This window comes from Ferrigenium sp. UT5, assembly GCF_045866295.1.
GTDB lineage: Bacteria > Pseudomonadota > Gammaproteobacteria > Burkholderiales > Gallionellaceae > Sideroxyarcus.
This window is the reverse complement of the sequence record NZ_BAAFRY010000010.1, coordinates 1-57,671: the sequence shown is the minus strand read 5'-3', so window position 1 is coordinate 57,671 and position 57,671 is coordinate 1. Positions and strand designations below refer to the sequence as shown.

Annotated in this window: 51 protein-coding genes, 1 tRNA gene and 1 rRNA gene (1 of these 53 running past the window's edge); 22 read left to right on the top strand and 31 right to left on the bottom strand. The window is 60.3% G+C overall.

Going from position 1 to position 57,671, the window contains the following annotated elements:
• The 6 genes from aroF to gyrA all read right to left on the bottom strand — a co-directional run.
• Nucleotides 1-883 carry the 5' portion of a 3-deoxy-7-phosphoheptulonate synthase gene (gene aroF, locus ACKTSJ_RS05435; protein ID WP_407898148.1) on the bottom strand. 134 nt of this gene lie to the left of the window's left edge, so only the first 883 of its 1,017 coding nucleotides appear in the window; its start codon is at nt 881-883; the stop codon falls past the left edge of the window.
• The gene (gene hisC / locus ACKTSJ_RS05430) at nt 880-1,986 is read right to left on the bottom strand and encodes a histidinol-phosphate transaminase (RefSeq protein ID WP_407898146.1); all 1,107 of its coding nucleotides are present in this window, start codon (nt 1,984-1,986) and stop codon (nt 880-882) included. The genes aroF and hisC overlap by 4 nt, the downstream gene beginning before the upstream one ends.
• A gap of 129 nt (nt 1,987-2,115) precedes the next feature.
• Nucleotides 2,116-3,180, bottom strand: a complete 1,065-nt coding sequence (gene pheA, locus ACKTSJ_RS05425) for a prephenate dehydratase (RefSeq protein WP_407898145.1) — start codon at nt 3,178-3,180, stop codon at nt 2,116-2,118.
• On the bottom strand, nt 3,177-4,367 hold the full coding sequence (locus ACKTSJ_RS05420) for a phosphoglycerate dehydrogenase (protein ID WP_407898143.1): 1,191 nt from the start codon (nt 4,365-4,367) through the stop codon (nt 3,177-3,179). Before ACKTSJ_RS05420 ends, pheA begins: the two co-directional genes overlap by 4 nt.
• 15 nt (nt 4,368-4,382) lie before the next feature.
• Complete coding sequence (serC, locus tag ACKTSJ_RS05415; protein WP_407898142.1) at nt 4,383-5,465, bottom strand: 3-phosphoserine/phosphohydroxythreonine transaminase; 1,083 nt, start codon at nt 5,463-5,465, stop codon at nt 4,383-4,385.
• Nucleotides 5,466-5,484: 19 nt separating this feature from the next.
• Nucleotides 5,485-8,034 carry a DNA gyrase subunit A gene (gene gyrA, locus ACKTSJ_RS05410; protein WP_407898140.1) on the bottom strand — a complete coding sequence of 850 codons (2,550 nt, stop codon included), beginning with the start codon at nt 8,032-8,034 and terminating at the stop codon, nt 5,485-5,487.
• Between the two features lie 213 nt (nt 8,035-8,247).
• On the opposite strand from gyrA, the gene ACKTSJ_RS05405 reads away from it, so the two are divergent.
• On the top strand, nt 8,248-8,577 hold the full coding sequence (locus ACKTSJ_RS05405; protein WP_407898209.1) for a nucleotide pyrophosphohydrolase: 330 nt from the start codon (nt 8,248-8,250) through the stop codon (nt 8,575-8,577).
• Between the two features lie 99 nt (nt 8,578-8,676).
• Here the strand turns inward: ACKTSJ_RS05405 and ACKTSJ_RS05400 are convergent, their stop codons facing one another.
• Nucleotides 8,677-10,614 carry an ATP-dependent DNA helicase gene (locus tag ACKTSJ_RS05400; protein WP_407898139.1) on the bottom strand — a complete coding sequence of 646 codons (1,938 nt, stop codon included), beginning with the start codon at nt 10,612-10,614 and terminating at the stop codon, nt 8,677-8,679.
• 190 nt (nt 10,615-10,804) lie between these two features.
• Between ACKTSJ_RS05400 and ACKTSJ_RS05395 the strand changes: the two genes are divergently transcribed.
• A complete protein-coding gene (locus tag ACKTSJ_RS05395) occupies nt 10,805-11,998 on the top strand; it encodes an MFS transporter (protein ID WP_407898137.1) in 1,194 nt (397 codons plus the stop codon).
• A 13-nt stretch (nt 11,999-12,011) separates the two neighbouring features.
• Here the strand turns inward: ACKTSJ_RS05395 and ACKTSJ_RS05390 are convergent, their stop codons facing one another.
• The 5 genes from ACKTSJ_RS05390 to ACKTSJ_RS05370 all read right to left on the bottom strand — a co-directional run bounded on the left by ACKTSJ_RS05390 (nt 12,012) and on the right by ACKTSJ_RS05370 (nt 16,454).
• A complete protein-coding gene (locus tag ACKTSJ_RS05390) occupies nt 12,012-12,197 on the bottom strand; it encodes a DUF3330 domain-containing protein (protein WP_407898135.1) in 186 nt (61 codons plus the stop codon).
• A 148-nt stretch (nt 12,198-12,345) separates the two neighbouring features.
• Nucleotides 12,346-13,548 carry a murein transglycosylase domain-containing protein gene (locus ACKTSJ_RS05385; RefSeq protein WP_407898134.1) on the bottom strand — a complete coding sequence of 401 codons (1,203 nt, stop codon included), beginning with the start codon at nt 13,546-13,548 and terminating at the stop codon, nt 12,346-12,348.
• Nucleotides 13,549-13,569: 21 nt separating this feature from the next.
• Nucleotides 13,570-15,468 (bottom strand): ATP-binding cassette domain-containing protein, encoded by a 1,899-nt coding sequence (locus ACKTSJ_RS05380; RefSeq protein WP_407898132.1) that lies wholly within the window; start codon nt 15,466-15,468, stop codon nt 13,570-13,572.
• Entirely contained in the window at nt 15,469-15,900 is a 432-nt protein-coding gene (locus tag ACKTSJ_RS05375; protein WP_407898130.1) for a hypothetical protein, read from the bottom strand.
• Nucleotides 15,901-15,911: 11 nt separating this feature from the next.
• Nucleotides 15,912-16,454, bottom strand: coding sequence for a peroxiredoxin (locus ACKTSJ_RS05370; protein WP_407898128.1), 543 nt, complete (start codon nt 16,452-16,454; stop codon nt 15,912-15,914).
• 58 nt (nt 16,455-16,512) lie between these two features.
• Between ACKTSJ_RS05370 and ACKTSJ_RS05365 the strand changes: the two genes are divergently transcribed.
• A tRNA-Arg gene (locus ACKTSJ_RS05365) sits at nt 16,513-16,587 on the top strand.
• A gap of 1 nt (nt 16,588) precedes the next feature.
• Here the strand turns inward: ACKTSJ_RS05365 and selD are convergent.
• Nucleotides 16,589-17,629 (bottom strand): selenide, water dikinase SelD, encoded by a 1,041-nt coding sequence (selD, locus tag ACKTSJ_RS05360; protein WP_407898126.1) that lies wholly within the window; start codon nt 17,627-17,629, stop codon nt 16,589-16,591.
• Between the two features lie 18 nt (nt 17,630-17,647).
• Between selD and mnmH the strand changes: the two genes are divergently transcribed.
• The gene (mnmH, locus tag ACKTSJ_RS05355; RefSeq protein WP_407898124.1) at nt 17,648-18,739 is read left to right on the top strand and encodes a tRNA 2-selenouridine(34) synthase MnmH; all 1,092 of its coding nucleotides are present in this window, start codon (nt 17,648-17,650) and stop codon (nt 18,737-18,739) included.
• Here mnmH and alr read toward each other — a convergent pair.
• Nucleotides 18,691-19,752 carry an alanine racemase gene (alr, locus tag ACKTSJ_RS05350; protein ID WP_407898122.1) on the bottom strand — a complete coding sequence of 354 codons (1,062 nt, stop codon included), beginning with the start codon at nt 19,750-19,752 and terminating at the stop codon, nt 18,691-18,693. The genes mnmH and alr overlap by 49 nt on opposite strands.
• Before the next feature lie 502 nt (nt 19,753-20,254).
• Here alr and lplT point away from each other — a divergent pair.
• The 7 genes from lplT (at nt 20,255) to ACKTSJ_RS05315 (ending at nt 31,043) form a co-directional block, all read left to right on the top strand.
• The gene (gene lplT, locus ACKTSJ_RS05345; RefSeq protein WP_407898120.1) at nt 20,255-21,481 is read left to right on the top strand and encodes a lysophospholipid transporter LplT; all 1,227 of its coding nucleotides are present in this window, start codon (nt 20,255-20,257) and stop codon (nt 21,479-21,481) included.
• A 61-nt stretch (nt 21,482-21,542) separates the two neighbouring features.
• Nucleotides 21,543-22,835 carry a dicarboxylate/amino acid:cation symporter gene (locus tag ACKTSJ_RS05340; protein ID WP_407898118.1) on the top strand — a complete coding sequence of 431 codons (1,293 nt, stop codon included), beginning with the start codon at nt 21,543-21,545 and terminating at the stop codon, nt 22,833-22,835.
• A 33-nt stretch (nt 22,836-22,868) separates the two neighbouring features.
• Entirely contained in the window at nt 22,869-24,839 is a 1,971-nt protein-coding gene (locus ACKTSJ_RS05335) for a DNA topoisomerase IV subunit B (RefSeq protein WP_407898116.1), read from the top strand.
• Complete coding sequence (parC, locus tag ACKTSJ_RS05330) at nt 24,832-27,228, top strand: DNA topoisomerase IV subunit A (RefSeq protein ID WP_407898114.1); 2,397 nt, start codon at nt 24,832-24,834, stop codon at nt 27,226-27,228. Before ACKTSJ_RS05335 ends, parC begins: the two co-directional genes overlap by 8 nt.
• Before the next feature lie 89 nt (nt 27,229-27,317).
• Nucleotides 27,318-28,262, top strand: a complete 945-nt coding sequence (locus ACKTSJ_RS05325) for a recombination-associated protein RdgC (protein ID WP_407898112.1) — start codon at nt 27,318-27,320, stop codon at nt 28,260-28,262.
• 22 nt (nt 28,263-28,284) lie between these two features.
• Nucleotides 28,285-29,346 carry an extracellular solute-binding protein gene (locus tag ACKTSJ_RS05320; protein WP_407898110.1) on the top strand — a complete coding sequence of 354 codons (1,062 nt, stop codon included), beginning with the start codon at nt 28,285-28,287 and terminating at the stop codon, nt 29,344-29,346.
• Nucleotides 29,343-31,043, top strand: coding sequence for a diguanylate cyclase domain-containing protein (locus tag ACKTSJ_RS05315; protein ID WP_407898108.1), 1,701 nt, complete (start codon nt 29,343-29,345; stop codon nt 31,041-31,043). The genes ACKTSJ_RS05320 and ACKTSJ_RS05315 overlap by 4 nt, the downstream gene beginning before the upstream one ends.
• Before the next feature lie 222 nt (nt 31,044-31,265).
• Here ACKTSJ_RS05315 and ACKTSJ_RS05310 read toward each other — a convergent pair whose 3' ends face one another.
• The 4 genes from ACKTSJ_RS05310 to ACKTSJ_RS05295 all read right to left on the bottom strand — a co-directional run bounded on the left by ACKTSJ_RS05310 (nt 31,266) and on the right by ACKTSJ_RS05295 (nt 33,545).
• Nucleotides 31,266-32,300, bottom strand: coding sequence for an AAA family ATPase (locus ACKTSJ_RS05310; protein ID WP_407898107.1), 1,035 nt, complete (start codon nt 32,298-32,300; stop codon nt 31,266-31,268).
• A 205-nt stretch (nt 32,301-32,505) separates the two neighbouring features.
• Complete coding sequence (locus ACKTSJ_RS05305) at nt 32,506-32,790, bottom strand: acylphosphatase (RefSeq protein ID WP_407898105.1); 285 nt, start codon at nt 32,788-32,790, stop codon at nt 32,506-32,508.
• Nucleotide 32,791: 1 nt separating this feature from the next.
• The gene (locus ACKTSJ_RS05300; protein ID WP_407898103.1) at nt 32,792-33,211 is read right to left on the bottom strand and encodes a secondary thiamine-phosphate synthase enzyme YjbQ; all 420 of its coding nucleotides are present in this window, start codon (nt 33,209-33,211) and stop codon (nt 32,792-32,794) included.
• A 4-nt stretch (nt 33,212-33,215) separates the two neighbouring features.
• Nucleotides 33,216-33,545 carry a hypothetical protein gene (locus ACKTSJ_RS05295; RefSeq protein WP_407898101.1) on the bottom strand — a complete coding sequence of 110 codons (330 nt, stop codon included), beginning with the start codon at nt 33,543-33,545 and terminating at the stop codon, nt 33,216-33,218.
• A gap of 156 nt (nt 33,546-33,701) precedes the next feature.
• On the opposite strand from ACKTSJ_RS05295, the gene ACKTSJ_RS05290 reads away from it, so the two are divergent.
• The 3 genes from ACKTSJ_RS05290 to ACKTSJ_RS05280 all read left to right on the top strand — a co-directional run bounded on the left by ACKTSJ_RS05290 (nt 33,702) and on the right by ACKTSJ_RS05280 (nt 35,319).
• Entirely contained in the window at nt 33,702-33,977 is a 276-nt protein-coding gene (locus ACKTSJ_RS05290) for a segregation and condensation protein A (protein ID WP_407898100.1), read from the top strand.
• A gap of 106 nt (nt 33,978-34,083) precedes the next feature.
• Complete coding sequence (locus ACKTSJ_RS05285) at nt 34,084-35,136, top strand: RNA methyltransferase (RefSeq protein WP_407898208.1); 1,053 nt, start codon at nt 34,084-34,086, stop codon at nt 35,134-35,136.
• 45 nt (nt 35,137-35,181) lie between these two features.
• Nucleotides 35,182-35,319, top strand: coding sequence for a hypothetical protein (locus ACKTSJ_RS05280; RefSeq protein ID WP_407898098.1), 138 nt, complete (start codon nt 35,182-35,184; stop codon nt 35,317-35,319).
• Between the two features lie 104 nt (nt 35,320-35,423).
• Here the strand turns inward: ACKTSJ_RS05280 and clpB are convergent, their stop codons facing one another.
• A complete protein-coding gene (gene clpB, locus ACKTSJ_RS05275; RefSeq protein ID WP_407898096.1) occupies nt 35,424-38,009 on the bottom strand; it encodes an ATP-dependent chaperone ClpB in 2,586 nt (861 codons plus the stop codon).
• 154 nt (nt 38,010-38,163) lie between these two features.
• Here clpB and ACKTSJ_RS05270 point away from each other — a divergent pair, with 154 nt between their 5' ends.
• The 7 genes from ACKTSJ_RS05270 (at nt 38,164) to ACKTSJ_RS05240 (ending at nt 44,086) form a co-directional block, all read left to right on the top strand.
• Nucleotides 38,164-38,619, top strand: coding sequence for a peroxiredoxin (locus ACKTSJ_RS05270; RefSeq protein WP_407898094.1), 456 nt, complete (start codon nt 38,164-38,166; stop codon nt 38,617-38,619).
• Nucleotides 38,620-38,628: 9 nt separating this feature from the next.
• Nucleotides 38,629-40,035 carry a PhoH family protein gene (locus tag ACKTSJ_RS05265; RefSeq protein ID WP_407898093.1) on the top strand — a complete coding sequence of 469 codons (1,407 nt, stop codon included), beginning with the start codon at nt 38,629-38,631 and terminating at the stop codon, nt 40,033-40,035.
• Nucleotides 40,032-40,427: a peptide-methionine (R)-S-oxide reductase MsrB gene (msrB, locus tag ACKTSJ_RS05260; RefSeq protein ID WP_407898091.1), complete on the top strand. Its 396-nt coding sequence runs from the start codon at nt 40,032-40,034 to the stop codon at nt 40,425-40,427. Before ACKTSJ_RS05265 ends, msrB begins: the two co-directional genes overlap by 4 nt.
• A gap of 2 nt (nt 40,428-40,429) precedes the next feature.
• A complete protein-coding gene (locus ACKTSJ_RS05255; protein WP_407898089.1) occupies nt 40,430-40,972 on the top strand; it encodes a septation protein A in 543 nt (180 codons plus the stop codon).
• Between the two features lies 1 nt (nt 40,973).
• The gene (locus tag ACKTSJ_RS05250; protein ID WP_407898087.1) at nt 40,974-41,276 is read left to right on the top strand and encodes a YciI family protein; all 303 of its coding nucleotides are present in this window, start codon (nt 40,974-40,976) and stop codon (nt 41,274-41,276) included.
• A 101-nt stretch (nt 41,277-41,377) separates the two neighbouring features.
• The gene (locus ACKTSJ_RS05245; protein ID WP_407898085.1) at nt 41,378-43,156 is read left to right on the top strand and encodes a GspE/PulE family protein; all 1,779 of its coding nucleotides are present in this window, start codon (nt 41,378-41,380) and stop codon (nt 43,154-43,156) included.
• 24 nt (nt 43,157-43,180) lie between these two features.
• Nucleotides 43,181-44,086 carry a D-hexose-6-phosphate mutarotase gene (locus ACKTSJ_RS05240; RefSeq protein ID WP_407898083.1) on the top strand — a complete coding sequence of 302 codons (906 nt, stop codon included), beginning with the start codon at nt 43,181-43,183 and terminating at the stop codon, nt 44,084-44,086.
• 79 nt (nt 44,087-44,165) lie between these two features.
• On the opposite strand, the gene efp is transcribed toward ACKTSJ_RS05240, so the two are convergent.
• The 7 genes from efp to recQ form a co-directional block, all read right to left on the bottom strand.
• A complete protein-coding gene (efp, locus tag ACKTSJ_RS05235; RefSeq protein WP_407898081.1) occupies nt 44,166-44,732 on the bottom strand; it encodes an elongation factor P in 567 nt (188 codons plus the stop codon).
• A gap of 40 nt (nt 44,733-44,772) precedes the next feature.
• On the bottom strand, nt 44,773-45,987 hold the full coding sequence (gene earP, locus ACKTSJ_RS05230; protein WP_407898080.1) for an elongation factor P maturation arginine rhamnosyltransferase EarP: 1,215 nt from the start codon (nt 45,985-45,987) through the stop codon (nt 44,773-44,775).
• 2 nt (nt 45,988-45,989) lie between these two features.
• Nucleotides 45,990-46,835 (bottom strand): 23S rRNA (adenine(2030)-N(6))-methyltransferase RlmJ, encoded by an 846-nt coding sequence (locus ACKTSJ_RS05225; RefSeq protein ID WP_407898078.1) that lies wholly within the window; start codon nt 46,833-46,835, stop codon nt 45,990-45,992.
• Nucleotides 46,836-46,922: 87 nt separating this feature from the next.
• On the bottom strand, nt 46,923-47,570 hold the full coding sequence (locus tag ACKTSJ_RS05220) for a hypothetical protein (protein WP_407898077.1): 648 nt from the start codon (nt 47,568-47,570) through the stop codon (nt 46,923-46,925).
• A gap of 271 nt (nt 47,571-47,841) precedes the next feature.
• Nucleotides 47,842-48,567 (bottom strand): hypothetical protein, encoded by a 726-nt coding sequence (locus ACKTSJ_RS05215; RefSeq protein WP_407898075.1) that lies wholly within the window; start codon nt 48,565-48,567, stop codon nt 47,842-47,844.
• Nucleotides 48,568-48,670: 103 nt separating this feature from the next.
• Nucleotides 48,671-49,375: a YebC/PmpR family DNA-binding transcriptional regulator gene (locus tag ACKTSJ_RS05210; RefSeq protein WP_407898073.1), complete on the bottom strand. Its 705-nt coding sequence runs from the start codon at nt 49,373-49,375 to the stop codon at nt 48,671-48,673.
• 87 nt (nt 49,376-49,462) lie between these two features.
• A complete protein-coding gene (gene recQ / locus ACKTSJ_RS05205; RefSeq protein WP_407898071.1) occupies nt 49,463-51,301 on the bottom strand; it encodes a DNA helicase RecQ in 1,839 nt (612 codons plus the stop codon).
• A gap of 127 nt (nt 51,302-51,428) precedes the next feature.
• Between recQ and ACKTSJ_RS05200 the strand changes: the two genes are divergently transcribed.
• Nucleotides 51,429-53,060, top strand: coding sequence for an alpha-D-glucose phosphate-specific phosphoglucomutase (locus ACKTSJ_RS05200; protein WP_407898069.1), 1,632 nt, complete (start codon nt 51,429-51,431; stop codon nt 53,058-53,060).
• Here the strand turns inward: ACKTSJ_RS05200 and ftsB are convergent.
• The 5 genes from ftsB to rrf form a co-directional block, all read right to left on the bottom strand.
• Entirely contained in the window at nt 53,053-53,373 is a 321-nt protein-coding gene (ftsB, locus tag ACKTSJ_RS05195; RefSeq protein WP_407898067.1) for a cell division protein FtsB, read from the bottom strand. The genes ACKTSJ_RS05200 and ftsB overlap by 8 nt on opposite strands.
• Nucleotides 53,374-53,400: 27 nt before the next feature.
• The gene (eno, locus tag ACKTSJ_RS05190; RefSeq protein ID WP_407898065.1) at nt 53,401-54,684 is read right to left on the bottom strand and encodes a phosphopyruvate hydratase; all 1,284 of its coding nucleotides are present in this window, start codon (nt 54,682-54,684) and stop codon (nt 53,401-53,403) included.
• A 14-nt stretch (nt 54,685-54,698) separates the two neighbouring features.
• Complete coding sequence (kdsA, locus tag ACKTSJ_RS05185) at nt 54,699-55,550, bottom strand: 3-deoxy-8-phosphooctulonate synthase (protein WP_407898063.1); 852 nt, start codon at nt 55,548-55,550, stop codon at nt 54,699-54,701.
• The gene (locus tag ACKTSJ_RS05180; RefSeq protein ID WP_407898061.1) at nt 55,547-57,193 is read right to left on the bottom strand and encodes a CTP synthase; all 1,647 of its coding nucleotides are present in this window, start codon (nt 57,191-57,193) and stop codon (nt 55,547-55,549) included. The genes kdsA and ACKTSJ_RS05180 overlap by 4 nt, the downstream gene beginning before the upstream one ends.
• 185 nt (nt 57,194-57,378) lie before the next feature.
• Nucleotides 57,379-57,491, bottom strand: a 5S ribosomal RNA gene (rrf, locus tag ACKTSJ_RS05175).
• Between the last annotated feature and the right edge of the window lie 180 nt (nt 57,492-57,671).

Sequence of the window (57,671 nt, the reverse complement as noted above, 5' to 3'; positions counted from 1 at the left end):
CGTCCGCGCCGGCCGCGATGGCGGCCTGCGACAATGCCGGCACCATCCACGCCTTGCCGCCCGCATGCGAAGGGTCGACGATCACGGGCAGGTGGGTTTCTTTTTTCAGCACCGGAATCGCGGTCACGTCCAGCACGTTGCGGTAAGCGGTCTCGAAGGTGCGGATGCCGCGTTCGCAGAAGATGATGTTGTGGTTGCCGCCGGCCGCGATGTATTCCGCCGACATCAGCCATTCGCTGATGGTGGCCGACATGCCGCGCTTGAGGATCACCGGCTTGTTGGTGCGCCCGACTTCCTTGAGCAGGTCAAAGTTCTGCATGTTGCGCGTACCGATCTGGATCACGTCCACGTCATACTCCATGAACGCATCAATCTGCCGCGCGTCCATCAACTCGGTCACGATCGGCAGTTTGAATTTGTCTGCCGCTTTGCGGAACATGTCGAGGCCTTCCACGCCGTGCCCCTGAAAGGCATAAGGACTGGTGCGCGGCTTAAATGCGCCGCCGCGCATCAGGCGACAGCCCGCCTCGTGCACGAATTTCGCCGCCAGGTCCATCTGCGTCTGCGTCTCCACCGAGCAGGGGCCGGCGATGATCTGGATCTGCTTGCCGCCGAGCCGGATACCGCCGATATCGATAATGCTGTCCTGTTTATGCGATTCGCGCGACACGATCTTGTACTGCTTGGCGATGTGCATCGCCGATTCCACCCCCGGCAACGGCGTGAACATTTCCGGCGTCAACTGGCGCTCGTCGCCGATCGCGCCGATCACCGTGCGTTCGACCCCGCGCGAGATATTGGCTTTCAGCCCCGCCGCCTCCAGTTTTTTGGTGACGGCCGCGATTTGTGCATCGGTAACTTCCCTGCCCATTACGATAATCATTTAATCTCTCCAAGCGCCTGTTTCAGCGCATTCAAAAATTTTGCATTCTCACTTTCCAGACCGATGCTGACGCGCAACCAGTCCGGCATGTCATAGTTCGCGATTGGGCGCACGATCACGCCCAGTTCAAGCAAGCGCCGGTACATCGCGGTGGCGCCGCCGATGCGGAACGCAAGGAAATTGCCGAACGATGGGATATGTTGCAGACCCAGTTTATCCAGCCCCTCGGCGATCTGCACCATGCCGCGCCGGTTCAGCTCGAACGTTTTCTTCACGAACGATACATCGCGCAACGCCGCCACCGCCGCCGCCTGTGCCACGCTGTTCACGTTGAACGGCTGGCGCACGCGATTCATCATATCCGTCACCTGTTCATGCGCCAGCGCATAACCGACGCGCAGACCGGCCAAACCATACGCTTTGGAGAAGGTGCGCGAGATGATCAGGTTGGGGAATTCCCGCAACCAGCTCACGCTGTCGTAGCGCTTGTCTTCCGGCAGATATTCGTTGTAGGCCTCGTCCAGCACCACCAGTATCTCGGGCGGCAGGCCGCGCATGAACGCCAACAATTCATCCCCGCGCAAAAAAGTCCCGGTCGGATTGTTCGGGTTGGCGATGAAAACGATTTTGGCCCGGTTTTCCCTGGCAGCGGCGAGCATGGCCGGCAGATCGTGCCCGAAACCCTGCGCTGCGGGCACGCTGATCCCGGTCGCGCCGACGGCCTGGGTCGCCAGCGCATACACCGCGAACGCGTGCGCCGAATAGACCACCCGGTCGCCCGGCACGAGGAACGCGCGCGCCGCAAGTTCCAGCAGATCATTCGAGCCGTTCCCCAGGGTGATGTTGGCATGCGCCACGTTGTAGCGTTTGTGCAGCGCATCTTTCAGCTCGAACCCGTTGCCGTCCGGATACAGGGCGATCGTCTTGATCGCCTCCTGCATCGCGGCCACCGCGGCCGGACTGGCGCCGAGCGGATTTTCGTTGGAGGCCAGCTTGACGATGCCGCTGATGCCCAGCTCGCGCTCCAGTTCGGCAATCGGCTTGCCCGGTTGATACGGGGCAATGGCGCGAATATAAGGGGGGGCTAAATCACAGTAATTCATTTGTTGCCTTGCATGTTAGAAGCCTTGAAAACCGACCACAACCAGCCACAGATTCATCCGGATACACTGACCAAACCCTTCCTCATCCGCGAGAATCTGCGTTCATCCGTGGCTAAATTGTTCTTTTAATTAAACCGCAACCGGGTAAGAACCCAGCACCTTGACGAAGGCCGCAATCTGCTTGAGTTGCGCCAGCGCAGCGGCCACTTCGGTATCGGACTGATGCCCCTCGATATCGACGTAGAACACGTACTCCCACAGGCCGGTGCGTGACGGCCGCGACTCCAGCTTGGTCATCGACACACCATGCTGCGCCAACGGCACCAGCAGGTCGTGCACGGCCCCCGGCCGGTTGGGCGCCGACATGACGAGCGAAGTCTTGTCGCGACCGGAAGGCGCGACCGCCTGCTTGCCGATGACCAGAAAACGCGTGGTGTTGCGCGCATCGTCCTCGATGTTGCGTGCCAGCACCTTCAGCCTGAAGTGCGCCGCCGCCTGCTCCCCCGCCACCGCTGCCGCGAACGACTCGTCGGCGGCCAGCCTCGCCGCATCGGCATTACTGGAGGCGGTGATGCGCTCGGCATGCGGCAGGTGCGCGTTGAGCCACCCCTGGCATTGTCCGAATGACTGCGGATGCGAGTACACCTTGCGGATCATGGCGACATCGTTCTCGTTCGACAGCAGACATTGATGCACCTGCAGCAGCACTTCGCCGCAGATTTGCAGCGTGCTGTCGAGCAGCAGATCGAGCGTGCGGCCGATCGCGCCTTCGGTCGAGTTTTCCACCGGCACCATGCCATAGCTGGCTGTACCGCTTTCCACCGCTGCGAACACGCCGTCGATGGAGTCGGCGGGAAGTCCCTCCGTGGCCTGGCCGAAACGCTGGGACACCGCCGCTTCGCTGAACGTCCCGTGCGGCCCGAGATACGCCACGCGCAGCGGTGCCTCCAGCGCGCGGCAGTTCGAGATGATCTCGGTGAACACCTGCCTGATGCCGGCACCGGACAACGGCCCGCGGTTGGCCTGCAACAGGCGCTGCAGGATTTGCGCCTCGCGTTCCGGGCGCAGCACCGCGCCGTCCTCTTTCAGGCGCCCGATCTGCTGCGCCAGCGCGGCACGCTGGTTGACGAGGCGCAGCATCTCGTCGTCAAGCCGGTCGATCTGCGCACGGTAACGCTGCAATTCGTCGCTCATGCTTCAGTCTCCAACGGCAGGGCACGCACCCTGAGCACTCCGGGAATCGCGGCGATCTGCGCAATCAGTTGCGCCGGTGCCGGACTGTCGGTATCCACCAGGGTATAAGCCATTTCGCCGCGCGACTTGTTCATCATGTTGTGGATGTTGATCCCCGCCGCCGCCAGCGCGCTGGAAATCTGCCCCAGCATGTTCGGCACATTGGTGTTCGCCACCGCGAGCCTGGATTTGGACTCGCGCGGCATGGCCACATTGGGGAAATTCACGCTGTTGCTGAGGTTGCCGTTTTCCAGATACTCGCGCAGTTGCTCCGCCACCATCACGGCACAGTTCTCCTCCGCCTCGGCGGTGGATGCCCCCAGATGCGGCAGGGCAATGATCTTGTCGTTTCCGATCGTGCGACTGCCCGGAAAATCGCACACGTAACAACGCAGATGCTGCGCGGCGAGACCGGCCAGCACGGCTTCCTCACTGACGATGGCATCGCGCGAGAAATTGAGCAGCACGCTGCCGGATTTCATTCCCGCCACGCGCCTGGCATCGATCAGGTTGCGCGTCGCGTCCAGCAGCGGCACATGCAGGGTGACGAAGTCGCTGTGCTTCAGCAATTCCTCCAGACTGTGGGCCTTCCTCACCTGGGATGACAAACTCCACGCCGCCTCGACCGTGATCTCCGGATCGAAACCGATCACTTTCATGCCGAGACCGATGGCGGCATTCGCCACCAGGCGGCCGATCGCCCCCAGCCCGACGATGCCCAGCGTGCGCCCGTACAGCTCGGTGCCGGCAAACGCCTTTTTTCCGTCTTCGACCTGCTGGTGCATGGACGCATCGTCACCCTGCAGCCCTGCGGTGAAACGCAGCGCCGGGACGATGTTGCGCGAGGCCAGCAACATGCCGGTGATGACCAGTTCCTTCACCGCATTCGCGTTTGCGCCCGGCGCGTTGAACACCGGCACGCCGCGCTCGCTCATCTTCTTGACCGGAACGTTGTTCGTGCCCGCACCGGCGCGCGCGATCGCCAGCACGCTGGCGGGAATCTCCATCTCGTGCATGTTGTGCGAGCGCACCAACACCGCATCCGGCGCGGCAATGTCGTTGCCAGCGACATAGCGCGCGGCCGGCAACCGCTTCAGGCCGGCCGGCGAGATCTTGTTCAGGGTCAGCACCTTGAATGTGCGGGTCATGGCGGCGCTTCCGGCTCAGCCTTTGCTGCGGGCAAATTCGTTCATGAAATCGACCAGCGCCTGCACCCCGGCCAGCGGCATCGCGTTGTAGATTGAAGCGCGCATACCGCCGACGGAGCGGTGTCCCTTCAATTGCAGCAAGCCGCGCGCATCCGCCTGTTTCAGGAAATCGCCGTCCAGATTGGCGTCCTTCAGGGTGAACGGGACGTTCATGCGCGAGCGGTCGGCTTGGTCCACCGGGCAGCGGTAGAAACCGTTGCTGGCATCGATCGTGCTATACAGCAGGTGGGCCTTGGCGATGTTGTTCTGCTCCATCACGCCGATGCCGCCGTTCTTCTTCAGCCACTGGAACACCAGCCCCGCCATGTAGATGGCGAAGGTCGGCGGGGTGTTGTACATCGAATCGCTGTTGGCGTGGGTCTTGAAGTCCAGCATGGTCGGCAGGCGGGGATCGGCCAGCCCGATCAGATCATCGCGCACGATGACCAGCGTCAGCCCGGCGGGGCCGATGTTCTTTTGCGCGCCGGCATAGATCAGTCCGTATTTCCAGACATCGACCGGGCGCGACAGGATGTTGGAAGACATGTCCGCCACCAGCGGCACCTTGCCGGTATTGGGAATCCAGTTGAATTCCACCCCGCCGATGGTCTCGTTCGGCGTGTAGTGCACATAGGCCGCCTCTTTATCCAGCTTCCAGGTATCGAATGCCGGCACATAGGTGCAATTTTTGTCTGTGTTGCTCGCCGCCACATTCACGTTGCAGAATTTCTTCGCTTCGCCGATGGCTTTCTTCGACCATTCGCCGGTATTGACGTAGTCGGCGGAGCCTTTGCCTCCCAGCAGATTGAGCGGGATCATCGAGAATTGCAGATGCGCGCCGCCTTGCAGCAACAGCACCTTGTAATTGTCCGGGATGCCCATCAGTTCGCGCAGGTCCGCCTCCGCCTGGGCGTGGATGCCCATATATTCCTTGCCGCGGTGCGACATCTCCATCACCGACATGCCGCTGCCGTGCCAGTCGAGCAATTCCGCCTGCGCCTGTTGCAACACTTCTTTCGGCAATACCGCCGGCCCTGCGCTGAAGTTGTAAATGGTCATGTCGCACACTCCTCGAAAGTTATTCGGATTCTTCTTCCGGCTCGGCAATCCGGCTCAAACCGGCCAGCCTGTCGCCCTTGTCCAGATTGATCAGCGTCACGCCCTGGGTGGCGCGGCTCATCTCGCGGATTTCCCTGACGCGCGTACGGATCAGCACGCCGTTGGTACCAATCAGCATGATCTCGTCGTCCTGGTCCACCAGCGTGGCGGCGACCACCTTGCCGTTGCGCGCCGAAGTCTGGATCGCGATCATGCCCTGCGTGCCGCGCCCGTGGCGGGTGTATTCGACGATCGAAGTGCGCTTGCCGTAACCGTTCTCGGTGGCGGTCAACACGGACTGCTGTTCGTTCTCGGCCACCAGCAGCGCGATCACCTTGCCGCCCTTGGTCAGCTTCATGCCGCGCACCCCGCGCGCCGCGCGCCCCATCGAGCGCACGTCGTTCTCGTCGAAGCGCACCGCCTTGCCCTCGTCCGAGAACAGCATCACATCGTGCTTGCCGTCGGTCAGCGCAACGCCGATGAGGAAGTCGCCATCATCCAGATTGATGGCGATGATGCCCTTGGTGCGCGGATTGGCAAAGTCGGACAAGGGAGTTTTCTTCACCGTACCTTCGCTGGTGGCGAAGAATACGAACTGATCGTCGGCGAACTGGCTCACCGGCAGGATGGCGTTGATCTGCTCGCCGATCTCCAGCGGCAACAGGTTGACAATCGGCTTGCCGCGGCTGATGCGCGTGCCCTGCGGCACTTCATACACCTTGAGCCAGTACACGCGGCCGCGATTGGAGAAGCACAGGATGAAATCGTGGGTATTGGCGATGAACAGGTTATCGACAAAATCGTCTTCCTTGGTCGAGGCCGCCTGCTTGCCGCGGCCGCCGCGTTTCTGCGCGCGGTATTCGTCCAGCTTCTGCGCCTTCATATAACCGCCGTGCGACAGGGTGACCACCACGTCTTCCGGCGCGATCAGGTCTTCCATGCTCATGTCCTGCGTGTGCGTCACGATCTCGCTGCGGCGCTTGTCGCCGAACTGCGAGCGGATCGCCACCAACTCGTCGCCGATGATCTGGGTGACGCGCGCCGGCTTCGCCAGGATGTCCAGCAGGTCGGCGACCTTTTCCATCACTTCGCGGTATTCGCCGACGATCTTGTCCTGCTCCAGCCCGGTCAGGCGCTGCAGGCGCAATTCCAGAATCGCCTGCGCCTGGGCGTCGGACAGGAAGTAGCCCTTGCCCTTGACCATGCCAAACTCCGGCGCCAGCCCTTCCGGACGCGACGCTTCGTTGACCCGGCTCAACATATCCTCGACCAGCGATGAACGCCAGCCGCGCGCCATCAGGTCCCGCTTGGCATCCGCCGGGGTGGGCGCAGCCTTGATCAGCGCGATGATCTCGTCCACATTGGACAGCGCGACCGCCAACCCTTCCAGAATATGGCCGCGTTCGCGCGCCTTGCGCAGCTCAAAGACGGTGCGGCGCGTGACGACTTCGCGGCGGTGGCGCAGAAAAGCGTCGATGACATCCTTCAGATTGCACAGCTTGGGCTGTCCATCCACGATGGCGACCATGTTGATGCCGAAGCTGTCCTGCATCTGGGTCGCTTTGTACAGCTTGTTCAGGATCACGTCGGCGTTCTCACCGCGCTTCAGCTCGATCACGGCGCGCATGCCGGACTTGTCCGACTCGTCGCGGATCTCGGATATGCCTTCCAGCGTCTTCTCGCGCACCATTTCGCCGATCTTCATCAGCAGGGTGGCCTTGTTCACCTGATACGGCAATTCGTCGATGATGATCGCCTGGCGGTCGCCCTTGCCGATATCCTCGAAGTGGGCGCGCGCGCGCATCACCACGCGGCCGCGCCCGGTGCGGTAGCCTTCCTTCACCCCGGCCAGCCCGTAGATGAAACCGGCCGTCGGGAAATCCGGGGCGGGCACCAATTCGATCAGCTGTTCGATATCCATGTCCGGTTCGCGCAACAGCGCCAGACAGGCATCCACCACCTCGCTCATGTTGTGCGGCGGAATGTTGGTCGCCATGCCCACCGCAATCCCGGAAGACCCGTTCACCAGCAGATTGGGGAAACGCGCCGGGAACACCAGCGGCTCATGCTCGGAACCGTCGTAGTTGGGGCCGAAATCCACCGTCTCCTTGTCCAGGTCTTCCAGCAACTGGTGGGCGATCCGCGCCATGCGGATTTCGGTGTAACGCATCGCCGCCGCGTTATCGCCGTCCACCGAGCCGAAGTTACCCTGCCCGTCCACCAGCGTGTAGCGCAGCGAAAAATCCTGCGCCATGCGCACGATGGTGTCGTACACCGCCGTGTCGCCGTGGGGGTGGTATTTACCGATCACATCGCCGACGATACGCGCCGATTTCTTATAGGCGCGGTTCCAGTCGTTGGAAAGCTCGCTCATCGCGAACAACACGCGGCGGTGCACCGGCTTCAGTCCGTCGCGCACATCCGGCAAGGCACGCCCCACGATCACGCTCATGGCGTAATCGAGGTAGGACTTGCGCATCTCTTCTTCCAGGCTGACCGGCAGGGTTTCTTTGGCGAATTGTTGTTCCATGTGCGACCTATAGAATGTGCCGAAGAGGCATTAAAACGAAGGCGGCATTCTAGCACAGCCTCCGGCGTCACCGACCATCCTCTCCCCCGCCAGTACGCAATGCGCCTGCATCCTCCTTCTCCTCAACACGAGCGTGTCATGATCGAACCGGTATGGCACATCAGCGTCCTTGCGCTACAATCCGAAGCACCCATCACAAAAACAGGACACCCCGTGAGCGACACCCGGGAAATAACCCAAGCCTTGCTCCAATTTCGCGACGAACGGGATTGGGCGCAGTTCCACAACCCCAAAGACCTGGCTCTGGCTTTGAGCATTGAGGCGGGCGAACTGCTGGAATCGTTTCTATGGAAATCCGCCGAACAGGCAAACCCGAACGAGATTCAGGAAGAACTGGCAGATGTCTTCGCCTACGCCTTTCTGCTGGCGGACGGCTACGACCTTGATGTGAAGCAGATTGTACTGGATAAAATCAAGAAAAACGCGCTGAAATATCCGGTAGAAAAAGCCCGGGGATGCGCAAAGAAATATACCGAGCTTTAGCGTGAAACTCGCGCAGCGATTGATTGAGTCCCTAAACTGCCGTGAATAATTTAGCGATAGCCACCGCTTCGATTCGATCGATTAACGTTATCGAGACGATTAACAACCTTGAATCCCGGTTTCAAGGAAAGCCACGGCTTCCCTCGCCTCGCGCGTCCGCCGGAACGGCGGCAGGCTCTGCCAGATGCGTTTGCCGTATTGTTTGGAAATCAGGCGCGGGTCGCAGATCATCAGCACGCCGCGGTCGTTCTCGTCGCGGATCAGCCGACCCGCGCCCTGTTTCAGGTTGATGATGGCGCGTGGCAACTGGAATTCCATGAAGGCATTGCGTCCCTGCCGGTTCAACTCGGCGATGCGTGCCGCCAGCACCGGATCATCCGGCGGCGCGAACGGCAGCTTGTCGATGATGACCAGCGACAACGCCTCGCCGCGCACATCCACTCCTTCCCAGAACGACTGACTGCCGAGCAGCACCGCGTTGCCATGCGCGCGGAAGCGCGCGAGCAATTCGTTGCGCGAACCTTCGCCCTGGATCATCAGCGGATACTTCAGGTTCTTGCGGTCGAATTCCGCCTGCAATATCTCGTAGGCACGCTGCATCGCACGCAGGCTGGTGAACAGCAGGAACGCCCTGCCCCTGCTCGCCTCGATGAGCGGCAACGCCGCCTGCACCACCGCATCGGTATAGCCCTCGCTGTTCGGCTCGGGCAGCCCGTTCGGCACATACAGCAGCGCCTGTTCCGGGTAGTTGAACGGGCTGTCCCAGCACGCGGTGCGCGCTTCCATCAGCCCCATCTCGGCCTGATAGTGCGTGAAGTTCTGCTTCACCGCCAGCGTCGCCGAGGTGAATATCCACGCGCGCGGATGACCGCTGAGCTGCCTGGCAAAGATGTCGGCAATGGACAACGGCGTGGTATTGAGTTGCAGAGAATGATGGAAGACTTCCAGCCAGCGCACCGTCTCCGGCACATCGCCGTCCTGCCAGTGTTTCAATTGGCCCGCCATCTCCTGTGCCCGCAGCCAGCAGTTCTCCAACCCTTCGCTGCGCTCCGCCTGTTTCTCCAGCAGGCCGGAAAGTTTGGACAATTTCTCCCCCAGCCTCTTCAGCGCGGGCGCGAAATCCTTGACATTCTCCGCCGCCTCCGCCGCCATGCGGCCTTCGCGCTTGAAGGCCAGGCGCAGGTCGCGCGCCGCTTTTTCCAGTTCATCGCACGCCACCGGCAGCGCCGCGAAATCCTTGGCCGAAGTCAGCGCCCCGACCCGCGTATCGGTCGCCAAATCAAGCAACTGGGAAGTGGAAAGGCTTTTCCCAAAAAACAGGCTCGCGGTCTCCGGCAGTTGGTGCGCCTCGTCGAAGATCACCGTGTTGCACGCCGGCAGCAGTTCGGCCACCCCCTCATCGCGCAGCATCACATCGGCGAAGAACAGGTGGTGGTTCACCACGATCACGTCTGCCTCCATCGCTTCCTTGCGTGCCTTGAGCACGAAGCATTCATCGTGGTTCGGGCATTCCTGCCCGAGGCAGTTGTCGCGTGTCGAGGTCACATGCATCCAGATCGGCGCGTTTTCCGGCACATCCGCCAGCCCGCTCCGGTCGCCGCTCTGCGTGACTTTGGCGTAGTTCACGATCTTCGCCAGATGCTTCACATCCTCGCGCGTCTTGAACAAACCGTTCGATTGCGCCAGCTCCAGATGGTAGTGACACACATAATTCGAGCGCCCCTTGAGCAAGGCCACCGAGACCGGCGCCTTCAGCGCATCGCGCACCATCGGCAAGTCTTTTTGAAAGAGCTGGTCCTGCAGGTTCTTGGTGCCGGTCGAGACCACCACCTTGCCCCCCGCCAACAACGCAGGCACCAGATAGGCAAAAGTCTTGCCCGTGCCAGTGCCCGCCTCCACCACCAGGATCGCGTTGTCGCGAATCGCCTCGGCCACCGCGATTGCCATCTCGCGCTGCTGCGTGCGCGGACGGAACGAGGTGACCTCGGCGGCAAGCGGGCTTTGTTCGGAAAAGAAACGTTCGACTGCGGAGGTCACAAGGATAATCTGGTTATTGATGGGGGACGGCGCTATAGTGCGCCGGCGATTTTACGCGAGACGTTGCGGATGGCGAAAAAAGATTACCCCTTGTCCAAAGTGTATCGCCTGCTCGAACCGGGGCCGGTGGTGCTGGTGACGACCGCTTCAGTGACCATCAGACTGCCGTCAAAAATGGCGTAGCCGAGAAATGAAAAACATAAAAGTGGCGCAGTTGGACCACATTCCAAGCGGGGTGTGGGTGCTGGGTTTCGTCAGCCTGCTGATGGATGTCTCGTCGGAGATGATCCATAGCCTGCTGCCTCTGTTCATGGTGACGGTGCTGGGCGCGAGTGCGCTGACGGTAGGCGTGATCGAGGGCATCGCGGAATCAACGGCGCTGTTGGTGAAAGTGTTCTCCGGCGCGTTGAGCGATTACCTGGGCAAGCGCAAAGGATTGGCGGTGTTCGGTTATGCCCTGGGCGCGTTGACCAAGCCGATGTTCGCGCTGGCTTCCGGCATAGGCATGGTGCTGACGGCGCGCTTCCTCGACCGCATCGGCAAGGGCATACGCGGCGCACCGCGCGACGCCCTGCTGGCCGACATCACGCCGCCTGCGATTCGTGGTGCAGCCTTTGGTCTGCGTCAGTCATTGGATACGGTGGGCGCGTTTCTCGGCCCGTTGCTCGGGGTTGGGCTGATGCTGTTATGGGCCAACGATTTCCGCGCGGTATTCTGGGTGGCGCTGATTCCGGGCTTGCTGGCGGTGGGGCTGTTGCTTTTCGGCGTGCATGAACCCAAAAGGACGGAAGTGCATACACCCCTCAATCCGGTCAGTCGTGCGAATCTGCGCCGCCTGGATTCATCCTATTGGTGGGTGGTCGGCATCGGTGCGGTGTTTACGCTGGCACGCTTCAGCGAAGCATTTCTGGTATTGCGCGCCGCACAGGGCGGCATCGCCATTGCACTGGTACCGCTAGTGATGGTGGCGATGAATGTGATCTATGCCGCCTCGGCTTACCCCTTCGGCAAACTCTCCGACCGCATGAGCCACACCAAACTGTTGGGACTGGGGCTGGCGGTGTTGAGCGTTGCCGATCTGGTGCTGGCGACCGATGACCACTGGACCACGGTATTGCTCGGCGTCGGCCTGTGGGGCGTGCATATGGGAATCACCCAAGGCCTGCTGGCCCGCATGGTGGCCGACGTCACGCCCGCCGACTTGCGCGGTACAGGCTATGGCTTTTTCAACCTGATGAGCGGGATGGCGATGCTGGTTGCCAGCGTGCTGGCGGGATTGCTGTGGGATAAACTCGGCCCCGCTTTTACCTTCTATGCAGGGGCATCGTTCTGCGTGATCGCCGCGCTCGGCTTGCTGTGGCGGCCGACCGCGGGGGCAACGTGATGCGCCGAACCGATTACGTTGTCTTTTTCGGCGGTTCCGATTTCTCGCTGCGCTGCTTCCATTGCGCATAGCATTCCAAGCCGCAGAAATGCGCCACATAGTCTTCCGCCTCAAAAGTTTTGGCTTCGGACAACGGGACTTCCTTCAGGCAAATCTCGCACGCGATCGTCTGTGTGGCAGGAGCAGGTTTGGTTGTCATGGCGTATCTCCTTCTGTGGTGTTGAAGCAGTAACAGGCTATGCCTGTTCAGGACGGGCTGCAAGTCCCGGGGGCGGGTTTCAAACCGGCGTGTTGGAGAAACATCCTGGCGTTGTCGGGCTGAAGCCCGGCCCACACCCTACGGCGTTCTACATCGTGGCGTAGCGCTTCTTCGCCTCCACCACTTTCACCACATAGCCGCGTGTTTCTTTATAAGGCAGGCCACTGCGCAGCGCATCGAAGACTTCGTCCGGGCGCAGGGCGTTGATCTTGTCGAGGGCATCGTCCTGGCGCGCTCTGCCGCTCAACTTGCTGAATGCGCGGAACACGTTGGAGGGGCCGGTGTTATAAGCGGCGATGGCACAGTACTCGCGCGATACCGGATTGCGGATCTCGCGCAGTGGACTGTCATTCAGCAGCACGCCGAGATACGTCGCGCCCAATTCGATATTGTTGTTCGCGTCAAACAGGTATTCCTTGCTCGGCATCACGTCCTTGCCCTTGGCTTTGCGATAGGCTTCGCGCCCGCCGCTGGCGGGCACGAGCTGCATCATGCCGTAGGCCGGCGCCCCGGATACGGCATAGGGATTGAACGAACTTTCCGTTTTGATCACGGCATAGATCAGGCTGCGGCTGACTTGTGTTTTTTCCGAATGGGTGCGCACGGTGGCAGCGTATTGCACGGCACGCTTGTCGAGGTGGGCGTTGACCATGCGCATCTGGATGTACTGCACGTTCTTGCTGATCCCGTCAACATCGATGCTGCGATGCTGCAACCGGTTGGCCACCAGATAATCGGCATAACGCTCCACATCCTCGCGCCTTTTCAATACAGCGCCGTTCTCGTCCACCACCAGTTCCTGCAGATAGGGCTTTCCAGTGAGCGCGATCTCCTTGTCGGAGAACAGATCGACCGCGCCCGGATCATCCGGCGTCAGCAACGCGACCACGGCTGCATTGCGCAGTTTGTCGGCAACTTTTTCCTCTTCCAGGTGCTCGATCAGAATCGTGCCGGCATCGTAATCCACCACCACGCGGTTCTTGTAGCGCTCGGTGTATTTCACGTAGCGGGTCCGGCTGGGCAGAGTGCGCGCCTCTTTCTTGCCCCACTGTGCCCCGCTCTCCTTCTGCACATTGCCCATCAGGCGGTTGAAATCTGCTTTGGCTTTTTTCAGATCGGACAGGGCCCGTCGCGGGTTGTATTTGTAGGATTCGACCCGATGTTCAGCCATGCTGCGCAGGACTTGTTTGGGATCCTTGGCTGTGGCGACGTCGATCAACTGCCGGGTGGAACAGGCGGGGAGCGACAGCGTGAGCGCGGTCAGCGTCAGCAGCAATATCCGGTTGTTCATCGCGCCCCCTGTTTGGCAGATTCAACGATTCTCCAGCGCATCCCAGCGCGCCATCAATTGCAACAGCAGGTCTTCAATCTCGCTCGCTCGCTGTTGCAACGCTCTCGCATGGACCGGATTGTCGCGGAACAGCGCCGCCGCGCCAAGTGCCGCCGCGATCGCTTCCTGCTCGCGCTCCAGCGCCTCGATGTTGCGCGGAATCTCATCCAGCTCCTTTTGCTCCTTGAAACTGAGCTTGCTGGCGGCCTTGGGTTTTATCTCCGCCGGCTTGGCTGCGGCCTTGATCGGCGCCGGGGCTGCAACCCGATTCTTCGCTTCGAACTGCTTCACGCGCACCCAGTCCTCGTAACCGCCGACATATTCCATCAGCTTGCCATCGCCCTCGAAGGCGATCACCTGGGTCACCACATTGTCGAGAAAAGCGCGGTCGTGGCTGACCAGAAACAGGGTGCCGTCGTACCGCGCCAGCATTTCCTCCAGCAATTCCAGCGTCTCGATATCCAGATCGTTGGTCGGTTCGTCCAGCACCAGCACGTTGGAAGGACGGGTGAACAGACGAGCCAGCAGCAGGCGGTTGCGTTCGCCGCCGGAACAACTCTTCACCGGCGAACGCGCCCGCTCCGGCGCAAACAGAAAATCTCCGAGGTAACTGATGACATGCTTTTTCGCGCCGTCGATCTCGATGAAATCCGAGCCCTGGCTGATGGTGTCCGCCAGCGTGGCGTTGTCGTCGAGCTGCGCGCGCAACTGGTCGAAGTAAGCCACGCTCAATTTGGTGCCCAGCTTCACGGTTCCCGAGTCCGGGGCCAACTCCCCGAGGATGATCTTGAGCAGCGTGCTCTTGCCAGTGCCGTTGGGCCCGAGCAATCCGATCTTGTCGCCGCGCTGGATACGGCAGGAAAAATCGGCAATGATTTTTCGGTCGCCAAACGATTTGCTCACGTGCGTCAGTTCCGCCACCAGCTTGCCGGAGCGGTCGCCCGTATCCAGATTCATTTCCACCTTGCCGAGCTTCTCCCGCCGCGCCGCGCGCTCGCGCCGTAACTGCTCCAGTCGCAGCACGCGGCCTTCATTGCGCGTGCGCCTAGCCTTTACGCCATGGCGGATCCAAGCCTCTTCCTGCGCCAGCACCTTGTCAAACTTGGCGTTGACCACCGCCTCGTCCGCCAGCATGCGCTCCTTGATTTTCTGGTACGCCGCAAAATTTCCGGGGAAGCTCGCCAGCTTGCCGCGATCCAGTTCGACGATGCGCGTGGCGACGTTGTCGAGGAAACGCCGGTCGTGGGTGACCAGCAATACGCTGCCGCGAAAATCCCTGAGCAGGCCTTCCAGCCACTCGATGGAGGCGAAATCCAGATGGTTGGTCGGCTCGTCCAGGATCAGCACCTCCGGCTCCGCCACCAGCGCCTGCGCCAGTGCCACGCGCTTGCGCACCCCGCCGGACAGGGTGCCGATCAGGGCCTCCGGGTCCAGTTCCAGGCGCTGGATGGCCGTCTCGATACGCGCCTGAACCGCCCATCCGTTCTGGGCTTCCAGCGCGGTCTGCAAGGGTTGCATCTCCTCCAGCAACGTGTCGTAATCGGCACCCGGCTCGCCCAGCTGGTGCGATAAATGGTGGTAGGCGCTGATAATTTTCTGCAACTCGCCCAGACCCCGCGCCACTTCGTCGAACACGGTGGCCCCCGCATCCAGCACCGGTTCCTGACTGACGTAGCCGATGCGTGCCGTGGGTGCGCGCCACAGCAGCCCATCATCGAGACTGGCCTGCCCCGCGAGTACTTTCAGCAAACTTGACTTGCCGCCGCCGTTGCGCCCGATCAGGCCGACGCGCTCGCCCTCGTCGAGTTGAAAATCCACGTGATCGAGCAGCGCGACGTGACCAAAGGCGAGACTCGCCTTGTCCAGGGTGATATACGGCATTTAAAGGTTCTTTTCCTGCGGCAATGAAGATTGATAGATGAACGAGAAACCGCCCGCAAAGAATCCCATGCACAGGTAACCGAACGCGGTGGTGAACTTTTCCAGAAGCAGGTGCGCATTGTAATTTTCGACACTGGGCGCGAAGAAGTAGAACACGAACAGTGCGGCCGCCATCACGTTGCCGACCAGCACCAGCCGATGCCCGAACCGGTAACCGTTGCCGGTCGCCTTCCCCTGCGGCGGCAAATCGCCGCGAAAATGCCATACCAGATAAACCGCCAGGAACAACAGCAAAGCGCCAACCAGACGGCCGGGAATATCGCCTTCCGTCGTGACCACCACCAAGGTTTCAAGCAGCATGCGCCCGGCGGCCGCCACCCAGCCCATCGCGATCGTTTGCGGCATGAAGAACCACGCCGCAAAAACATTCATTCCCGGATATTTCATTCCTGACCTTTCAAGATTGATTGCTGCAAATCACTGATGATTTCGGCCGAATGTTTGGACGTCTCCACTTTCCGATACACCTTGGCGATCCTGCCCTGCGGGTCAATCAAAAAGGTGTAGCGTTTGGCAAACCTGAACACCCGCAAATCCGTCAACGCCCCGTAACGCTCTGCCACGGCGCCGGACACGTCCGCCAGCAGCGGAAACGGCAGGTGATATTTTGCAGAGAACCCGGCATGGCTCGCCCCGTCATCCACACTCACCCCGACCACCCGTGCGCCCAGTTTTTCAAGCCTGCTCAAATCATCGCGGAAAGCGCACGCCTCTTGCGTACAGCCCGGCGTGTCGTCTTTGGGATAGAAATAAAGCACCAGCCATTTTCCGGCGAAATCGCGCAACTGACGCGACTTGCCTTCCTGGTCCGGCAGATTGAAATCCGGCGCAGCCTCGCCCACTTGCGGCAACTCGCCTGCACGCGCCATCTGGCTCGCCAGCAAGACCGCTGCCGCGATCAGACCAAACAAGATCAACCATTTCAATTTCTGCTCCTTGCCAGTGACTGCGGGCGCGCGATTTTACGTTAGAATGCGCGCCCTTGCCCCGGTAGTTAAATGGATATAACAAGCCCCTCCTAAGGGCTAGTTACAGGTTCGATTCCCGTCCGGGGTACCAGTCAACCGACCGCCACGCGTGCCGCGCCGGCGTGCAATTTGCCGATCACCGCCGCCTGCGCGCAGCCTGCCGCATGAAAACACGCCAGCACCTCTGCGGCCGCTTCCGGTGCCACGGCGGCGAGCAGGCCGCCGCTGGTTTGCGGGTCGGCCAGCAGTTGGCGCTGCCATTCGGCCAGCCCCGGCGCAAAATCCACCTCGTGGCCGTAGCTCGCCAGATTGCGCGCAATCGCGCCGGCCACGATGCCCTGCCGCACCAGCGGCAACGCTTCGGACAACAGGGGCACCTGGTTGAAGTACACTTCTGCGCCCAATGCAGAACCGCGGCAAATCTCCAGCAAGTGGCCGAGCAGGCCGAAACCGGTCACATCGGTCAGCGCATGCACCGCCGGCATCGCGGCCAGTTGGCTGCCCACGCGGTTCAGTTGTGTCGTGGTGGCAATCATCTGGGCATAGCCAGCCTCGGACAGCAGCTCTTTTTTCATCGCCGCCGCCAGCACGCCGATGCCTAGGCCCTTGCCGAGGATCAGCACGTCACCGTCGCGCGCCGCATTGTTCTTCTTCACATGGTCTGGATGCACGATGCCGAGCGCGGCCAGACCGTAGATCGGTTCCGGCGCATCGATCGAATGCCCGCCCGCAATGGGGATTCCGGCATCGCGGCACACCGCTTCGCCGCCTTGCAGGATGCGGCGGATGGTGTCCGGCTGCAGCTTGTCGATGGGCATGCCAACGATGGCCAGCGCCATGATGGGCGTGCCGCCCATGGCATAGACGTCGGAGAGGGCGTTGGTGGCGGCGATGCGCCCGAAGTCGAACGGGTCGTCAACAATGGGCATGAAAAAATCGGTGGTGGCAATGACCGCCTGGTGGTCGTTGAGGCGATACACCGCCGCATCGTCGCTGGTTTCCGTTCCCACCAGCAAATCGGGAAAGGACAGCTTCTGCTTGGCTTCGCCCAGAATCTCCTGCAACAACGCCGGCGCGATTTTGCAGCCGCAACCGCCGCCGTGCGACAATCGTGTCAATTTCACTTCAGACATCTCCACTCCATTTCAAATATGCTTTTCAGAACCGCGAACCTATCACAGCTCGCCCAGTTTGATGAAATCATCGACGTGCGCACGCCCGCCGAATTTGCCGACGACCATATTCCCGGCGCGATCAATTGTCCGGTGCTGTCGAATGCAGAGCGCGTCACCGTGGGAACCTTATACACACAGGTTTCGCCGTTCGAGGCGCGCAAGGTCGGGGCGGCGCTGGTGGCGAAGAACATCGCCCACCACATTGAAACGCGTTTCCACGCCCAGCCAAAATCCTGGAAGCCGCTGGTCTATTGCTGGCGCGGCGGCCAGCGCAGCGGCGCGATGAGTATCATCCTCGCGCAGATCGGCTGGGCGGCGCACAAGCTGGAAGGCGGCTACAAAACCTGGCGGCGCGATGTGCTGGACAAACTGGAGAACTTGCCCGACCGTTTCAATTACCGCGTCATCTGCGGGGCGACCGGCTCCGGCAAGACGCGTCTGCTCGAGGCGCTGGCAGCCGAAGGCGCGCAGGTGCTCGATCTGGAAGGGCTGGCGCGCCATCGCGGTTCGGTGCTGGGTGGGATACCGCTGCAGGACCAGCCTTCGCCCCGCTGGTTCGACACCACGCTGGTGCAGACGCTGCAGGGATTCGATCCGGCGCAGCCGGTATTCGTCGAAGCCGAAAGCAACAAGATCGGGCGCATCGCCCTGCCGCTTGCGCTGGTGAATGCGACGCATGGCGGAGAATGCCTATTGCTGGACACCGCACGCGAGGCGCGCATCGCGCTGTTGCTGGAAGACTACCGTCATTTCACCGAGGCACCCGACACCCTGATCGAACGCCTGCAACCGTTGCGGCCATTTCACGGGGCAAAGAAGATGGCGCACTGGGAACACCTGATAAACGGCGGAGACTTTGCGGCGCTGGTGGCGGAACTGCTGGCATTGCATTACGACCCGACATACCTCCGCTCGCTGGGCCAGCACTTCAGCGGACTGCAACGGGCGCAACTGATCTCGCTGCAGGATACCTCGGCGGAGGCGATGCGCGGGATCGCGCGCGAACTCCTCGCCTCGCTTCAGAAAGACAGCGGCACCCGCGGCGCCAGCGCGCACAGCAATTCGTAGCTGAGGGTACCGGCCGCACGTGCGACCTCATCCACCGCCATTCCTTCGCCCCACAGCACCACACGGCTGCCGATCTTTGCGGCGGGAACATCGCTCAAGTCCACCGCCAGCATATCCATCGAGACGCGCCCCAGAAGGCGTGTGCGCTGTCCCTCCACCAGGATAGGCGTGCCGGTGGGTGCATGGCGCGGATAGCCGTCAGCATAGCCGCAGGCCACAGTGCCGATGCGCATGGGACGGTCGGCGCGGAAGGTCGCGCCGTAACCGACCGCATCCCCTGCCTTCAGCTGCCGGATCGAGATGATCGCGCTGCTCAAGGTCATGACGGGGCGCAAGCCGAGCGTTTCGGCGGCAACATCGGCAAAGGGCGAACTGCCGTAAAGCATGATGCCGGGGCGCACCCAGTCGCCGTGCGTGGCGGGATAGCGCAGCAGTGCAGCGGAGTTGGCCAGCGAACAAGGCAAGCGCTGCGCGCCCGCCACTTGCCTGAACACCTCGTGCTGAGGTTCGACACCCGCCGCTTCGTCCGCCTGCGCAAAGTGGGTCATCAAGGTCACATCGCGCACTGCCCGATGGGCTTTCACTTTTTCCAGAACAGCGGGGAATTCTGCCGAGGCAAAGCCCAGCCGATTCATGCCGCTGTTGAGTTTGAGCCAGACCGACAGGCCGTTGCGACGTGGATAGGCTTCCAGCCAATCCAGTTGACTCTGGTTGTGGATGACACTGGTCAATTCGTATTCGGCCAGAAGCGGCAATTCGTCACGCGAAAAAAAGCCTTCCAGCAGCAAAATGGGCTGGCGAAAACCCGCTTCGCGCAATTGCAACGCATCGCGCACATCGAGCAAGGCAAACCCGTCGGCATCGCGCAGCGCATCCGCCGCCTGCAACAGGCCGTGACCATAACCGTTCGCCTTGACGACCGCCATCACGCGCGCCGAAGTGGCACGGCGCGCCATATGCAGATTGTGCTGAAGCGCGGCCAGGTCGATGCGGGCATGGATGGGGCGGGACATGGCGACTTGAAAGGGTGTATTAACGTGCCGCGAATGATAGCAGCCATGACAGTGCGTTGCGTAACATTTGGGGGAGGAATGACTCTTGCATCGCACCGAAAATCGGCCTGCAGACCGTATTTCGACCGGGCAAGGGATGGGTGATTTTTGTCGGACTGAAGTCCGATCCACAGGATAGACAGACGCCACCCCCGGCGCGTCTTGAAAAGTGTGTGCAGAATCGAGAATTTAACCAACGCACTCAATGTTTCATGATATAAAACGCCGTCATTTCAACCCTACCCAAACGTGAAACGCGGCTTCCACATCATCCTCACGGCACAGTTCTTTTGGCTACGGCCGGACGATGAAACTGTCCTTAACGCGTCGAGCGCATTAGCCTCCGCCGAAAGAAAATGAAGCGCGGTTTCTACATCATTCTCACGGCACAGTTCTTTTGGCTACGGCCGGACGATGAAACTGTCCTTAACGCGTCGAGCGCATTAGCCTCCGCCGAAAGAAAATGAAGCGCGGTTTCTACATCATCCTCACGGCACAGTTCTTTTCCGCGCTCGCCGACAATGCGCTGCTGTTTGCCGCGATTGCGCTCCTCAAACAAGTTCATGCCCCAAGCTGGCACACGCCGGTGCTGCAGCAGGCGTTCATCGTGTCGTTCATCCTGCTCGCGCCTTTCGTTGGCGCATTCGCCGATTCACTGCCCAAGGGGCGCGTGATGCTGATCAGCAACGCGATCAAGATGGCCGGTTGTCTGGCTATGCTGGTCGGGATAAATCCCCTCCTCGCCTACGGCCTGGCGGGGTTCGGCGCGGCGGCCTATTCGCCCGCAAAATACGGCATCCTCACCGAGTATCTGCCGCACGACAGGCTGGTGTGGGCAAATAGCTGGATGGAAGGGCTGACGGTCGCCGCGATTATTCTGGGCGCCGTAATCGGCGGCATGCTGGTCACCCCGAGTACCGCCCATGTCCTCATGCACGCACTGCACGTTCCCGCGCAGGTAACCCCGCCGGAACTGGCCATCTTCATCATTTTCCTGATCTACCTGCTGGCGGCGCTATTTAACCTCTATATCCCGCTGGTGCCGATTGAGCACAAACCCCTGTCGCGCAGCCCGCTGTTCCTGCTCAAGGATTTCTGGCACTGCTTCACGCTGTTATGGAAAGATCCGCTGGGACAGGTTTCGCTGGCGGTAACCACGCTATTCTGGGGGGCCGGTGCGACCTTGCGCCTGCTGGTGCTGGCCTGGGCAGGTGTCGCCCTGCATTACAACATCGGCGAAGCCGCCAAACTCACGGCATGGGTCGCGGTCGGCATCGCCATCGGCTCGATTCTGGCCGCGCGTTTCGTGCAGCTGAACCATGCCGTGAAAGTAATCCCGGTCGGCATCGGCATGGGCATACTGGTGCTGGCGATGATCCTGGTCAAAAGCCCGTTGGTCGCGATTCTGCTGCTCATCGGCATCGGCATCATGGCCGGCTTCTTTGTGGTGCCGATGAACGCCCTGTTGCAGCATCGCGGCCACCTGCTGATGGGTGCAGGACGCTCCATTGCCGTGCAGAACTTCAACGAGAACATCAGCATCTTTTTGATGCTTGCCTTGTACGCGCTGATGGACAAACTGGACTGGTCGATCTACCTCATCATATTCATCTTCGGCATGCTGCTGATCAGCATCATGTCCTTGTTGTACCGCAAACACGGGCATGATCAGGACGCAGGGAATCTGTGATGCGACCGCTCATCGGTCAGCGCCGGTCTAACCACCGGCGCATTCTGAATCACTTGCAACCATGACCCCACTCAAACTGCACTGGCAGATCCTCATCGCCCTGCTGCTGGCCGCACTCGCCGGCTCGCTGGCGGGTACCGACGCGACGCTGTTCGGCGTGCGCTGGTACGCGGTGTTCGATTTCATCGGCACGCTGTTCCTCAATGCCTTGAAGATGCTGATCGTGCCGCTGGTGGTTTCTTCCATCATCGTCGGCATCGCGGGCATCGGCGGGGGCGGCGCGTTCGGGCGGCTGGGCGCAAAAACGCTGACCTATTACGCGACCACCATCCTGTTCGCCATCCTGATCGGCCTCGCCATCGTCAACATGACCGCACCCGGCATCATCGACGGCCAACCGGCGAAGGAACGACTCGGCATGGCGCAGGTGAGCGAGGAAACGGTCGCCAGCATGGAAGGCAAAGGTGCGGGCGATCTGGTCGGCATCTTTCTGCGCATGGTGCCGACCAACCTCGTGTCGGCGGCGGCGGACGGGCAGATGCTGGGGCTGATCTTCTTCAGCCTGCTGTTCGGCTTCTTCATGACCAGGATCGAGGAGTCCTACGCCGAGAGTCAGTACAAGTTCTGGAACGGGCTGTTCCAGGTGATGATGAAGATCACCGACTGGGTGATGAAGTTCGCGCCCATCGGCGTGTTCGGCTTGGTAGCGAAAGTGGTGGCGAGCACCGGCTTCGCCGCCATCGTGCCGCTGGCCTGGTTCTTCTTCAGCGTGCTGGCCGGGCTGGCCGTGCATTCCCTGCTGGTGTTGCCCGCCATGCTGTATTTCGTGGGCGGCGTGAACCCATTGCGCCATTACCGCGCCATGGCCCCCGCCCTGCTCACCGCTTTCTCCACCAGCTCCTCCGCCGCCACGCTGCCGCTGACCATGGAATGCGTGGAAAAGAACGCGGGCGTATCCAACCGCACCAGCAGCTTCGTGCTGCCACTGGGCGCGACGGTGAACATGGACGGCACGGCGCTGTATGAATGCGTGGCGGCGATGTTCATCGCGCAGGCTTACGGCATAGAGCTGGGCTTCGTGCAGCAGTTCACCATCGTGCTGCTGGCGCTGGTCACCTCCATCGGCGTGGCGGCCATCCCCTCCGCCAGCCTGGTCGCCATCGCCATCATCCTCGCTGCCATCGGCCTGCCGCTGGAGGCCATCGGTCTCATCCTGGCGGTGGATCGCGTGCTGGATATGTGCCGCACTGCGGTGAATGTCTTCAGCGATTCCTGCGGGGCGGTTATCATCGCGCGTCTGGATGGCGAGGAGAACGTGTTGCCCGACACGACTCCGTCCGCAGCCAAAGGTTAATAATCAGCAAGTTGTTCTATTCAGGAGTCTCCGTTGAGCGTCAATTACGATGAGTCGTCATTCAAGGTGCTGCGCGGCCTGGACCCCGTGCGCCAGCGCCCCGGCATGTACACCACGCTGGACAATCCCAACCACATCATCGCCGAGGTGGTGGACAACGCCTGCGACGAGGCTTTGGCGGGCTATGCCAAGAACATCTTCGTCACCGCGCACATCGACGGTTCGGTGTCGGTACAGGACGACGGGCGCGGCATCCCGGTGGGCATCCACCCGGAAGAGCAGAAGTCCGTGGTCGAGGTCGCCTACACCGTGCTGCACTCGGGCGGCAAGTTCGACAAGGAAGCGGGTGGCGCCTACCAGTTCTCCGGCGGTTTGCATGGCGTGGGCGTGGCGGTCACCAATGCGTTGTCCACCGCGCTCGAGGTCACCGTGTTCCGCGACGGCGGCGAACACTTCCTGCGTTTCGAGCACGGCGCCGCCAGACAGCCACTGCAGCGCATCGCCGAATGTCCCAAGCGCAAGACCGGTACCACCGTGCGCGCCTGGCCGGACACGAAATACTTCGACGCGCCCAACGTCAACCTCGTGCAACTGGAACGCGCGCTGCGCTCCAAGGCGGTGTTGCTGCCGGGCGTGACCGTCACGCTGCTGATCGAGAAGACCGGCGAGCGCAAGGAATGGAACTACCCGGACGGTCTGCGCGGTTACCTGACCCAGGCGCTGGATGCGCAGGAAGACGGCGGCACATTGATCGCGCCGATCTTCTCCGGCGAACGCTACGTCGGCAAGCACGATGACAACTATGCCGAGGGCGAAGGCGCGGCCTGGGCGCTGGCCTGGACCGAGGAAGGCGCGATCACGCGCGAGTCCTATGTGAACCTGATCCCCACCTGGAACGGCGGCACGCACGATTCCGGCCTGCGCGACGCGATGTTCAACGCGGTGAAGGGTTTCATCGAACTGCACGGCATGCTGCCCAAGGGCGTGAAGCTGACTTCGGACGACGTCGCCAACCGCGCCAGCTTCGTGCTGTCGACCAAAGTGCTCGACCCTTCTTTCCAGGGGCAGACCAAGGACAGGCTGGTGTCGCGCACCGCGCTCAAACTGGTCTCGTCGATGATCAACGACCCGCTGCTGCTGTGGCTGAACGAGCATGTCGATTACGGCAAGCGCATCGCCGAGGTGGTGATCAAGCAGGCGCAGAGCCGCATGAAGTCGGCGCAAAAGGTGGAGAAGAAGAAAGGTTCCTCGGTTGCCGTGCTGCCGGGCAAGCTGACCGACGCGGCGGATTTCAATCCCGAGCGCAACGAACTGTTCCTGGTCGAGGGCGATTCCGCCGGTGGCTCGGCCAAGCAGGGGCGCAGCAAGGAGTTCCAGGCCATCCTGCCGCTGCGCGGCAAGGTGCTCAACACTTTTGAAGTGGACAGGAATCGCCTGTTCGCCAATGCCGAGGTGCACGACATCGCGGTGGCCATCGGCGTCGATCCGCACGATCTGACCGACAACGTCGATCTGTCCGGCCTGCGTTACAAAGGCATCTACATCATGGCCGACGCGGACGTGGATGGTTCACACATCGCCACACTGCTGCTGACGCTGTTCTTCCGCCACTTCCCGCGCCTGGTCGCCGACGGCCACATCTTCCTCGCGCAGCCGCCGCTGTTCCGCGTCGACGTACCCGCGCAGGGCAAGAAGCCGATGCGCAAGATCTACGCATTGAACGAGGATGAACTGACTTCCATCGAAGACCGTTTGCGCAAGGACAAGGTGCGCGAAGGCGCATGGTCGATCTCGCGCTTCAAAGGTCTGGGCGAGATGAATCCGGAACAGTTGTGGGACACCACGATGAATCCGGACACACGACGCGCGCTGTGCGTGGCGCTGGATGCATCGTCCAAAGACGACACGCATCGCGTCATGAACATGCTGATGGGTAAACAGGAGTCCGGCGCGCGACGCGCCTGGCTGGAATATCACGGTAACGAGGTAACAGGCGATGTCTGATCTGCCACAACTATTCGAAGAAGAAGAAAACACACCGCCCGAAGACGTGGCTGCAGAAACCACTGCCGCAGGCGACGGCGGCAACAACGCACGCCAGTTCGCGCCGCTGCCCCCGCCGCCGGATGGCGACTCGGTGCCGCTGGCGCAATACGCCGAGCGCGCCTATCTGGAATACGCGGTGTCGGTGGTCAAGGGCCGTGCCCTGCCCGACGTGTGCGACGGCCAGAAGCCGGTGCAGCGCCGCATCCTGTATGCGATGCGCGAGATGGGGCTGGTGCACAACAGCAAGCATGTAAAGTCCGCGCGCGTGGTGGGCGAGGTGCTGGGCAAGTTCCACCCGCACGGCGACTCGTCCGCCTATGAAGCGATGGTGCGCCTGGCGCAGAACTTCTCCATGCGTTATCCGCTGGTGGACGGTCAGGGCAACTTCGGTTCGCGCGACGGCGACAACGCCGCCGCGATGCGCTACACCGAAGCGCGCCTGACGCCGATCGCCGAGCTGCTGCTGGCCGAGCTGGACATGGGCACGGTGGACAGGCAGCCGAACTACGACGGCCACTTCGACGAGCCGGCCATGTTGCCGGCGCGTCTGCCCATGGTGCTGCTCAACGGCGCCTCCGGCATCGCGGTCGGCATGGCGACCGAGATCCCCTCGCACAACCTGCGCGAGATCGGTGCTGCCGCCGCCATCTGCGTGCGCGATCCGAAATGTTCCGATGAGGAATTGCTGACCCCGATCACCGGTCCCGACCTGCCCAGCGGCGGTCAGATCATCTCCTCGCCGCGCGAGATTGCCGAGTGTTACCGCACGGGTCGCGGCTCGCTCAAGATGCGCGCGCGCTGGAAGGTAGAAGAACTGGCGCGCGGCCAGTGGCGCGTGGCGGTGTACGAACTGCCGCACGGCACCTCGGCCAAGAAGATCATGGAAGAGATCGAGGAGCTGACCAATCCCAAGGTGCGCGCCAACAAGAAGGCGCTCACGCAGGAACAGGTGCAGAACAAGCAACTGCTGCTGTCGGTGCTGGACAGGGTGACCGACGAATCAGACAAGGACCAGGCCGTGCGGCTGGTGTTCGAACCCAAGTCCAGCCGTCAGTCGGTGGACGAGCTGATGACCATCCTGCTGGCGCACACCAGTCTGGAAAGTTCGCTGCAACTGAACATGGTGATGATCAGTCTGGATGGCCGTCCGCGCCAGAAGCCGATGACCGAGGTGTTGCGCGAGTGGGCGACCTTCCGCATCACCACCGTGCGCCGCCGTTGCGAACACCGTCTGGCACAGGTCAACGACCGTATCCACATCCTCGACGGGCGCATGATCGTGTACCTGAATCTGGACGAAGTGATCGCGCTGATCCGCGAATCGGACGAGCCAAAACCGGCGCTGATCGCACGCTTCGACCTGTCCGACCGTCAGGCCGAGGACATCCTCGAGATCCGTCTGCGTCAATTGGCGAAGATGGAAGGCATCAAGATCGAACGCGAGCTGAAACAGCTCAAGGAAGAAGGCGATGAGCTGGGCAAGCTACTCGGTTCCGACAGCATGATGCGTCGCCGCGTGGCCAAAGAGATTGACGCAGACATCAAGACCTACGGCGACGAGCGTCGCACCTTGATCGAACAGGCCGAACGCGTGGTGCTGACCGCGCAGGTGGTGGACGAACCGGTGACGGTACTGATCTCGAAAAAACACTGGGGTCGCACGCGTCAGGGCCACGGTCTCGATCTGACCGGCATCTCGTTCAAGGATGGCGACGGCCTGTTGGGCGCATTCGAATGCCGCACCACCGACCATTGCATCGTGATCTGCAGCAACGGCCGCGTGTGTAGCATCCCCGTGCATCTGCTGCCCGGCGGGCGCGGCGACGGCGTGCCATTGGCCACGCTGATCGAGGTGGCCACCGGCGCGAAGATCGTGCACGTGATCTGCGGCAACGCGGAGCAACACGTGATGCTGGCGACTGCTGCCGGTTACGGTTTTACCTGCACCCTTGGCAACATGGTGGGCCGCAACAAGGCGGGCAAACAGTTCATCAGCGTGGAAGGCGAAGCGATCCTCGCACCCGCATTGTTCACGCCCAGCGACAACGCGCTGGTGGTGGCCGCTTGCAAATCAGGCCGTCTGCTCGCTTTCCTGCTGGCCGAGATGAAGCAGCTCGCGGGCGGCGGCAAGGGCGTGGTGGTGATTGGCATGGCGGACGGCGACGAATTGGCGGCCGTGACCGTGACCAGCCAGCCCAAGGTCACCGTGATCACTTCCAACGGCAGCAAGGAACAGAGCATGTCGCTCAACGACAAGGACTTGCAGAGCCACTTCGGCAAACGCGCACGCATGGGCAAGGCGCTGGCGCTGAAGGGCAAGGCGGTCGTAGTCGGCCTGCAATCGTAAGTCACGCGTGTTGCGGGTGTCGCCACAGTGGCACCCGCACGCATCTGCGCTAGAATCGCGCCCTTTTTTCTGCAAGGCAAAACGCAATCATGTGGTTCAAGAATCTGATCCTCTATCGTCTCAATCAGTGGGATGTCACGCCCGAACAGCTTAAGGAAAAGTTCTCCGCGCACGCACTGCAGCCCTGCTCCGGTTTGGAGATGCAACGCACGGGCTGGATACCGCCCAAGGAAGGCGAAGCAGCTTTCGTGCACACACTGGGCAAGCAGCTGTTGATCTGCCTCGGCGCGGAGAAGAAGCTGTTGCCCGCTTCGGTCATCAACACCATCTGCAAGGCACGCGCGCTGGAGATGGAAGAACAGCAGGGCTACAAGCCCGGCCGCAAACAGATGAAGCAACTCAAGGAAGCGGTCACCGACGAACTGCTGCCGCGCGCCTTCGCCGTGCGCCGCCGCACCTGCGCCTGGATAGATACGGCCGCCGGCCTGCTGGTGCTGGATGCGGCCAATCTCGCCAAGGCGGATGAACTGGTCGAACTGCTCGTCAAGTCGGTGGACGGCATCGCCTTCACGCCGCTCAAGACCGAGGTCTCGCCCAGCCGCGCGATGACCGCCTGGCTGGCCGGAGAGGATTTGCCCTCGGTGTTCACCGTCGACCGCGATTGCGAACTGCGCGCCGCAGGCGAAGAGAACGCCACCGTGCGTTATGTGCGCCACACGCTGGAGGCAGAAGAGATTGCCAGACACATCAGCGGCGGCAAGGAAGTGACCAAACTGGCGATGACCTGGTACGACCGCATCTCCTTCGTGCTGCACGAGAACGGACAGATCAAACGCCTGCAGGCACTCGACCTGCTCAAGGAGCAATCCGACAGCGATGCACAGGACGACGCCTTCGATGCCGACTTCGCCTTGATGACCGGCGAGCTGAAGAAGATGCTGCCCGCCTTCGTCGAAGCACTGGGCGGGGAAAGCACGGCAGCGGCCGAACCGCACTACCGGCGCTCTACCCTCATCCCTATTGACCCCGAATAGGGTAACGGTTAGGGTCCGCCGCATGTTCTCCGTCCAACGTTTTCGCTCTGCCTGCCGCGTCATCCCCCTGTGTGCGCTGGTGCTGCTCCTGCTTGCAGCGGCGCCGGCCTGGGCAGCGCAGCCGGTGCTGCGCGTGCTGGCCTGGCCGGGGTATGCGGAGCCGGAAGTGGTGCGCAGTTTCGCGCTTGAGCACCGGGTGAAGGTCGAGCTGACCGTCGTCACGTCAGACGTGACCTTGTGGGAGAAGGTCAGCGCGCACGACTACGACGTGTTCGCCGCCAACACCGCCGAACTGCAGCGCTACATCGTCGCCGGTCTGGTCCAGGCGCTGCACCCGGAGCAGATCCCGAACACGCGCAACCAGCTCGCCCGCTTCCGCGACCTTGCCGCCATCCCCGGCCTGATGCGAGGCGACGATGCCTACGCCATCCCCTACACCTATTCGCAGATGGGTTTGATCTATGACCGCAAGCAGTTCCGCACGCCTCCCGACTCCATAAACGCGCTGTGGGACGAACGCTATCGCGGCAAGGTCATCGCCTACGACGGCGGCACGCACAATTTCTCGCTGGCCGCACAATCGCTGCGGCTCGCCACCCCCTTCCGTATCGCGCCCAGTGACCTCCCACGCGCCGCCGAACGCCTGATCGCCTTGCGGCGCAATGTGCTCGGCTTCTACAACCAGCCGGAAGAATCGGTTAGTCTGTTCATGCGTCACGGCGCCGCGCTGATGTTCGCCAACTACGGCATGCAGCAGGTGCGGCTGCTCAGGCAGGCGGGCGCCGATATCGGTTACGTGCTGCCACGGGAAAGGGCACTGGCCTGGCTGGATTGCTGGAGCATTACGCGCGATGCGCGCGACCCGGCGCTGGCGCATGCCTGGATCGACCATCTGCTCGACCCGCAGGCCAGCCGTTATCTGGTCGAGCGGCAGGGGCTGTCCAACACCCTGGAAGATGACCGCAACGACCGGGCCAACAACACCCCCTTGTGGCTGCAACCGCCCGAGGACACCGAGCGGCGCGAAAGGCTGTGGGAACGGATCCGCTCCGGCGACCGCCTGTCACGGGTACTGGCGCCATGAGATTCCCCATCGCCTGGCAGCTCGGTCTGGTGCTGGTCATGGTCGGCCTGCTGGGCACCGGCCTGACCGGATACTTTGCCTATCAGGCCAGTCGCAGCCAACTCCTGCAATCGTCAGAAGAACGTCTGCTGACTGCGACCCAGGTATTGATGCGACAGGTGACGGTCGCCCTGCGTGACGTAAAAGCGGATGCCCGGCTGATGGCACAACATCCGCAGGCAGCACGCATCCTGCAACGCGGCATCCCCGGTTTTCAGGCATTCAGCGAAGAAAACGTCGCCAAGCTATTCGAGGGCTTGATGGCGGTGCATCCGCAATATTTCCAGATCCGCCTGATCGAGGCCGACCATCATGGCATGGAACGCATCCGCGTCGACCGCGCCAAGGATGGCCTGCTACACATCCGCGGTGACGACCTGCAGGAGAAGGGCCACTACCCCTATGTGTTCGAGACACTCTCTCTACCGCCCGGCAGCGTCCATGTCTCGCGCGCCACGATCAACCGCGAGACGGGTGCACACGCGGGCGAGGGCCGGCCCGCCCTGCAGGTCGCCGCACCCATCCATGATGCGCGGCAGCGCGCCATCGGCCTGATCGTGATCAACGTGGACCTGCAAGGCCTGTTCGCGCAACTGGCCGCCGACCTGCCACCCGCGGTGTATCTGTATCTGGCAAACGGCAGGGGCGACTACCTGATCCATCCAAATCCCTCGCGCAGTTTCGCGTTCGAACGGGGGCAGCGCGCGCGCGCGCAGGATGAGTTCCCCGCCTTGGCGGGCTTGCTGAACAACGGCAGCAGGAATACAGCAGTGCATCTCGTCACGGCCAACCGTCCGTCCGATGCCAAACCGCTGATCGCCGCCTTCGTCTCCAGAGCCATTCCGGGCATGGAAGAAAACGACCTGTTCTTCCTCGGTCTGTCACAACCGTTGGCGAGTGTCTTAACAGAAAGCAGACAGCTCGCCTCGATCATGCTGGGTATCGTGTTGAGCTTCAGCGCGCTGACGATTTTGCTTGCCATCTTTCTGGCGCGCCACTTCAATCGCCCCCTGTATCGCATCGTGGCAGAGATCAGACGCTTTTCGGAGGAGGGTAAAATCGGTGAACTGCCCGTGGCAAGAAAGGATGAGATTGGCGATCTGGCGCTCAGCATCCTGCAGATGGAGCAACAGATCCAGCAGCAGATCGAATACCTGCAGGTGCAGCAGGAGAAGCTCAACCATCTAGCCAGCCACGACAGCCTGACCAGCCTGCCCAACCGGCGCATGTTCCTCGACCGGCTGGAGCATGCGCTGGCGCGTGCCAAACGACAGAACGAGCAATTGCTGTTGCTGTACATCGATCTGGACGATTTCAAGGTCATCAACGACACGCACGGACACGGAGCAGGCGATGCGGTATTGCAGGCCGTTGCGCAACGCCTGCGCAGCCTGCTGCGCGAATCCGACACCGCCGCGCGCCTCGGCGGCGACGAGTTCGTCGTCCTGTTCGAAGGGACATGGGACGACATGCAGATCGAACAGATGATACACAAGGTGCAGAGCGCCCTGGCGGCGCCCATCCCCTACCTGGATATCGAACTGCACTCCGGCGGCAGCATCGGCTACAGCCGCTTTCCGCAGGATGGCAGCACTTCATCGACCCTGATCGCGGCAGCCGATCAGGCGATGTATGACTGCAAAACGAAGGATCGTTAAACTTGACCGTGGTATCCAGGCGGGAGAACGCTTCTGCAAGATCCGTTCCATCAGCCATTCCGCCTTGATGATCTGATCGACTCTAGTGTAGTGCTGCACTCTTAACGATACTTATTGCGAACCTTTGTGGGTCGGACTTCAGTCCGACATGTCGGGTTAAAACCCGACCCACAAGGGCTTCCCGCACCTTGGCATAAGTTCCAGATAGCGTGCAACACTACACTAGCCGGCAGTGATCAGACTCGGCTCTTCAAACAGTGATTTGATGATCACCTTGCGTACCTCCGGGCAATCCGGAATCTGAAACAGCACCGGGGTAAAAATTTCTTCGAATATCCCGCGCAGACTGCGGGCACCGACCTTGTACTCGGGCGCCAGTTCGGCAATCTGCTGAAAAGCCGCATGCTCGATCTCCAGCTCGACCCCCTCGTCCTTGAGTCTCTCGCGGAACTGGTTGTAGATCGAATTGCGCGGCTCCACCATGATCTTCACCAACAACTCCTTGGGCAGGTTCTGCAGACTTGCCACGATGGGCAAACGCCCGGCAAATTCAGGAATCAGCCCGTATGTGAACAGGTCAGTGGGTTTCACGCGCGAATTCAGCCTGTCAAGAATGATTTGATTGTCGTTACCGCCACCGCCATCGAGTGAAATGAAACCAAAGGAATGGGTTGAGAGCGCGATGTTCTCCAGCCCCACGAATGCCCCCGCGCAAATGAAAAGGATATTGGTCGTGTCGAGCGTTTGCGTTCCGCCAAGCCTGACCGGCGTGCCTTCCATGATTTTCAGCAGGGCGTGCTGCACCCGTTCTCCAGACGCGCCACTCTGCTCGCCTTCGGTTGATTTCAGCTTGTCGACCTCGTCGATAAAAACGATGCCGTGCTGGGCGCTGACCCTGTCTCCCCCTGCTTTTTCCAGAAGGCGCAGCAGCAATGCCTCAATTTCCTCGTTGACATACTTGGACTGTGCCAGCGAAGTGGCGTTGGCGGTGACGAACGGCACTTGCAGGATTCTCGAAAGCGTCTCGCACAGCAGCGTCTTGCCGGTTCCGGTCGGACCAATCAGCAGAATATTGCTCTTGGCGGCCTCGACGGCATTCGACCGCGGCTTGCCGAGTTTCCGGTAATGCGAATACACGGCCACGGAAAGGATCTTCTTGGCCGCATCCTGTCCGATGACATACTGGTCAAGGTAGCGGGCGATGGCGCTGGGGGTCAGTTTTTGTTTGGGGGTGGGCTGGGTATTGGAACTGTCCATGTCCTTCTCTCCTCGTCGAGCATTGCCGAATCAGACCGGCCATCCGGTTCTTGCCTTGCCAATGTATCACGGCACTCTGATAACCAGCAGTCTTGCCAGCGTGTTCCAGCCCTGGAGGTTGTTGTCACTGACAGGCACTTCACCGTCGCGCAATGCGGACAGTCCGGCGTAATGAACAACAAGGCATCGGGCGGCGCAGCCGAATTCATACCGACTCCCTGATTTCAAAGACCGCATAATTGCCGTTGCCCGGTCGCAATTCCACGCGCGTCACCGTCGCCAGTTGCGGTCCCCGCCGTGCCCAGAGAATCAGCGCATCCACCGCATCGGCTTCGCCCTGCGCCAGCGCCTCCACCGTGCCGTCGCAGCGATTTCGCACCCAGCCGTTGACGCCCAGTCGCACCGCCTCGCGCCGCATCGAATCGCGGTAGCACACTCCCTGCACACGGCCGTGTACCACCAGATGCAAGGTCTTCTCGGTTGCGCCCATCTCATTCACCCTGCAGGGTTGCCACGATGCAGCGACTGCCACCGTGGTTACGGTGTTCGCAGAGCCAGATGCCCTGCCAGGTGCCCAATGCAAGGCGTCCATTCCGGATCGGGATGTTCAGGCTCGCGCCCAGCAGGCTGGACTTGAGGTGCGCGGGCAGGTCGTCCGCGCCCTCGTCCTGATGGCGGTAGTAAGGCTCGTCTTCGCGCACCGCGCGGTCGAACCAGCCCTCGAAATCCTGCCGCACCGTCGGGTCGGCATTCTCGTTCAGCGTCAGCGCTGCCGAGGTATGCCGGATGAACAGATTCATCATCCCCACCCTGAAATCGCGCAGCTCCGGCAGCTCGCGCAACAACTCGTCGGTGACGAGGTGGAAGCCGCGCGGCCTCGGTTGCAGGCATATCTCCCTTTGCAGCCACATGGCTTCAACGCTCGACGCGGACGTCGGTCTCGTGCACGCGCACCACCTCGCCCTCGATGACCTCGCCTTCGAAGGCCCCGCCGCGCGACGCCCCGGCCTGCGCCTGCGCATTGCGCGCGAGTTCCTGCATCTCGCGCAACTGCCTGCGCACCGCGCGCGTCTTCCACCATAGATACGCAAAACCGAGGGTGCCGACGACCAGGATGACCGCCAGCAACACCGCCGAGAACATCAGTGCCGCAACCGCCAACACCCCGGTTGCGACGAACGCCAGCACCTTGCCCGGCAAACCGGTGGATTGTGCGGAGGGAGGAGGAATGAATTTGATCTGCATGAGGCAAGTTTAGCGTATCCGTCTGCAGGCACGGTGATATGCCGCGCGGTATTTGCGATTTATCTTGATTCCACTGCGCGGGAATCGCGCGTGCGCTGGCAAGACCGCGTTAATTCCAGTAGAGTCGTTCTCTCCAATCTAACCCGGACATTTGCCATGGACACCACAGAATTGAACAAGGAACAGCGCATCCTGCGCCAGATGCGCAAGACGTTGGGCAATGTCGTCAAGGACGCCACCCCGCTCGGTGGACGTCCCAATCCGCTGTCGAATGCCACCATCCAGGATATCCGGGATTGTTTTGCCTTGATCTCGGAGCGGGAAAAAGAATTGGCCGAGGTGCTCGGCTTTGACCCGGCAAAACCCTATTACAATGACGGAGAACAACCCAATACCCAAGTCATCAGCTTCGCCAAACCGACCAAACAGTAATTCGTGACGGCAGCAAAGGGACGCTCCGCTTTATTCCGAATGAATATACTGCGGGCGGCTCCCTGGACTTTCCTCCCAATTGTTTATGTTTGATTCTCTCACCCCGCTGCGCCTCTCCCATCTCCGCCAACAGCTGCACGATCTCGGCGCCAAGCCCTGCCATGCAGACCGTCTGCTGCGCGGCTGGAGCCAGGTGCGCCCGTATGACGTCAAGGGCAGCCCGGCCGCGACCTTCTTCCCCGCCGCGATGCGCGATGCGTTGCCCGCCATTGAGTCGGAACTGGAAAGGCTGGCGCGGCTACACGGCGAATATCGCGCCGATGATGAAGTCGCCCGGCTGCTGGTAGAACTCGGCGACGGCCAGATGGTGGAAAGCGTGCTGCTGCCGCGCGGCGGCCTGTGCATCTCGACCCAGGTGGGCTGCGCCGTGGGTTGTGTATTCTGCATGAGCGGACACGCCGGCCTGCTGCGCCAGCTCGGCAGCGCGGAGATCGTGGCGCAGGTGGTGCTTGCACGCAAACGCCGCACCGTGCGCAAGGTGGTGTTCATGGGCATGGGCGAACCGGCCCACAATCTGGACAACGTGCTTGAAGCGATTGAATTACTGGGCACGCACGGCAATATCGGGCACAAGAATCTGGTGCTTTCCACGGTTGGCGACCTGCGCGTATTTGCCCGTCTGCCGCTGGAAAAAGTGAAACCCGCACTTGCGCTTTCGCTGCACACCACGGATATCGCACTCCGCGCGCAGTTGCTGCCGCAGGCGCCGCAGATTGGCGTCGAAGAACTGGTGGAGCGATGCGAAGCCTATGCCCGCGCCAGCGGCTATCCGGTGCAATATCAATGGACGTTGATCGAGGGCGTGAACGACAACGATGCCGAGCTTGCGCGTATCGCAGAACTGCTCTCCGGAAAATACGCCATCCTGAATTTCATTCCCTTCAATCCGGCGGCCGATCTTCCCTATCGCAGCCCCTCCGCCGCGCGCATCGCCCGCATGGTGGGAACACTGCATCAACACGGCATCCTCGCCCGCGTGCGCGATTCGGCAGGACAGGAGATCGAGGGCGCATGCGGGCAATTGCGCGCCCGCGCGGTTTCCCTCCCCGTGCGCAATCCGCCCAAACAATGTCCTGACAATACAGTGCGGTCGGCGTAGCATGAAATTGCAGTTCTTCCCTTAATCACGATAAGGAGTTTGATCATGCCCAAGTCACACAACGTCCACAAAGACAGCAAAAAGAAACCGATGATGACGCTGAAAGAAAAACGAATGGCCAAACACGAAAAGAAACACAGTCACGAGGCGCAGCCGTTGATCACGCCCGGCATGGCACATTGAGTCTCCAGTAGCGCGAATGTTCTTTCGAGCGTTGCAATGAAGAGAGCCCGGCCAGCCGGGCTCTCTTCATTTCCGCTTCCCCGCGCCGTCGGATCTGTCGCGGCTTATGCCTTGCCGAACTTCATGACACCGCCCTTGCAGTCCACCTTGATGGTGTCTTTCGCCGCGAACTGTCCTTCCAGGATGGCCTTCGCCAGCGGGTTTTCCAGTTGCGCCTGGATCGCCCGTTTCAACGGACGCGCGCCATAGACCGGATCAAAGCCCGCGTTGGCGATCTCGGACAGCGCGGCTTCCGTGATCTCCAGTTTCATCTCCATCGCGGCGAGGCGTTTTTCCAGATACTGCAACTGGATGCGCGCGATGGACTTGATGTTCTTCTCGTCCAGCGCGTGGAACACCACCACCTCGTCGATACGGTTGATGAATTCTGGGCGGAAATAGCTCTTCACCTCGCCCATCACGGCCAGCTTCACCACCTGGTAATCGTCGCCGCTCATCTGCTGGATCATCTGCGAACCCAGATTTGACGTCATCACGATCACGGTGTTCTTGAAGTCCACGGTGCGGCCCTGGCCGTCGGTCATGCGTCCGTCGTCCAGCGCTTGCAGCAGCACATTGAACACATCCGGGTGCGCTTTCTCCACTTCGTCCAGCAGGATGACGCTGTAAGGTTTGCGGCGCACTGCCTCTGTAAGCCCGCCGCCTTCTTCATAGCCGACATAGCCGGGCGGTGCGCCGATCAGGCGCGCGACCGAATGCTTCTCCATGTACTCGCTCATGTCGATGCGGATGAGATGGTCTTCCGAATCGAACATGAAACCCGCCAGTGCTTTGCACAGCTCGGTCTTGCCCACACCAGTGGGGCCCAGGAACAGGAACGAACCATAGGGACGGTTCGGATCGGACAGACCTGAACGCGAACGGCGGATGGCGTCGGACACCAAGCGCACGGCCTCGTCCTGCCCCACCACGCGCTCGTGCAGTTTCTCTTCCATCTTGAGCAGCTTGTCGCGCTCGCCCGTCATCATCTTGCTCACGGGGATGCCGGTGGCACGGCTCACCACTTCGGCGATCTCCTCCGCGCCGACTTGGGTGCGCAGCAGTTTGTTCTTGCTTGCACCCCCTTCGGCTTCGCGCTGTGCGGCTTGTTTCATCGTCGCTTCGAGCTGCGGCAACTTGCCATATTGCAGCTCGGCCACTTTCTCCAATTTTCCTTCGCGTTGCAGACGCACGATCTCGGCGCGCATCGCCTCGATTTCTTCCTTCACTGTGGCAGCACCATGGGCCGCGCCCTTCTCCGCTTTCCACACTTCTTCGAGGTCGGCATATTCGCGTTCGAGTTTCTTGATCTCGACTTCAATCAACTCGAAACGCTTCTTCGATGCTTCGTCTTTTTCTTTCTTCACCGCTTCGCGCTCGATCTTCAACTGGATCAAACGGCGTTCGAGCTTGTCCATCACCTCGGGCTTGGAGTCGATTTCCATCTTCATGCGCGAGGCGGCCTCGTCGATGAGGTCGATGGCCTTGTCCGGCAGAAAGCGGTCGGTGATGTAGCGGTGCGAAAGCTCCGCCGCCGCGACGATGGCGGGATCGGTGATCTCGACGCCGTGGTGCACTTCATACTTTTCCTTCAAGCCGCGCAGGATGGCGATGGTGGATTCCACGCTAGGCTCATCCACCAGCACTTTCTGGAAACGGCGTTCCAGCGCGGCATCTTTCTCGATGTACTTGCGGTATTCGTCCAGCGTGGTCGCGCCCACGCAGTGCAGTTCGCCGCGTGCCAGTGCCGGCTTGAGCATATTGCCCGCATCCATCGCGCCATCCGCCTTGCCTGCGCCCACCATGGTGTGCAGTTCGTCGATGAACACGATGTTGTTGCCTTCGTCCTGCGCCAGCTCTTTCAGCACGGCTTTCAGACGCTCCTCGAATTCACCGCGATACTTTGCACCCGCGATCAGTGCGGCCATATCCAGCGACAACACTTTTTTGCCTCTGAGTGAGTCGGGTACTTCGCCGTTGATGATGCGTTGCGCCAGCCCTTCGACGATGGCGGTCTTGCCCACGCCGGGTTCGCCGATGAGCACGGGGTTGTTCTTGGTGCGGCGTTGCAGCACCTGGATGGCACGACGAATCTCGTCGTCACGGCCGATGACCGGATCGAGCTTGCCGGAACGCGCGCGCTCGGTCAGATCGACACAGTATTTCTTCAGCGACTCGCGCTGGCCCTCCGCCTCTTGCGAACCCACCGACTCGCCACCGCGCACGGCAGCAATCGCCGTTTCCAGCGGCGCACGCACCACGCCGTGCTGCTTGAGCAAGCGACCGCATTCGCCTTTGTCGCTGGTCAGTGCCAACAGGAACATCTCTGAAGCGATGAACTGGTCACCGCGCTTCTGCGCTTCTTTGTCGGTGAGGTTAAGCAAGTTTGTGAGGTCGCGCCCCACCTGCACTTCACCGCCATGCCCTTCCACTTTGGGCAAGCGGGATACGGCATCGGTCAGCGCGGTCTTCAGCGCATTGGTGTTGCCGCCCGCACGTGCCAGCAACGAGCCTGCGCCGCTGTCGGCATCGTTGAGCAAAGCCAGCAGCAGGTGCTGCGGCTCGATGAATTGGTTGTCACTGCCCACGGCCAGACTTTGGGCATCGGACAGGGCTTGCTGCAGCTTGGTGGTGAACTTGTCGAAACGCATGATGACTCCTTGACGGAATTGTTTAACTGCGTTGGAAATGGGGACACACGGCGCATTTTCAAGCCTGGCTTCCCCTAAAATTAACCGGACAAAAGGCTTGCTTGCCTTTGCCCCGTTTTTTGACAACAATGCCGACCATTCACCGGAGCCTTTAATGCCAAACCAAGCAGTCGCCGATTTCACCCTGCCCGCCACCGGCGGCGTCGAGTTCACGCTCTACCCCATTCGCAGCAAATCCCTGGTGATCTACTTCTATCCCAAGGACAACACCCCGGGCTGTACCACAGAAGCCCAGCAGTTCCGCGACCTGTATGCGGAATTCCGGCAGGCCGGCAGCGACATCGTCGGCATCTCACGCGACAGCATCAAGTCGCATGAGGGCTTCAAAGCCAAATTCACCCTGCCGTTCTCCCTGCTGTCCGATGCCGACGAAACAGTGTGCAATCTGTTCGGCGTGATGAAGCAGAAAATGATGTACGGCAAGCAGGTGCGCGGCATCGAGCGCAGCACGTTCGTGCTTGACAAAAAGGGGATCATTCGCAAGGAATGGCGCGGCCTCAAGGCGGACGGCCACGCTGAAGAAGTACTCGCCTTTGTTCAAACGCTCTAAAGGGAAAACATGAACGCACGCAAAGCAACACCGGACACCAAACTGTTCGTGCTGGACACCAATGTGCTGATGCATGACCCGACCAGCCTGTTCCGTTTCGAGGAACACGATGTCTATCTGCCGATGTTCGTGCTGGAAGAGCTGGATAACAACAAGAAAGGCATGACGGAAGTGGCGCGCAATGCGCGCCAGGCCAGCCGTTTCCTCGACAATCTGGTCAGCGAATCAGAAGACAGCATCCATGCGGGCGTCCCGCTGAATGCGCTGGGCAATAAGAACGCGACAGGCCGGCTGTTCCTGCAGACCGAGTTCATCACCCACGACTTGCCGCAAAATCTCGCCAACGGCAAGGCGGACAACGCCATTCTCGCGGTGGTCGCGCATCTGCACAAACAACAGGCAAAACGTCAGGTCACGCTGGTCAGCAAAGACATCAACATGCGCATCAAGGCGCGTGCGATCGGCCTGTCGGCACAGGACTACTTCAATGACAAGGTGCTGGAAGACACCGATCTGCTGTATGCCGGCGTGCGCGAACTGCCCGCCGATTTCTGGGAATCGCACGGCAAGGACATGAAGTCCGGCAGCCAGGGTAGCCAGACCTTCTACACGATCAAGGGACCGCTGTGCAAAGAGCTTCTGGTGAACGAATTCGTTTACCAGGACGATGCGGAAAAACCTTTCTATGCAGTGGTTGCAGCCCAAACGGACGACACCGCCACCCTCCTCACCGTCACCGACTATGCCCATGGCAAGAACGCGATCTGGGGCATCACCGCACGCAACCGCGAGCAGAACTTCGTGCTCAACCTGCTGATGAATCCGGAGATCGATTTCGTCACCCTGCTGGGACAGGCGGGTACCGGCAAGACGCTGCTGACCCTGGCCGCCGGCCTGATGCAGGTGCTGGAACATAAAATCTATTCCGAAATCATCATGACCCGCGTCACCGTCTCGGTGGGCGAGGACATCGGTTTCCTGCCCGGCACCGAGGAGGAGAAAATGTCGCCGTGGATGGGCGCGCTGGACGACAATCTGGACGTACTCAACCAGTCGGCGGACGAAGGCGGCGAATGGGGGCGTGCCGCGACGCGCGACCTGATCCGTTCGCGCATCAAGATCAAGTCGCTCAACTTCATGCGCGGCCGCACCTTTCTCAACAAGTTCCTCATCATCGACGAGGCGCAGAACCTGACGCCGAAGCAGATGAAGACCCTGATCACGCGCGCCGGTCCCGGCACCAAGGTGGTGTGCATGGGCAACATCGCGCAGATCGACACACCCTACCTGACCGAGGGCAGCTCCGGCCTGACCTACGTGGTGGACCGCTTCAAGGGCTGGGCGCACAGTGGCCATGTCACCCTGCAACGCGGCGAACGCTCGCGTCTGGCCGACCATGCGGGTGAAGTGCTGTGAACGACCCGCTGGACAAAACCGATGCCGAATGGCGCGATGAGCTGACGCCGGAACAGTACGAGATCTGCCGCAAGTGCGGCACCGAGCCGGCCTTCACCGGCGAATACTGGGATTGCCATGAGGTCGGCCTCTATCGCTGCATCTGCTGCGGTACTCCGCTGTTCGATTCCGAGACCAAATACGAGTCCGGCACCGGTTGGCCGAGTTTCTGGCAACCGCTGGACGAAGAGGCCGTGGCCTACCGTGACGAGGACCCGCTCGGTCTGGATCGGATCGAGGTCTGTTGCGCCAATTGTGGCGCCCATCTTGGCCACGTATTCGAAGACGGTCCGGAGCCGACCGGGTTGCGCTTCTGCATCAATTCGACTTCGCTCGCGCTGGACCGGAAATAAACATGAAACTGCTGTTCGACCTCTTCCCCGTCATTCTCTTTTTCATCGTCTTCAAGCTCGCAGGCGTCTTCGCCGCCACGGCCACGGCCATCGTGGCCACCATCGTCCAGGTCGGCTGGGTAAAATACCGCCATGGCAAGGTCGATACCATGCTGTGGGTGAGCCTGGGCATCATCACCGTGTTCGGTGGCGCGACACTGCTGCTGCACGACGAGATGTTCATCAAGTGGAAGCCGACCATCCTCTACTGGTTCTTCGCCGCGGCGTTGCTGTTTGCCGCCATCGTGCTTAAGAAGAATCTGATGCGCTCGCTGTTGCAAGAGAAAATGACGCTGCCCGATTTCGTGTGGCGCCGCTTGAACCTGTCCTGGAGTGCATTCTTTGCCCTGCTCGGCATCCTCAACCTGTATGTCGCCTATAACTTCAGCACCGATTCTTGGGTGAACTTCAAACTGTTCGGCGCCACCGGCATCATGCTGCTGTTCATCCTCGCGCAGGCGGCACTGCTGGCGAAATACGTCGAAGAAGATAAAAGGGAATCCTGACATGTTGTATGCCATCTTCGGACAAGACGTGATCGACAGCCTGCAAAAACGCCGGACCTCACGCCCGGCCCATCTGGCGCGGCTCGATGTCCTCCAGGATGAAGGACGTCTGGTGTTGGCCGGCCCCTTCCCCGCCGTGGATGCCTCCGACCCCGGCCTGGCCGGTTTCAGCGGCAGCCTGATCGTCGCCGAGTTCGAATCGCTGGCCGCCGCCGAAGCGTGGGCCGCCGCCGATCCGTACGTCAGCGCGGGCGTGTACGCGCAAGTCGCTGTGCGCCCGTTCAAACAGGTTTTTCCGCGCTGAACTCGACCTGTCTTCCTGCCGGGCAAGACTGCTGCCGGGGATTCCTGATAAGATGCGCCTCATCTTGATACAGCGTCCTGCCGTCACCCGAGAAGCCCAATATGGCCACCTCTAAAACCGCAGATCACAAACTTAAACTGGCCGAGTTGCTCGGCCTGCTGGTTGCCGACGGCATGGTCACGCAAGTCGATGCCGAAGCGCTCATCGCCGAACGCCGCCTGCATCGTGATGATACGCACCCGCTGGTGCTCATCTCCGATCAGGGCTGGAAATCGCAAATCCCGCCCCATCGAAAACTGACGCTGGACCAGCTGACCGAATGGATGGCAAATAAATTTGAGCTGGAATATTTTCATATCGATCCGCTCAAGATTGATTTTTCCAATCTGACCGAACTGATGTCGATTGATTATGCCAACCGGTTTGCCATCATGCCGATTCGCATTGAAGACAACGATCTGGTGGTCGCCACCGCAGAACCCTTCCTGCGCGGATGGGAAAGCACACTGCAACATACTTCGCGCAAAAATATCCGTCGCGTCATCTCTTCCCCGACCGACATCAACCGTTATCTGGTCGAATTCTACAATTTGGCGCGCTCGGTGAAGAGCGCGACCCAAATCGTCCCCAACGCCTCCAACCTCGCCTCGTTCGAACAACTGGTCGAACTGGGCAAAACCAACAAACAGTTCGATGCCAACGACCAGCATATCGTGCATATCGTGGATTGGCTGTGGCAATACGCCTTTAGCCAGCGCACATCGGATATCCATATCGAACCCAGGCGCGAGATCGGCATTGTGCGTTTCCGCATTGACGGCATCCTGCATCAAGTGCATCAACTGCCCATGTCGGTGGTCACCGCGATGACCAGCCGCATCAAATTGCTGGGGCGGATGGACTTGATGGAGAAGCGTCGCCCTCAAGACGGGCGGGTCAAGACGCGCACCGAAGACGGGCAGGAAATCGAGCTGCGACTTTCCACCCTGCCCACCGCCTTCGGTGAAAAACTGGTGATGCGCATCTTTGATCCGGAAGTGCTGGTGCGTGATTTTTCGGAACTGGGTTTTTCCGATGATGACCGGGTGCGCTGGACTCAAATGACTGCCCAGCCGAACGGCATCATCCTGGTTACCGGACCCACCGGTTCCGGCAAGACTACCACCCTGTACTCGACGCTGAAACAACTGGCAACGCCGGAAGTCAATGTGTGCACACTGGAAGATCCGATTGAAATGGTGGAGCCCGCGTTCAACCAGATGCAGGTGCAGCAAGGCATCGATCTGGGCTTCGCCGAGGGAGTGCGCGCCCTGATGCGGCAGGATCCGGACATCATCATGGTGGGTGAGATACGCGATCTGGAAACGGCGGAAATGGCGATTCAAGCCGCGCTGACCGGCCATCTGGTGCTCTCTACCCTGCACACCAACGACGCGCCTTCAGCCATCACCCGTCTGCTTGATCTGGGGGTTCCTTACTATCTGATCAATGCCACTTTGCTCGGCATCATGGCACAGCGTCTGGTCCGCACGTTATGCCCGCATTGCAAACAACCGCAGCCGCTCCAGGGCGGCGACGATGCGCTGTGGGATCATCTGGTCGCGCCGTGGAAAGCTGCACGCCCGAAGGAGTTGCAACACCCGCAAGGGTGCCTAGAATGCCGAATGACCGGCTATTCGGGACGAATCGGCATCTATGAAATCCTGCTGATGTCGCCGGAATTGCGCAAGCTGGTCAATCCTGAAACCAGTATCGCCACACTGCGCGAACAAGCCAGCCGGGAAGGTATGAAACCGCTGCGCATCTCGGGGGCACAGAAAATCGCTGCCGGTCTGACCACGCTCGAAGAAGTGCTCAGAACCGCACCACCTGCAGAGTAAAATGAAGCTTCAATGGAGGATAAAATGCCTGACCTGAACCTGCTTAACCAGCGCTTTGCCATCGAAAACCATGTGCAACTGCGCGAGATCGCCGACGGCGTCATCATCGCCGAGGTCGCCAACCAGCACGCGCTGTCCAACATCGCGCTGCAAGGCGCGCACATCGCCACTTTCCAGCCGCGCGGCGAAGAGCCGGTGATCTGGCTTTCGCCCAACGCAAAATTTGCTCCGGGCAAATCCATCCGCGGCGGGGTGCCGATCTGCTGGCCATGGTTTGGCCCGCACAAAACTGACAGCAAACTTCCCGGCCACGGTTTTGCCCGCACCGTTCCATGGGAACTGCAGGAAACCCGGGCACTGGAGGATGGCGCGACTTTTCTCCGGTTCGGCCTGCTCCAGAACGACCGCACACGCGCGCAATGGCCCTATGCCTGCTCCGCCCAGCTTGAAGTCACCGTGGACAAATCACTGCGCGTGGAACTGGTCACCACCAACACCGGCCAGGAAGCCTTCGAACTGGGCGAGGCGCTGCACACCTATTTCCAGATCAGCGATGTCGCCAACATGACCCTCCGCGGTCTTGAAGGGTGCGAATATATGGACAAGGTCGGCAATGCCCGCCGCTACAACCAGCCGGGCAGCATCGTGATCAACAGTGAAGTGGATCGGGTGTACGTGAACACCGATTCGGATTGCCTCATCGAAGACACTGGGTTGAAACGTACCATCCGCATCCACAAAGAAGGCAGCCGTTCCACCGTGGTGTGGAATCCGTGGACGGAGAAAGCGGAAAAGATGGGCGACTTTGGGCCCAAGCTGCATCGCGACATGGTGTGCGTGGAAAGCGGCAACGCGCTGGAGAACGTCGTCACCGTGGCGCCGGGTGAAACGCACCGGCTGGTGGCGGTGTACAGCGTGGAAAAACTGTAAGCGACAGACATCCCGACGCGCCAAAAACAAAAGAGCCGCTGTGTAGCGGCTCTTTTCATTGCTTGAACGAATCCGGATTTTAGTTCGCGCGCTTCCTGAATTCGTTGCTGCGGGTATCGATCTCGATCTTGTCGCCGATATCGATGAATGCCGCCACCGGCAATTCAAACCCGGAGCCCTTCAGGCGGGCCGGCTTCATCACCTTGCCGGAAGTGTCGCCGCGCACGGCAGGTTCGGTGTACTCGATTTCGCGCACGATGGTATTGGGCAGCTCGACCGAGATCGCCTTGCCTTCGTAGAAAGTCACCTCGCACTTGTCTTCCATGCCGTCCATGAGGTAGTTCACCACGTCGCCGAGGTTTTCCTTTTCCACTTCGTACTGGTTGTATTCCTCATCCATGAATACGTACATCGGATCGGCATAGTAGGAATAGGTGCAATCCTTTTTGTCGAGGATGATCTGGTCGAACTTGTCGTCCGCGGAATAGACCGCCTCGCTGGGCGTATCCGTCAGCAGGTTCTTGAATTTGAACTTGACCACCGAACCGTTGCGACCGGAGCGGGTGTATTCACATTTTTGCACCACCAGCGGCTGGTCCTTGACCATCACCACATTGCCGGCGCGCAGTTCTTGAGCGATTTTCATAATGATTTTGCCTTAAAGCCTGAATTCGAAGGCGCGCATTCTATGCAACCTCGCGCGAAAAATCCAGCAAATTCAATGCAAGGTTGTTGGCGGCGAGTCGCTGCGCCCAGTGCAGACCGTGGCTGGACAACTCCGCGCGCCGGGCGACGAAGCGCTGCCATGCCGCGCCGATGTCCGCACCGCCGTTCCAGGCCAGCCACAAATCTCGCACCGCAGCCTCGGTTCCCGGCGCCAACCCCCGGGTATAGCGGACCCGCAACGCCTCCAGTTTCGCCAGATGCACGCCGTCATGTTGCGGATAGATCTGCCAGACAAAAGGCTTGCCCGCCCATTGCGCCCGCACACAGGAGTCCTCGCCGCGCACGAAATTGATGTCGCACGCCCACAACAGCAAGTCGTACTGCTCCTGCTCGACGAAAGGCAACACGTGCACGCGCAGATTGCCGCGCGCATAACGTGGGTCGGATTTTAACCCGACAGCGGCTGTCGGACTAAAGTCCAACTCACCTGCCTCCCCGAAATATTGCCGCACTTGCGGCAGCGCGCGGCCCTCCGGCACCAGGCAGGTCAAGGGTTGCGCGCCATGCTCCCAGGCTGCAAGCAACGCCGCCAGCGCCTCGTTCTCGTAGCTGAATAAAGACACGCGCAGCTCGCCTTCGATGCGTTGCGGCACACCCAAGTTGCGCCAAAACTCCCTCTCCCCCCGGGAGAGGGCTGGGGTGCGGGAGTCCTCTTGAATAATTTTGGCTTGGAAGGCATCGCGCCGCGCCAACAGATCGCGCTCCAACAACAATCCCCCCGTCTTTGCGGTGAAACCGGGGAAAAAGAAATACTTCGTCAGCGGCAACGCCGGATGCGGCGAAGGCAAGCGGTGGCAGCCTTCGACCCAATCTTCGGCAGAGAGATATTCCAGATTGATCCAAACGGGCTTGCGTGCACGCGCCGCCATTGCTTCGAGGTACGCCTGCGGCAATTTGCAGGCGAACGCCTCGATGACCAAGTCGGCCACTGCAACCGGCGCCCTACCGGTTGCCCAGTGCAACACTTCGACCCCGCGGCAAATCTGTCGCGCCAATGCCGTATCCGCTTCCGGGCACAGCCTGGCAAAACTCGCCAGATCGTCCACCCACAGCCGCACCGCCACCCCGTGCTCGTGCGCCAGTTGCCGCGCCAGCCGCCAGCTCACCCCGATATCGCCGTAGTTGTCCACCACGGAACAGAAGATGTCGCAGCTGCGCGGAAAACCGGCCTCCATCGCTATGCCGCCTGCTGTTCCAGCACGTACCCCGCCCCGGCATCCTGTCCCAGCAGCGCCACCAGTTTCGGCATCACCTGTTGCAGGGTGGCATGCAAGGTCCATGGCGGGTTGATGACGAACATGCCGCTACCGTGCATGCCGAAGCCGTCCGCGGACGGTGTCTGCACGTGCAGCGCAACATGCAGCCAGGCCTTTACCGGGAGGCGTTTCAATTTTTTCGGCAACCCCTCGGATTCGCTGCGCTGCAATTGCGGATACCACACCGCATAAGTGCCGGTGGCGAACCGTTTTAATCCTTCCTGCACGGCCTCGACCACGCGCTGGTAATCCTGCTTCTCTTCGTAAGGCGGATCGATCAGCACCAGTGCGCGGCGCGGCGGCGGTGGCAGCAGCGCCTTCAGCGCAGCGAAACCGTCGGCCTTCTGCACCAGCACGCGCGGCTCTTGCCCGGAAAAATTCTCCGCCAGAATCTGGTGATCGGTCGGATGCAGCTCGAACAGGCGCATCCGGTCCGGTTCGCGCAGCAGCGCCTGTGCCACCAGTGGCGAGCCGGGATACAGGCGCAGCTTGCCGTCCGGATTGAGCTGCCGCACCGTCGCCACATAGTCTGCCAGCGCGTGTGGCAGACCAGCAGCCTGCCACAGGCGCGCGATACCGCTCTCGAACTCGGCGTTCTTTTCCGCATAACCGCTGTCCAGCGCGTAGCAGCCGGCGCCGGCGTGGGTATCGATGTACCAGAACGGTTTTTCTTTTTGCGCCAGATGCTGCAACAACTGCATCTGCACCCAATGTTTCAGCACATCGGCGTGGTTGCCGGCATGGAAGGCGTGGCGGTAACTCAGCATGGGAACCCCGTCTAAAATTCAGCGTATGCGGCACGCAGGCTTTCTGCCGGCCAGCGCGCGGTCATGCAAAACATCGGTCGCCCCGATTTAATGCGTCCGAGTACAGGTCGTACCCAGCGCCGAATCAATGGCATGCAGTGCCGCATTCAGCACGTCCGGATACGGCAGCCTGGCATCGAGTTCGCAGATTTTTGCACCGTTGTAATTCAGATGCGGCATCACTGAAATTTTGTCCTGCAACTCAGCCATGCTGTGGTCGGGTTTGCGTGCATGCGCCGTTTCAGGATCGATATTGAGACGCAGAACCAAAGCAGGCCTGTACTCGGCCATCTGTGCGTACAACTGTTGTTCGCGCACCACCAGTTTGCGCAGCAGCCAGCCATTGCCCGGATCAGCGACCAGGCCCGGTCCGTCGTAGCGGAAGCCGGGGATCTCAGCCTGGGGATACCGATCTGCGATCACCCGCACGCCACGCCGCGAAAGTTTCACCAAGCGGCGCAATTGCAGTACGCGCCACCATGAGAGCAAATGCATGATCAACGCCGTACCGGTACCGGGCAACGTCTTCCGGATATCCTGCGCGCGCGCCGCCTTGTCGGCCAGATAACGCTCCAGCCAGACGCCGATAAAAGGCAGATATTTAATCTTGTCGCCCATTTCACCCGAAATCAGGCCCATATAACGCCGCTCGACCGCTCCCTGGCGGCGCAGATGAAGCAGAAGGTCAGCAGTCAAGGTCGATTTTCCGGTGCCGTCGCACCCAACCACGGCCACAACGCCAGCAAGGCAAGAAGAATCACCCGCACGGGGAACAGGATTCAGCATAAAAAACTCAATTGAGGTAGGTCAAGGAAATCCAAAACTGACCGGGGTCGAGAAGATACCACACCACCAACCCGGCTAAAAATTATACGAGACGCACAGGATGCAATCCTGCGTGAAAAAAGACCTGAATCCGCCGAACATACCGGACAACCCGTTTGCGCGAAAAACCTGCCGGCTTGCATCAAGCCGCTGACGCTTTAACCGTATCTCCGATCGCTTTCAAGGCAGTATCCAATACCTGCCCATAAGGATCGCGCCCATCCAGATCGAGAATGCGTGCGCCATTGAAATGCAGGCCGGGGATGACCGTGGTCTTTGCCTCCAACATCGCCAGTTTGTGGTCTGGTTTGCGCGCATGTGCGGTATCCGCATCAATATTGAGCCGGATCACGAGCGCCGGAACGTGGCTTGCCATCCACTGGTAAAGCCGCTGCTCGCGCGCCGCAAGTGTGCGCGCCAGCCAGCTTTGGGTATTGACCGCGCCCAGCCCCGGCCCGTCAAAATAAAATCCGGACACTTCGGCTTGCGGATAGCGATCGGTAATCACCAATACATCACGGCGACACAGCGCCAGCATCCGGCGGAATTTATGCGCGCGCCACAACGAAAGCAGATAGATCACCAAGGTCGTCAACGTGTCCGCGGCTTTTTTTTCTTTACTGTGCGCCCGTGCCGCCTTGCGCATCAGATAGCGTCCGAACGGCGCCCCCAACAGCGGCAGGCTTTTAATCCTGTCACCGATCGCCCCCGAGGATTGACCAAGATAAAACAGCTCGACCGCCCCCATAGGCCGCAAACGGGAGATCAAATCGGTCGTCAAGGTTGACTTGCCGGAGCCGTCACACCCCACAACAGCGATGACATGCGCGAGCGGCCGGCGGGGTAATGCTGGAGAGGAGGAATTCAATCGATGTAACCCAAATTTTGATATGAGCGGGAGCCTACGATAATTTTCAGCCGCGATGCAAGAAGGGTGTGATGACGCGATTCAAGGTTTTGCACTTTGACTGTTACCCCGCCAACCCCACATAAACGTTCTGCACATCATCATCCGCATCCATGGCTTCCAGAAACGCTTCCACTTCTTCGCGTTCGGCGTCGCTGGCAAGCGTGACCGGATTCTTCGGCCGATAGCCCAGTTGTGCAGAGACGACGGTGAAGCCTTGTGCAGGAAGAGCTTTGCACACGGCATCCAGATCGCTGGTGTCGGTGATGAACAAGGTGGCGCCGTCTTCGGAAGGTTCCAGGTCTTGCGCACCGGCTTCGATGGCGGCCACTTCCGCGTCGGCCTCTTTTGCGGTCGGGGTCGCTTCGATCATGCCGACGTAGCTGAAGTCCCACGAGACGGAACCTTCGGCACCGAGTTGTCCTTTGCGGAACAGCACGTTCATGCTGGAGCGGGTGCGGTTGGTGTTGTCCGACAGGCATTCTACGATGATGGGGACGCGGTGCGGTGCAAAGCCTTCGTACACCAGGCGTTCCAGTTGTGCGCCGTCATCGAGCAGGCCGGCACCTTTCTTGATGGCGCGATCCAGCGTTTCCTTGGGCATGGAAGCTTTTTTGGCCTGTTCGACCACGAGGCGCAGGCGGGAGTTGCTGGACGGGTCTGCGCCACCGCGCGCTGCGACCATGATTTCCTTGGCGAGCTTGCCAAATATTTTACCTTTCGCGTTCGCCGCGAGTTCCTTGTGTTTCGATTTCCACTGTGCGCCCATGTCTGTTCTCTTTAAGCTTGGTTATTACGAATTCGTCAGGTCGCGCATCTTGCCCTATCTATCGACGCGCTTCAATGTTTGCGGCTGTCATCTGCCGTTCGCAGCGTCCTCCACTACCTGCAAAAAGGCCTCGCCATACTTTGCCCGCTTGGCCTGGCCAATCCCGCCGATCTCCCCCATCGCATCCAGCGTCTGCGGTTTGCGGTGCAGAATTTCCAGCAGGGTGCTGTCATGAAAAATGACGTAAGGCGGCACGCCCTGCTCGCGGGCCAGTTCCATGCGTTTGGCCTTGAGTGCCTGCCACAGCGGGTCTTCGTTGGCACCCGCGAATGCTTCGCGCAGCCGCGAGCCGCGCTCTGCCTTGCTGCCGGTGCGCCTGGCGGGTGCGGCATCGCGGCGCAGCCAGACTTCCTGTTCGCCGCGCAGAACCGGGCGCGCGGCTTCGGTGAGCTTTAGCCCGCCATAACCTTCGATGTCCACATTGATGAATCCGGCGGCAACGAGCTGGCGATAGACGCTGCTCCATTGCTGCTGCGCCAGTTCCTTGCCGATGCCGAAAACCGAAAGTTGGTGGTGGTTGAATTGTTCGACCTTGGGCGTGGTTTTCCCCAGCAGCACGTCGATGAGGTGCACGACCCCGAAGCGCTGTCCGGTGCGATAAACGCAGGACAGCGCCATCCGCGCGGCCTCGGTGGCATTCCAGGTATCCACCGGCGACAGACAGTTGTCGCACTGGCCGCAAGTGCCCGGATGTTCTTCGCCAAAGTAGTGCAGGAGGGTCTGGTGGCGACAGGCGTTGGATTCGCAAAAGCCGAGCAAGGCATCCAGCTTTTGCAACTCGACGCGCTTGCGCTCCTCGGGCGCATCACCTGACAGCAGCATCTGGCGCATGGAAACGACATCGCCCAGACCGTAGGCCATCCAGGCATCTGCGGGCAGTCCGTCGCGCCCTGCCCGCCCGGTTTCCTGGTAGTAGCCTTCCATGCTCTTGGGCAGGTCTAGATGGGCGACGAAGCGCACGTTGGGCTTGTCGATGCCCATGCCGAACGCGACCGTGGCGACCATGATCACGCCTTCCTCGCGCAGGAAGCGTTTCTGGTTTGCGTTGCGCGTGGCTGCGTCCAGCCCGGCGTGATACGGCAAGGCATCCCATCCCTGCTGTTGCAGCCAGGCGGCGGTCTCCTCCACTTTCTTGCGCGACAGGCAATACACGATGCCTGCATCGTCGGGATGCTCGGCTTCGAGAAAGGCCTGCAATTGTTTGCGCGCGTTGTCCTTGAGGGTTACGCGATAGCGGATGTTGGGACGGTCAAAGCTGGAAACGAATTGCTGCGCGCTTTCGAGCTTCAGGCGCTCGATAATCTCGCGCCGCGTCGGCGCATCGGCCGTGGCGGTGAGCGCGATGCGCGGCACTTGGGGAAATCGCTCGTGCAATACGGTCAGCGCGCGGTATTCCGGGCGGAAATCGTGGCCCCATTGCGAGACGCAGTGCGCCTCGTCGATGGCGAACAGGGCAATTTTATTTTCCTGTTGCAAACGCTCCACAAGGTTGAGGAACCCTTCCGTCATCAGCCGTTCCGGCGCGACGTACAGCAGTTTCAATTCGCCGCACATCAGTTGCCGCGAAACCTCGCGTGCTTCTTCAGCTTCCAGGCTGGAATTAAGAAAGGCGGCAGCAACCCCGAGTTGTTTGAGCGCGTCCACCTGATCCTGCATCAGGGCGATCAGCGGCGAAACCACGATGCCGACGCCCGCCCGCACCAATGCGGGTATCTGGTAGCACAGCGACTTGCCGCCACCGGTGGGCATCAGCACCAGTGCATCGCCGCCGGAAACCAGATGCCCAATGACGGCCTGCTGCTCGCCGCGAAAAGTGGCGTAACCGAAAATGTCGTGCAGAATCTGCTGCGGGGTACCCGGTGTCATCGTAAGTCAATCAAGCTGCCAGAAGCCGCGAAGCTTACCGTACCCGGACCGGGCTTGGGGCATTCGTGCGCTCACGGTGGTATGATCAAAAAATTAAAAATAATTCAATTGCCCAGAGGAGAAATTTATGCCAATCCGTACTGTCGCCTCCCAACCCTTTCCCGATCAGAAACCCGGCACTTCCGGTTTGCGCAAGAAGGTCAAGGTGTTCCAGAAACCGCACTATCTGGAAAATTTCGTACAGAGCATTTTCGACACGATCGCCGCACCCCAAGGAGCGACCCTGGTGGTGGGCGGCGATGGACGGTTCTACAACCGCACGGCGATCCAGACCATTCTGAAAATGGCGGCCGCCAACGGATTTGGCAAGGTACTGGTCGGCCAGGGCGGAATTCTCTCCACGCCCGCAGCTTCCAACATCATCCGCAAATACCAGACTTATGGCGGCATCATCCTGTCGGCCAGTCACAACCCAGGCGGCCCTGACGGCGACTTCGGCATCAAGTACAACGGCAACAACGGCGGCCCGGCAACCGAGACCGTCACCGAAGCCATCTTCGCCAGAAGCAAGGTCCTTGCGGAATACCGCATCCTCGATGCCGCCGATGTACCGCTGGATAGCACGGGCTCGACCAGGCTCGGCGCACTGCAGGTGGAAGTGATCGATGCGGTCGCCGACTACGCCGGGCTGATGGAATCCCTGTTCGACTTCGGTGCCATTCGCTCCCTGCTGCAAGGCGGCTTCCGCATCCAGTTCGACGCGATGCACGCGGTGACAGGACCCTACGCCCGGGAGATTTTCGTTAACCGCCTCGGCGCGCCCGCCGCCAGCGTGATGAATGCAGTCCCGCTGGAAGACTTCGGCAATGGCCACCCCGACCCCAATCTGACTTACGCGCACGATCTGGTGGAAATCATGTTTGGGCAGAATGCGCCGGATTTCGGTGCCGCCTCGGATGGCGATGGCGACCGCAACATGATTCTCGGTCAGCGTTTCTTTGTAACGCCCTCCGACAGCCTGGCCGTCATCGCCGCGAATGCCACCTTGGCGCCCGGCTATCGCAAAGGTCTGGCGGGAATCGCCCGCTCGATGCCGACCAGCGCGGCGGCGGATCGCGTCGCCCGGGCGCTGAACATTCCCTGCTTCGAAACCCCGACCGGGTGGAAATTTTTCGGCAACCTGATGGATGCGGGCAAAGTCACCCTGTGCGGCGAGGAAAGTTTTGGCACCGGCTCCGACCATGTGCGGGAAAAGGATGGGCTGTGGGCCGTGCTGTTCTGGCTCAACATTCTTGCCGCACGCAAACAGCCGGTGGAAACCATCGTGCGCGAACATTGGGCGCAATATGGCCGCAACTTCTATTCGCGCTACGACTACGAAGCGATCCCGAGCGATGCCGCCAACGGGGTCATGCAGCATTTGCGCGGCAATTTCGCCGCACTGACCGGAAAATCGTTTGGCCATTACACGGTGCAGACCTGCGATGATTTTAGCTACACCGATCCGGTGGACGGCAGTGTCAGCACAAACCAGGGCATCCGCATTCTGTTCAGCGATGGCTCGCGCATCATTTTCCGTCTTTCCGGCACAGGCACGGAAGGGGCGACGTTGCGCGTGTATCTGGAAGCCTTCGAGGCAGATGTCGCGCGTCATCATCTGGATGCGCAAGAAGCGTTGCAGAGCCTGATTCAGATCGCCTTGAACATCTCCGAGCTGCAAACGCGCACCGGGCGCGAGCAGCCGACGGTCATTACTTGAGCGTGCTTGCGGTCGGCGGTGCTGCAACCGATGAAGTTGCGGCACCCTCGATGATCTGAACAAATATCTCGCCTTGTTTGACCATCCCGAGTTCGCTGCGCGCGCGCTCCTCGATGGCATCGGTCCCGCGTTTCAGATCGCGTACTTCTGCATCGAGGGCGGCGTTGCGCTGCTGCGCCTGGTCGTTGATGGTTTTTTGCGTTTCGAGTTTTTGATTGACATCCCACACCTTCAACCAGCTGCCCTTGCCGAACCATAGCGGGTACTGCAACAAAATGACAAGGGCGAGCAGGAAATAGGTGACGGCACGCACGGAACGCCCCCTCGAAACCAACCCGGTTTAGCTTAACTGGTAGAAAGCCTCGCGACCGGGATAGGATGCGCTGTCGCCGAGATCTTCCTCGATGCGCAGCAGTTGGTTGTATTTCGCCAAACGATCAGAGCGCGACAACGATCCGGACTTGATCTGCATCACGTTGGTCGCCACGGCCAGATCGGCGATGGTGGAATCCTCGGTTTCGCCGGAACGGTGCGAAATCACGGCGGTATATCCGGCGCGTTTTGCCATTTCAATGGCAGCAAAGGTCTCGGTCAACGTGCCAATCTGGTTCACCTTGATCAGGATGGAGTTGGCGATGCCCTGCTTGATCCCTTCCCGCAAAATCCTGGTGTTGGTCACGAAGACGTCGTCGCCGACCAGTTGAATCTGCTTGCCCAGGCGCTCGGTCAACATTTTCCAGCCCGGCCAATCCAGCTCGCTCATCCCGTCCTCGATCGAAATGATGGGATACTTGTCCACCCAGGTCGCATACAAATCGACCATCTGCTGCGAGGTCAGCTTCATTCCATCCGCTTTCAGGTGATACAGGCCATCCTGATAGAATTCAGATGCCGCCGGATCCATGGCGATCGCCACATCCGTGCCGGGCACATATCCCGCCGCTTCAATCGCTTCGACGATGACTTTCAGCGCCGCCTCGTTCGAGCCCAGCGCCGGTGCAAAACCGCCTTCATCGCCGACCGTCGTCGGCAACCCGCGTTTGTGCAACACCGCCTTGAGCGAATGGAACACTTCGGCTGCACAGCGGAGCGCTTCGCGGAAGCTGGATGCGCCGACCGGCACAATCATGAATTCCTGCATGTCAGCCCCGCCGGTCGCATGTGCGCCACCATTGATGACGTTCATCATCGGCACCGGCATTTCCATGCGCGCCGCGCCGCCGAGGTAGCGATACAGCGGCAGCCCGGATTCTTCCGCCGCGGCTTTTGCTGCTGCGATGGATACGGCCAGAATGGCGTTGGCGCCGAGGCGACTTTTGGTTGCCGTGCCGTCCAGATCAATCATGGTTTGATCAATGAACGCCTGCTCGGAAACATCCAGACCGATGATCGCTTCGGCGATTTCGGTATTCACATTCTCAACGGCCTTCAGCACGCCCTTGCCCAGATAGCGCTGCTTATCACCATCCCGCAGTTCAACGGCTTCCTTGGTTCCGGTCGAAGCGCCGGATGGCACGGCCGCACGGCCCATCACGCCGGATTCCAAAAGCACATCAGCCTCAACCGTGGGGTTACCACGGGAATCCAGAATCTCACGCGCTACAACATCAACGATTGCACTCATTCTTATTCCTTCTCTCACACATTTCTCAAGTTAAATTTCTCTTCGATAAAACCTTGCTGCTTGACCAAGGCGTCCAGCGCTTTGAGCGTTTGCAACAATTCTTGCAGATGTCCCAACGGAAATGCGTTGGGCCCATCAGACAATGCTTTAGCGGGATCCGGATGGGTCTCCATGAACACGCCCGCCACGCCTGCGGCAACCGCGGCACGCGCCAGCACCGGCACGAATTCGCGCTGCCCGCCGCTCGCCGTACCCTGCCCGCCCGGAAGTTGTACTGAATGGGTGGCATCAAAAACCACCGGACAACCAGTTTCGCGCATCACGGCCAGCGAACGCATGTCCGACACCAGGTTGTTATAACCAAACAATGCGCCACGCTCGCACACCATGATGGTGTCACCGCCGCTCACTTCACGCGCCTTGTCCACCACGTTCTTCATGTCCCACGGCGACAGGAACTGGCCTTTCTTGATGTTCACCGGCTTGCCGGATTTCGCCACCGCATGGATGAAGTCAGTTTGCCGACACAGAAAAGCGGGGGTTTGCAACACATCGACTACAGCCGCCACCGGCCCGATCTCATCCTCATCGTGCACATCGGTCAACACGGGAACACCGATCTGTTTCTTTACCTTGTCCAGAATCTCCAATCCGGCTTCCATGCCAAAACCGCGGAAGGTCTTGCCAGAGCTGCGATTCGCCTTGTCGTAGGAAGATTTGTAGATGAAGGGAATGCCCAGCTTCTGGCAAATCTCCTTCAATTGCCCGGCCGTATCCAGCGCCATCTGCTCGGACTCAATCACGCAGGGGCCGGCGATCAGGAATAGCGGCTTGTGGAGACCCACATCAAAGTTGCACAGTTTCATGCGGCTTCCTTGCGCTTGACTGCCGCTTGCACATACGCCTTGAATAGGGGGTGGCCGACACGCGGGGTCGAGGTGAATTCAGGGTGGAACTGCACGCCCACGAACCAGGGATGCATGCTTTGCGGCAATTCCATCATCTCCGGCAAATCCTCCGACGGGGTGCGTGCTGAAATAATCAAGCCGGATTTTTCCAGGGCGGGAACGTAATGGTTGTTCACTTCGTAGCGATGGCGGTGACGCTCGTTCACTTCGTCGCCATAAATACGTTGCGCCATGGTATTGGGCTTGACCGGACAGCGTTGCGAACCAAGTCGCATGGTACCGCCCAGGTCGGAATCGGCGCTACGCATGGCGACTTTTCCATCGCGGTCCAGCCATTCCGTAATCAGCGCCACCACCGGATGTTCGGTTTCAAGATTGAACTCGGTACTGTTTGCATCTGTCATCCCTGCCACGTGGCGGGCATATTCAATCACGGCGAGTTGCATGCCGAGGCAAATGCCAAGATACGGTATCTTGTTTTCTCGGGCATATTGAATCGCGGCAATTTTGCCTTCCGTACCGCGCACGCCGAATCCACCCGGCACCAGGATCGCATCAAGGTTTATTAAACCTGCAGTGCCTTCGACCTCGATGACTTCTGAATCCAGATATTCGATGTTGACGCGGGTGGATGTATGGATACCCGCATGCCGCAAGGCTTCAATCAAAGACTTGTACGATTCGGTCAGATCAACATATTTGCCGACCATGCCGATCGTGATTTCATGTTGCTGATTCTCCTGTGCCTTGATCAAGTTTTGCCACACCGACAAATCTGCGGGCGGCGCATTCAAGGCAAGCTCTTCGCAAATAATGCGGTCCAAACCCTGCTCATGCAGCATCTGCGGCACTTTGTAGATGCTATCCACGTCCCACATTGAAATAACGCTGTCTTCTCGCACATTGGCGAAGAGCGAAATCTTGGCGCGTTCGTCGTCCGGTATGCGGCGATCCGCACGGCACAACAAGGCTGTCGGGAAAATACCAATCTCGCGCAGCTTCTGCACGCTGTGCTGCGTTGGTTTAGTTTTCAGTTCGCCTGCAGTTGCAATGTAGGGAACCAGCGTCAGGTGGATATAGGCGACCTCATGTCGCCCCATGCGCAATCCCATCTGTCGCGCCGCCTCAAGGAATGGCAGCGACTCAATATCGCCAACCGTACCGCCGATTTCGACGATGGCAACATCCGCCTTGCCATCAAGCGAGGCAGCTGCACCGCGCTCCACGAAGTTCTGAATCTCGTTGGTGATATGCGGAATCACCTGCACGGTCTTCCCCAGATATTCGCCGCGCCGCTCCTTGCGAATCACGCTTTCGTAGATTTGTCCGGTGGTAAAATTGTTGGCCTTGCGCATCTTGGCCGAGATGAAACGTTCGTAATGCCCCAAGTCCAGATCGGTCTCGGCACCATCTTCCGTGACAAACACCTCGCCATGCTGGAACGGGCTCATCGTTCCAGGATCGACGTTGATGTAGGGGTCCAGCTTGAGCATCGTGACCTTGAGACCACGCGACTCGAGGATGGCCGCAAGGGAAGCGGCGGCGATACCTTTTCCCAAAGAAGAAACAACGCCGCCGGTAATAAATATGTACTTGGTCATGGAGTGCAATTGTATCGTAAATCGTTCAAGCTCTCAAAAGAAGAAGGGACAGCAACGCAGTGTATTCGGCAATACAGGAATTCACTGTGTCCATTGTTTGTCCAGTGTTTAAAATCATCTGCCAAAATATTCCGGCCAATAAAAAACCCCCGAGTTTTCACTTGGGGGTTTTTTATTGGTAAGGAGTCTGACGATGACCTACTTTCACATGCGGATGCACACTATCATTGGCGCGAAGTCGTTTCACTGTCCTGTTCGAGATGGGAAGGAGTGGGGCCAACTTGCTATGGTCGTCAGACATAACTGTCGTTGTTTGCTTTGGCTCGTTGAGCTTTGGGCAATCAACATAATCTTGGAAGAAGTAAAGGGTGTTTTGATTGTTGCGAGGCGATTCAATTACTTGCAACTTTACCTAAGGTTATAGGATCAAGCCGCACGGGCAATTAGTATCGGTTAGCTTAACGCATTACTGCGCTTC

Bases quoted from the DNA above. Each gene is read 5' to 3' on its own strand.
- hisC (WP_407898146.1), bottom strand. From the start codon at position 1,986: ATGAATTACTGTGATTTAGCCCCCCCTTATATTCGCGCCATTGCCCCG.
- pheA (WP_407898145.1), bottom strand. From the start codon at position 3,180: ATGAGCGACGAATTGCAGCGTTACCGTGCGCAGATCGACCGGCTTGAC.
- ACKTSJ_RS05420 (WP_407898143.1), bottom strand. From the start codon at position 4,367: ATGACCCGCACATTCAAGGTGCTGACCCTGAACAAGATCTCGCCGGCC.
- serC (WP_407898142.1), bottom strand. From the start codon at position 5,465: ATGACCATTTACAACTTCAGCGCAGGGCCGGCGGTATTGCCGAAAGAA.
- gyrA (WP_407898140.1), bottom strand. From the start codon at position 8,034: ATGGAACAACAATTCGCCAAAGAAACCCTGCCGGTCAGCCTGGAAGAA.
- ACKTSJ_RS05395 (WP_407898137.1), top strand. From the start codon at position 10,805: ATGAAAAACATAAAAGTGGCGCAGTTGGACCACATTCCAAGCGGGGTG.
- ACKTSJ_RS05390 (WP_407898135.1), bottom strand. From the start codon at position 12,197: ATGACAACCAAACCTGCTCCTGCCACACAGACGATCGCGTGCGAGATT.
- ACKTSJ_RS05385 (WP_407898134.1), bottom strand. From the start codon at position 13,548: ATGAACAACCGGATATTGCTGCTGACGCTGACCGCGCTCACGCTGTCG.
- ACKTSJ_RS05380 (WP_407898132.1), bottom strand. From the start codon at position 15,468: ATGCCGTATATCACCCTGGACAAGGCGAGTCTCGCCTTTGGTCACGTC.
- ACKTSJ_RS05375 (WP_407898130.1), bottom strand. From the start codon at position 15,900: ATGAATGTTTTTGCGGCGTGGTTCTTCATGCCGCAAACGATCGCGATG.
- selD (WP_407898126.1), bottom strand. From the start codon at position 17,629: ATGTCTGAAGTGAAATTGACACGATTGTCGCACGGCGGCGGTTGCGGC.
- mnmH (WP_407898124.1), top strand. From the start codon at position 17,648: ATGCTTTTCAGAACCGCGAACCTATCACAGCTCGCCCAGTTTGATGAA.
- alr (WP_407898122.1), bottom strand. From the start codon at position 19,752: ATGTCCCGCCCCATCCATGCCCGCATCGACCTGGCCGCGCTTCAGCAC.
- lplT (WP_407898120.1), top strand. From the start codon at position 20,255: ATGAAGCGCGGTTTCTACATCATCCTCACGGCACAGTTCTTTTCCGCG.
- ACKTSJ_RS05340 (WP_407898118.1), top strand. From the start codon at position 21,543: ATGACCCCACTCAAACTGCACTGGCAGATCCTCATCGCCCTGCTGCTG.
- parC (WP_407898114.1), top strand. From the start codon at position 24,832: ATGTCTGATCTGCCACAACTATTCGAAGAAGAAGAAAACACACCGCCC.
- ACKTSJ_RS05325 (WP_407898112.1), top strand. From the start codon at position 27,318: ATGTGGTTCAAGAATCTGATCCTCTATCGTCTCAATCAGTGGGATGTC.
- ACKTSJ_RS05320 (WP_407898110.1), top strand. From the start codon at position 28,285: ATGTTCTCCGTCCAACGTTTTCGCTCTGCCTGCCGCGTCATCCCCCTG.
- ACKTSJ_RS05315 (WP_407898108.1), top strand. From the start codon at position 29,343: ATGAGATTCCCCATCGCCTGGCAGCTCGGTCTGGTGCTGGTCATGGTC.
- ACKTSJ_RS05310 (WP_407898107.1), bottom strand. From the start codon at position 32,300: ATGGACAGTTCCAATACCCAGCCCACCCCCAAACAAAAACTGACCCCC.
- ACKTSJ_RS05305 (WP_407898105.1), bottom strand. From the start codon at position 32,790: ATGGGCGCAACCGAGAAGACCTTGCATCTGGTGGTACACGGCCGTGTG.
- ACKTSJ_RS05300 (WP_407898103.1), bottom strand. From the start codon at position 33,211: ATGTGGCTGCAAAGGGAGATATGCCTGCAACCGAGGCCGCGCGGCTTC.
- ACKTSJ_RS05295 (WP_407898101.1), bottom strand. From the start codon at position 33,545: ATGCAGATCAAATTCATTCCTCCTCCCTCCGCACAATCCACCGGTTTG.
- ACKTSJ_RS05290 (WP_407898100.1), top strand. From the start codon at position 33,702: ATGGACACCACAGAATTGAACAAGGAACAGCGCATCCTGCGCCAGATG.
- ACKTSJ_RS05280 (WP_407898098.1), top strand. From the start codon at position 35,182: ATGCCCAAGTCACACAACGTCCACAAAGACAGCAAAAAGAAACCGATG.
- clpB (WP_407898096.1), bottom strand. From the start codon at position 38,009: ATGCGTTTCGACAAGTTCACCACCAAGCTGCAGCAAGCCCTGTCCGAT.
- ACKTSJ_RS05270 (WP_407898094.1), top strand. From the start codon at position 38,164: ATGCCAAACCAAGCAGTCGCCGATTTCACCCTGCCCGCCACCGGCGGC.
- ACKTSJ_RS05265 (WP_407898093.1), top strand. From the start codon at position 38,629: ATGAACGCACGCAAAGCAACACCGGACACCAAACTGTTCGTGCTGGAC.
- ACKTSJ_RS05255 (WP_407898089.1), top strand. From the start codon at position 40,430: ATGAAACTGCTGTTCGACCTCTTCCCCGTCATTCTCTTTTTCATCGTC.
- ACKTSJ_RS05250 (WP_407898087.1), top strand. From the start codon at position 40,974: ATGTTGTATGCCATCTTCGGACAAGACGTGATCGACAGCCTGCAAAAA.
- ACKTSJ_RS05245 (WP_407898085.1), top strand. From the start codon at position 41,378: ATGGCCACCTCTAAAACCGCAGATCACAAACTTAAACTGGCCGAGTTG.
- ACKTSJ_RS05240 (WP_407898083.1), top strand. From the start codon at position 43,181: ATGCCTGACCTGAACCTGCTTAACCAGCGCTTTGCCATCGAAAACCAT.
- efp (WP_407898081.1), bottom strand. From the start codon at position 44,732: ATGAAAATCGCTCAAGAACTGCGCGCCGGCAATGTGGTGATGGTCAAG.
- earP (WP_407898080.1), bottom strand. From the start codon at position 45,987: ATGGAGGCCGGTTTTCCGCGCAGCTGCGACATCTTCTGTTCCGTGGTG.
- ACKTSJ_RS05225 (WP_407898078.1), bottom strand. From the start codon at position 46,835: ATGCTGAGTTACCGCCACGCCTTCCATGCCGGCAACCACGCCGATGTG.
- ACKTSJ_RS05210 (WP_407898073.1), bottom strand. From the start codon at position 49,375: ATGGGCGCACAGTGGAAATCGAAACACAAGGAACTCGCGGCGAACGCG.
- recQ (WP_407898071.1), bottom strand. From the start codon at position 51,301: ATGACACCGGGTACCCCGCAGCAGATTCTGCACGACATTTTCGGTTAC.
- ACKTSJ_RS05200 (WP_407898069.1), top strand. From the start codon at position 51,429: ATGCCAATCCGTACTGTCGCCTCCCAACCCTTTCCCGATCAGAAACCC.
- eno (WP_407898065.1), bottom strand. From the start codon at position 54,684: ATGAGTGCAATCGTTGATGTTGTAGCGCGTGAGATTCTGGATTCCCGT.
- kdsA (WP_407898063.1), bottom strand. From the start codon at position 55,550: ATGAAACTGTGCAACTTTGATGTGGGTCTCCACAAGCCGCTATTCCTG.
- ACKTSJ_RS05180 (WP_407898061.1), bottom strand. From the start codon at position 57,193: ATGACCAAGTACATATTTATTACCGGCGGCGTTGTTTCTTCTTTGGGA.